Origin of the sequence: Paraburkholderia sp. J12, from assembly GCF_905220215.1 — a bacterium.
Taxonomy (GTDB): domain Bacteria; phylum Pseudomonadota; class Gammaproteobacteria; order Burkholderiales; family Burkholderiaceae; genus Paraburkholderia.
Genome location: NZ_CAJMZC010000002.1, coordinates 734790 through 789863, shown reverse-complemented (window position 1 = coordinate 789863; position 55074 = coordinate 734790). Strand labels below are relative to the sequence as shown.

Annotated in this window: 58 protein-coding genes, 1 pseudogene and 1 riboswitch (2 of these 60 running past the window's edge); of the genes and pseudogenes, 21 read left to right on the top strand and 38 right to left on the bottom strand. The window is 67.3% G+C overall.

The genetic code is table 11. The features are described from left to right. The 11 genes from U5760_RS08610 to U5760_RS08560 all read right to left on the bottom strand — a co-directional run. On the bottom strand, window positions 1-316 hold the start of the coding sequence (locus U5760_RS08610; protein ID WP_322011023.1) for a TraB/GumN family protein. Its footprint begins 914 nt before the window's first position; 316 of the gene's 1230 nt are visible here — the first part of the coding sequence; the start codon lies at window positions 314-316; the stop codon falls past the left edge of the window. Beyond that, on the bottom strand, window positions 294-1322 hold the full coding sequence (locus U5760_RS08605) for a peptide ABC transporter ATP-binding protein (protein ID WP_322011021.1): 1029 nt from the start codon (window positions 1320-1322) through the stop codon (window positions 294-296). Before U5760_RS08605 ends, U5760_RS08610 begins: the two co-directional genes overlap by 23 nt. Then, window positions 1319-2320: an ABC transporter ATP-binding protein gene (locus U5760_RS08600; protein WP_322011019.1), complete on the bottom strand. Its 1002-nt coding sequence runs from the start codon at window positions 2318-2320 to the stop codon at window positions 1319-1321. Before U5760_RS08600 ends, U5760_RS08605 begins: the two co-directional genes overlap by 4 nt. A 2-nt stretch (window positions 2321-2322) precedes the next feature. Beyond that, window positions 2323-3240, bottom strand: a complete 918-nt coding sequence (locus U5760_RS08595) for an ABC transporter permease subunit (RefSeq protein ID WP_322011017.1) — start codon at window positions 3238-3240, stop codon at window positions 2323-2325. A 54-nt stretch (window positions 3241-3294) separates the two neighbouring features. Then, window positions 3295-4308 (bottom strand): ABC transporter permease subunit, encoded by a 1014-nt coding sequence (locus U5760_RS08590; RefSeq protein ID WP_322011015.1) that lies wholly within the window; start codon window positions 4306-4308, stop codon window positions 3295-3297. A gap of 137 nt (window positions 4309-4445) precedes the next feature. After that, window positions 4446-6077, bottom strand: coding sequence for an ABC transporter substrate-binding protein (locus tag U5760_RS08585; RefSeq protein ID WP_322011014.1), 1632 nt, complete (start codon window positions 6075-6077; stop codon window positions 4446-4448). A 328-nt stretch (window positions 6078-6405) separates the two neighbouring features. Continuing rightward, the gene (metF, locus tag U5760_RS08580; protein WP_322011012.1) at window positions 6406-7236 is read right to left on the bottom strand and encodes a methylenetetrahydrofolate reductase [NAD(P)H]; all 831 of its coding nucleotides are present in this window, start codon (window positions 7234-7236) and stop codon (window positions 6406-6408) included. Between the two features lie 22 nt (window positions 7237-7258). Then, the gene (locus U5760_RS08575) at window positions 7259-7609 is read right to left on the bottom strand and encodes a phage holin family protein (RefSeq protein WP_028227637.1); all 351 of its coding nucleotides are present in this window, start codon (window positions 7607-7609) and stop codon (window positions 7259-7261) included. Window positions 7610-7712: 103 nt separating this feature from the next. Then, a complete protein-coding gene (ahcY, locus tag U5760_RS08570; protein ID WP_322011008.1) occupies window positions 7713-9131 on the bottom strand; it encodes an adenosylhomocysteinase in 1419 nt (472 codons plus the stop codon). Window positions 9132-9165: 34 nt separating this feature from the next. Further along, window positions 9166-9287: riboswitch (S-adenosyl-L-homocysteine riboswitch) on the bottom strand. A gap of 135 nt (window positions 9288-9422) precedes the next feature. Beyond that, window positions 9423-10145 carry an LrgB family protein gene (locus U5760_RS08565; protein ID WP_322011007.1) on the bottom strand — a complete coding sequence of 241 codons (723 nt, stop codon included), beginning with the start codon at window positions 10143-10145 and terminating at the stop codon, window positions 9423-9425. A gap of 50 nt (window positions 10146-10195) precedes the next feature. Beyond that, complete coding sequence (locus U5760_RS08560) at window positions 10196-10663, bottom strand: CidA/LrgA family protein (protein WP_322011006.1); 468 nt, start codon at window positions 10661-10663, stop codon at window positions 10196-10198. A 111-nt stretch (window positions 10664-10774) separates the two neighbouring features. Between U5760_RS08560 and U5760_RS08555 the strand changes: the two genes are divergently transcribed. Further along, a complete protein-coding gene (locus tag U5760_RS08555) occupies window positions 10775-11719 on the top strand; it encodes a LysR family transcriptional regulator (protein WP_322011004.1) in 945 nt (314 codons plus the stop codon). A gap of 128 nt (window positions 11720-11847) precedes the next feature. On the opposite strand, the gene U5760_RS08550 is transcribed toward U5760_RS08555, so the two are convergent. Then, on the bottom strand, window positions 11848-13476 hold the full coding sequence (locus U5760_RS08550; protein ID WP_322011002.1) for a GMC family oxidoreductase: 1629 nt from the start codon (window positions 13474-13476) through the stop codon (window positions 11848-11850). A gap of 264 nt (window positions 13477-13740) precedes the next feature. On the opposite strand from U5760_RS08550, the gene U5760_RS08545 reads away from it, so the two are divergent. Together U5760_RS08545 and U5760_RS08540 are read left to right on the top strand one after the other, a co-directional pair. After that, the gene (locus tag U5760_RS08545) at window positions 13741-15450 is read left to right on the top strand and encodes an isovaleryl-CoA dehydrogenase (RefSeq protein ID WP_322011000.1); all 1710 of its coding nucleotides are present in this window, start codon (window positions 13741-13743) and stop codon (window positions 15448-15450) included. Window positions 15451-15553: 103 nt separating this feature from the next. Further along, on the top strand, window positions 15554-16984 hold the full coding sequence (locus tag U5760_RS08540) for a coniferyl aldehyde dehydrogenase (RefSeq protein WP_322010998.1): 1431 nt from the start codon (window positions 15554-15556) through the stop codon (window positions 16982-16984). Here U5760_RS08540 and U5760_RS08535 read toward each other — a convergent pair. The 5 genes from U5760_RS08535 to fliE form a co-directional block, all read right to left on the bottom strand. Then, window positions 16962-17363: an EscU/YscU/HrcU family type III secretion system export apparatus switch protein gene (locus U5760_RS08535; RefSeq protein WP_322010996.1), complete on the bottom strand. Its 402-nt coding sequence runs from the start codon at window positions 17361-17363 to the stop codon at window positions 16962-16964. The genes U5760_RS08540 and U5760_RS08535 overlap by 23 nt on opposite strands. Further along, window positions 17363-18913 carry a flagellar hook-length control protein FliK gene (locus U5760_RS08530; RefSeq protein ID WP_322010995.1) on the bottom strand — a complete coding sequence of 517 codons (1551 nt, stop codon included), beginning with the start codon at window positions 18911-18913 and terminating at the stop codon, window positions 17363-17365. Before U5760_RS08530 ends, U5760_RS08535 begins: the two co-directional genes overlap by 1 nt. Before the next feature lie 79 nt (window positions 18914-18992). Continuing rightward, window positions 18993-19325 (bottom strand): flagellar protein FliT, encoded by a 333-nt coding sequence (locus tag U5760_RS08525; RefSeq protein WP_322010994.1) that lies wholly within the window; start codon window positions 19323-19325, stop codon window positions 18993-18995. Then, window positions 19322-19768, bottom strand: coding sequence for a flagellar export chaperone FliS (gene fliS / locus U5760_RS08520; protein WP_322011100.1), 447 nt, complete (start codon window positions 19766-19768; stop codon window positions 19322-19324). The genes U5760_RS08525 and fliS overlap by 4 nt, the downstream gene beginning before the upstream one ends. Before the next feature lie 248 nt (window positions 19769-20016). Continuing rightward, window positions 20017-20346, bottom strand: coding sequence for a flagellar hook-basal body complex protein FliE (gene fliE / locus U5760_RS08515; RefSeq protein ID WP_322010992.1), 330 nt, complete (start codon window positions 20344-20346; stop codon window positions 20017-20019). A 261-nt stretch (window positions 20347-20607) separates the two neighbouring features. Here fliE and fliF point away from each other — a divergent pair, with 261 nt between their 5' ends. From fliF to fliR, 13 genes are all read left to right on the top strand, one after another. Continuing rightward, complete coding sequence (gene fliF, locus U5760_RS08510) at window positions 20608-22383, top strand: flagellar basal-body MS-ring/collar protein FliF (protein ID WP_322010991.1); 1776 nt, start codon at window positions 20608-20610, stop codon at window positions 22381-22383. Next, on the top strand, window positions 22373-23368 hold the full coding sequence (fliG, locus tag U5760_RS08505) for a flagellar motor switch protein FliG (RefSeq protein ID WP_322010989.1): 996 nt from the start codon (window positions 22373-22375) through the stop codon (window positions 23366-23368). The genes fliF and fliG overlap by 11 nt, the downstream gene beginning before the upstream one ends. Further along, a complete protein-coding gene (gene fliH, locus U5760_RS08500) occupies window positions 23361-24062 on the top strand; it encodes a flagellar assembly protein FliH (RefSeq protein ID WP_322010988.1) in 702 nt (233 codons plus the stop codon). Before fliG ends, fliH begins: the two co-directional genes overlap by 8 nt. 20 nt (window positions 24063-24082) lie before the next feature. Then, window positions 24083-25675, top strand: a complete 1593-nt coding sequence (gene fliI / locus U5760_RS08495; RefSeq protein ID WP_322010987.1) for a flagellar protein export ATPase FliI — start codon at window positions 24083-24085, stop codon at window positions 25673-25675. 65 nt (window positions 25676-25740) lie between these two features. Beyond that, complete coding sequence (gene fliJ / locus U5760_RS08490; RefSeq protein WP_322010985.1) at window positions 25741-26193, top strand: flagellar export protein FliJ; 453 nt, start codon at window positions 25741-25743, stop codon at window positions 26191-26193. 34 nt (window positions 26194-26227) lie between these two features. Continuing rightward, window positions 26228-27775: a flagellar hook-length control protein FliK gene (locus U5760_RS08485; RefSeq protein WP_322010983.1), complete on the top strand. Its 1548-nt coding sequence runs from the start codon at window positions 26228-26230 to the stop codon at window positions 27773-27775. Between the two features lie 352 nt (window positions 27776-28127). Further along, window positions 28128-28631, top strand: coding sequence for a flagellar basal body-associated protein FliL (fliL, locus tag U5760_RS08480; protein WP_322010981.1), 504 nt, complete (start codon window positions 28128-28130; stop codon window positions 28629-28631). 91 nt (window positions 28632-28722) lie between these two features. Beyond that, on the top strand, window positions 28723-29721 hold the full coding sequence (gene fliM, locus U5760_RS08475; protein WP_322011098.1) for a flagellar motor switch protein FliM: 999 nt from the start codon (window positions 28723-28725) through the stop codon (window positions 29719-29721). Beyond that, window positions 29714-30172 carry a flagellar motor switch protein FliN gene (gene fliN, locus U5760_RS08470; RefSeq protein ID WP_322010980.1) on the top strand — a complete coding sequence of 153 codons (459 nt, stop codon included), beginning with the start codon at window positions 29714-29716 and terminating at the stop codon, window positions 30170-30172. Before fliM ends, fliN begins: the two co-directional genes overlap by 8 nt. Beyond that, a complete protein-coding gene (gene fliO / locus U5760_RS08465) occupies window positions 30169-30888 on the top strand; it encodes a flagellar biosynthetic protein FliO (RefSeq protein ID WP_415914063.1) in 720 nt (239 codons plus the stop codon). The genes fliN and fliO overlap by 4 nt, the downstream gene beginning before the upstream one ends. Further along, window positions 30889-31725, top strand: a complete 837-nt coding sequence (fliP, locus tag U5760_RS08460; protein WP_415914062.1) for a flagellar type III secretion system pore protein FliP — start codon at window positions 30889-30891, stop codon at window positions 31723-31725. Between the two features lie 12 nt (window positions 31726-31737). Beyond that, on the top strand, window positions 31738-32007 hold the full coding sequence (fliQ, locus tag U5760_RS08455) for a flagellar biosynthesis protein FliQ (RefSeq protein WP_322010978.1): 270 nt from the start codon (window positions 31738-31740) through the stop codon (window positions 32005-32007). Window positions 32008-32032: 25 nt separating this feature from the next. Further along, on the top strand, window positions 32033-32827 hold the full coding sequence (gene fliR / locus U5760_RS08450; RefSeq protein ID WP_322010976.1) for a flagellar biosynthetic protein FliR: 795 nt from the start codon (window positions 32033-32035) through the stop codon (window positions 32825-32827). A gap of 228 nt (window positions 32828-33055) precedes the next feature. Here fliR and U5760_RS31630 read toward each other — a convergent pair. From U5760_RS31630 to U5760_RS08365, 17 genes and pseudogenes are all read right to left on the bottom strand, one after another. Next, a pseudogene (locus U5760_RS31630) lies at window positions 33056-33214 on the bottom strand (transposase); the annotation flags it as partial. Window positions 33215-33546: 332 nt separating this feature from the next. Next, window positions 33547-33837 carry a contact-dependent growth inhibition system immunity protein gene (locus tag U5760_RS08440; RefSeq protein ID WP_322010975.1) on the bottom strand — a complete coding sequence of 97 codons (291 nt, stop codon included), beginning with the start codon at window positions 33835-33837 and terminating at the stop codon, window positions 33547-33549. Window positions 33838-33863: 26 nt separating this feature from the next. Continuing rightward, entirely contained in the window at window positions 33864-34145 is a 282-nt protein-coding gene (locus U5760_RS08435; RefSeq protein ID WP_322011102.1) for a hypothetical protein, read from the bottom strand. 98 nt (window positions 34146-34243) lie between these two features. Next, entirely contained in the window at window positions 34244-34678 is a 435-nt protein-coding gene (locus U5760_RS08430; protein ID WP_322010974.1) for a hypothetical protein, read from the bottom strand. 12 nt (window positions 34679-34690) lie between these two features. Continuing rightward, on the bottom strand, window positions 34691-34912 hold the full coding sequence (locus U5760_RS08425) for a hypothetical protein (protein ID WP_322010973.1): 222 nt from the start codon (window positions 34910-34912) through the stop codon (window positions 34691-34693). A gap of 176 nt (window positions 34913-35088) precedes the next feature. Further along, on the bottom strand, window positions 35089-36330 hold the full coding sequence (flgL, locus tag U5760_RS08420) for a flagellar hook-associated protein FlgL (protein WP_322010971.1): 1242 nt from the start codon (window positions 36328-36330) through the stop codon (window positions 35089-35091). Between the two features lie 11 nt (window positions 36331-36341). Further along, window positions 36342-38366: a flagellar hook-associated protein FlgK gene (gene flgK, locus U5760_RS08415; RefSeq protein ID WP_322010970.1), complete on the bottom strand. Its 2025-nt coding sequence runs from the start codon at window positions 38364-38366 to the stop codon at window positions 36342-36344. 232 nt (window positions 38367-38598) lie between these two features. After that, a complete protein-coding gene (locus U5760_RS08410; RefSeq protein ID WP_322010969.1) occupies window positions 38599-39357 on the bottom strand; it encodes a flagellar brake protein in 759 nt (252 codons plus the stop codon). 316 nt (window positions 39358-39673) lie between these two features. Continuing rightward, window positions 39674-40660, bottom strand: coding sequence for a flagellar assembly peptidoglycan hydrolase FlgJ (flgJ, locus tag U5760_RS08405; protein WP_322010968.1), 987 nt, complete (start codon window positions 40658-40660; stop codon window positions 39674-39676). Window positions 40661-40670: 10 nt separating this feature from the next. Then, on the bottom strand, window positions 40671-41801 hold the full coding sequence (locus U5760_RS08400; RefSeq protein WP_322011093.1) for a flagellar basal body P-ring protein FlgI: 1131 nt from the start codon (window positions 41799-41801) through the stop codon (window positions 40671-40673). Between the two features lie 65 nt (window positions 41802-41866). Beyond that, window positions 41867-42565 (bottom strand): flagellar basal body L-ring protein FlgH, encoded by a 699-nt coding sequence (locus U5760_RS08395; protein WP_322010967.1) that lies wholly within the window; start codon window positions 42563-42565, stop codon window positions 41867-41869. Window positions 42566-42596: 31 nt separating this feature from the next. Continuing rightward, window positions 42597-43385, bottom strand: coding sequence for a flagellar basal-body rod protein FlgG (flgG, locus tag U5760_RS08390; protein ID WP_322010965.1), 789 nt, complete (start codon window positions 43383-43385; stop codon window positions 42597-42599). 58 nt (window positions 43386-43443) lie between these two features. Next, window positions 43444-44202 carry a flagellar basal-body rod protein FlgF gene (gene flgF / locus U5760_RS08385; protein WP_322010963.1) on the bottom strand — a complete coding sequence of 253 codons (759 nt, stop codon included), beginning with the start codon at window positions 44200-44202 and terminating at the stop codon, window positions 43444-43446. Window positions 44203-44237: 35 nt separating this feature from the next. Beyond that, entirely contained in the window at window positions 44238-45488 is a 1251-nt protein-coding gene (gene flgE, locus U5760_RS08380; protein ID WP_322010961.1) for a flagellar hook protein FlgE, read from the bottom strand. 26 nt (window positions 45489-45514) lie between these two features. Further along, window positions 45515-46267 (bottom strand): FlgD immunoglobulin-like domain containing protein, encoded by a 753-nt coding sequence (locus tag U5760_RS08375; protein WP_322010959.1) that lies wholly within the window; start codon window positions 46265-46267, stop codon window positions 45515-45517. A gap of 124 nt (window positions 46268-46391) precedes the next feature. After that, window positions 46392-46817 carry a flagellar basal body rod protein FlgC gene (gene flgC, locus U5760_RS08370; RefSeq protein WP_322010957.1) on the bottom strand — a complete coding sequence of 142 codons (426 nt, stop codon included), beginning with the start codon at window positions 46815-46817 and terminating at the stop codon, window positions 46392-46394. Between the two features lie 11 nt (window positions 46818-46828). After that, window positions 46829-47344 (bottom strand): flagellar basal body protein, encoded by a 516-nt coding sequence (locus tag U5760_RS08365; protein WP_322010955.1) that lies wholly within the window; start codon window positions 47342-47344, stop codon window positions 46829-46831. Window positions 47345-47558: 214 nt separating this feature from the next. On the opposite strand from U5760_RS08365, the gene flgA reads away from it, so the two are divergent. The 3 genes from flgA to U5760_RS08350 all read left to right on the top strand — a co-directional run bounded on the left by flgA (window position 47559) and on the right by U5760_RS08350 (window position 49856). Beyond that, the gene (gene flgA / locus U5760_RS08360) at window positions 47559-48923 is read left to right on the top strand and encodes a flagellar basal body P-ring formation chaperone FlgA (RefSeq protein ID WP_322010953.1); all 1365 of its coding nucleotides are present in this window, start codon (window positions 47559-47561) and stop codon (window positions 48921-48923) included. Window positions 48924-49023: 100 nt separating this feature from the next. Beyond that, complete coding sequence (gene flgM, locus U5760_RS08355; protein WP_322010951.1) at window positions 49024-49374, top strand: flagellar biosynthesis anti-sigma factor FlgM; 351 nt, start codon at window positions 49024-49026, stop codon at window positions 49372-49374. A 35-nt stretch (window positions 49375-49409) separates the two neighbouring features. Next, on the top strand, window positions 49410-49856 hold the full coding sequence (locus U5760_RS08350) for a flagellar protein FlgN (RefSeq protein ID WP_322010949.1): 447 nt from the start codon (window positions 49410-49412) through the stop codon (window positions 49854-49856). Between the two features lie 131 nt (window positions 49857-49987). Here U5760_RS08350 and U5760_RS08345 read toward each other — a convergent pair whose 3' ends face one another. From U5760_RS08345 to flhF, 3 genes are read right to left on the bottom strand one after another with little or no spacing between them, the layout of a single operon-like run. Then, on the bottom strand, window positions 49988-50719 hold the full coding sequence (locus tag U5760_RS08345) for an RNA polymerase sigma factor FliA (protein ID WP_322010947.1): 732 nt from the start codon (window positions 50717-50719) through the stop codon (window positions 49988-49990). Between the two features lie 45 nt (window positions 50720-50764). Continuing rightward, on the bottom strand, window positions 50765-51718 hold the full coding sequence (locus U5760_RS08340) for a MinD/ParA family protein (protein WP_322010945.1): 954 nt from the start codon (window positions 51716-51718) through the stop codon (window positions 50765-50767). Continuing rightward, a complete protein-coding gene (flhF, locus tag U5760_RS08335) occupies window positions 51711-53777 on the bottom strand; it encodes a flagellar biosynthesis protein FlhF (protein WP_322010944.1) in 2067 nt (688 codons plus the stop codon). The genes U5760_RS08340 and flhF overlap by 8 nt, the downstream gene beginning before the upstream one ends. A gap of 398 nt (window positions 53778-54175) precedes the next feature. Between flhF and U5760_RS08330 the strand changes: the two genes are divergently transcribed. Beyond that, the gene (locus tag U5760_RS08330) at window positions 54176-54418 is read left to right on the top strand and encodes a type II toxin-antitoxin system Phd/YefM family antitoxin (protein ID WP_322010943.1); all 243 of its coding nucleotides are present in this window, start codon (window positions 54176-54178) and stop codon (window positions 54416-54418) included. Next, complete coding sequence (locus U5760_RS08325) at window positions 54405-54695, top strand: type II toxin-antitoxin system RelE/ParE family toxin (protein WP_322010941.1); 291 nt, start codon at window positions 54405-54407, stop codon at window positions 54693-54695. The genes U5760_RS08330 and U5760_RS08325 overlap by 14 nt, the downstream gene beginning before the upstream one ends. An 84-nt stretch (window positions 54696-54779) precedes the next feature. Here U5760_RS08325 and flhA read toward each other — a convergent pair whose 3' ends face one another. Next, window positions 54780-55074: the 3' end of a flagellar biosynthesis protein FlhA gene (flhA, locus tag U5760_RS08320; RefSeq protein ID WP_322010940.1), read on the bottom strand. Its footprint extends 1805 nt past the window's final position; only the last 295 of its 2100 coding nucleotides appear in the window; the start codon falls outside the window, past its right edge; its stop codon occupies window positions 54780-54782.

The window sequence follows — 55074 nt, the reverse complement described above, 5'->3', positions numbered from 1 at the left end:
GGCGCGCACCCGTCGACGGTCCGGCGGGCACCGGCACGGGCGGACGCACGCCGGGGGTAGCGGCAGCGGCACCCGCCGCGAACGCGGCGGGAACGAGGAAGCGGGACAGCGGCAAATCGCCGCGCGGCGGTGCCGAGGTGGCCCGGGGTCCCGAAGCCGGCTCGAAGGACCCGAGCGCGAGCGCCAGCACGAGCGACGCACCCAGCACGCCATGCGCCACCGCACGCAGCATCCCGACGGTACGGCCACCGGCTGTACGCAAGCGGCGCGCCGTGCGACGCGCCGCCGTCTCATCAGGCCGGCATGAGCCGCCCATCCTGTTCCCCCACCTCCTCAGCACGATGGCAGGATACCTGACGCCCGTCCACTTCGCGAAGTACCGGGACCTCTTTGCGGCAGCGCTCGATCGCATACGGGCAGCGCTGATGGAACGTGCAGCCCGAGGGCGGATTGAGCGGCGAAGGCAATTCGCCTTCGAGCTTGATCTTCTCGCGCCGGTCGGCGGCGAAGATCGCGGGCGTGGCCGACAGCAGCGAGCGCGTATAGGGATGGCGCGGCTGCTCGATCACCGTCTTCCTGTCGCCCAGCTCGACCACGCCGCCCAGGTACATGACCATCACGTCGTCGGCCACGTGCTCCACCACCGAGAGGTTGTGGGAGATGAACACATAGCTCGTGCGGAACTGGTCCTGCAGGTCCATGAAGAGATTCAGGATCTGCGCCTGGATCGAGACGTCGAGCGCGGACACCGGCTCGTCGGCCACGACGATCTGCGGATCGAGGATCATCGCGCGCGCGATCGCCACGCGCTGGCGCTGCCCGCCCGAAAACATGTGCGGATAGCGCTTGGCGTGCTCGGGCCGCAAACCGACGATGCGCATCATGTGGGCGATGCGGTCCTGGCGTTCGGTGGCCGAGAGCTGCGTGTTGATCGCGAGCGGCTCGCCGAGCGTCTGCTCCACCGTCTTGCGCGGATTGAGCGAGGCATACGGATTCTGGAACACCATCTGCACGCGGCGGCGCAGCGCGGCGAGCTTGTCGCCGCTCGCATGCGTCACGTCTTCGCCGTCGATCGCGAGGCGCCCGGCGGTGGGCGGCTCGATCATCGTGAGCTGGCGCGCAAGCGTGGACTTGCCGCAGCCCGATTCGCCGACCACGGCCAGCGTGCGTCCGCGCGTGAGCGCGAACGACACGCCGTTGAGCGCCTTCACGGTGCCCTGGCCGAAGAGGCCGCGCTTGACGGTGTAATGCTTCTTCAGATCCTCGGCGACGAGAACGCGATCGTCGTCACCGTGCGGCGTGTGGTGATGCGTTGCGCTCATTGCACGCCTCCATGGCTCAGGGTTGCCGTGAGATCGAGCGGCTTGATGCAGCGCACCAGCTCCACGCCGCCCGCGGTGCCGGGCACCGGTTCGAGCGCGGGGCGCGCCTTCTTGCAGTCGTCCACGACATACTTGCAGCGCGGCGCGAAGAGACAGCCCGTGGGCCGGTCGTCGCGGCCCGGCACCATGCCCGGCAACGCGGCAAGGCGTTTGGCCCCCTTGTTGTGCTCGGGAATCGCGGCGAGCAGCGCCTCCGTGTACGGGTGATGCGGCTTCGCGAAGATATCGGGCACGCGGTTCGTCTCGATCACTTCGCCCGCATACATCACGGCCACGCGCTGCGCCACTTCGGAGACCACGGCGAGATCGTGCGAAATCAGCACGAGCGCCATGCCGCGCTCCTTCTGCAGGCGCACGAGCAGATCCATGATCTGCGCCTGGATCGTCACGTCGAGCGCCGTGGTGGGCTCGTCGGCAATCAGGAGCTTCGGGTTGCAGGCCACGGCCATCGCGATCATCACGCGCTGGTTCATGCCGCCCGACATCTGGTGCGGGAAGTTGTCGATGCGGTTCTTCGCGTCGGGAATGCCCACCTGGTCGAGCAGTTCGAGCGCGCGGCGCTCGAGCGCCGCGCCGCGCAGGCCTTCGTGCAGCTTGAGCACTTCCTTGATCTGGTAGCCGACCGTGTAGCTCGGGTTCAGGCTCGTGAGCGCGTCCTGGAACACCATCGCGATGTCCTTGCCCACGATGCGGCGGCGCTCCTTGCCGGTGGCGTTGAGCAGATCGCGGCCGTCGAACGTAATCGAGTCGGCGCTCACCTTGCCGGGCGCGTCGACGAGGCCCATCAGCGCCATCATCGTCACGCTCTTGCCCGAGCCCGATTCGCCGACGATGCCGAGCACCTCGCCCGGCGCCACCGAAAGATTCACGCGGTCCACGGCGGGCAGGCCGTTGAAGTTCACCGCCAGATTGCGGAGGGTCAGAAGGTCTTGAGTCATGATCAGGCCATCCGTTTCAGCTTGGGATCGAGGGCGTCGCGCAGCCCGTCGCCGAGCAGGTTGATCGCGAGCACCGAGATCAGGATCGAAAGGCCAGGCATCGTGACGATCCACCATGCGCTGTCGATATAGTCGCGCGCCGAGGCGAGCATGGCGCCCCACTCGGCGGCGGGCGGCTGCACGCCGAGGCCGAGAAAGCCGAGCGCGGCGGCGTCGAGAATCGCCGAGGAAAAGCCGAGCGTGGCCTGCACGATGAGCGGCGCCGTGCAGTTGGGCAGCACCTGCGAGAACATCAGGCGCAGCGTGCCGGCACCGGCCACGCGCGAGGCGGTCACGTACTCCTTGTGCAGCTCGCCCAGCGCCGAGCCGCGCGTGAGACGCACGTAACCCGGCAGCGCCACGATCGCGATCGCGAACATGGTGTTGGTGAGACCCGGGCCGATGATCGCCACCACGGCCACGGCGAGCAGCAGTGACGGGAGCGCGAGCAGCACGTCCATGAGACGCATGATGGGCGTGTCGGCCCACTTCTCGAAGAACGCGGCCACGAGGCCGAGCACGATGCCCGGAATCAGCGCGAGCAGCACCGAAACGCAGCCGATCCACAGCGACAGGCGCGCGCCGTACATCAGGCGCGAGAGGATGTCGCGGCCCGCTTCGTCGGTGCCGAGAATGAACTTCCAGTTGCCGCCGTCGAGCCACGCGGGCGGGATCTTCACATAGTCGCGATACTGCTCGATGGGGCTGTGCGGCGCGATCGCGGGCGCGAAGATCGCGATGAAAATCAGCGCGAGCACGATGATGCCGGCCACCACGGCGCCCTTGTTGCGCGAGAAGTTCGCCCAGAATTCGCGCAGCATGAGCGCGCGGCCCGAAGGCGGCGTGAGCGCTTTGGGCGCGGTGTTCTGAATGTCAGCCATCACGCCTCCTCGTTTCGTCGAATGGTGTGGGGAGTTGCTTGCTTCATGGCGTGATTACCTCGTATGCCGGATGCGCGGATTGAGCACGCCGTACAACAGATCGACGACGAGGTTCACGAGAATCACGAGCGTCGCAATCATGAGAATGCCGCCCTGCACCACGGGATAATCGCGGCGGGCGATCGCGTCGATCAGCCACTTGCCGATGCCGGGCCACGAAAAGAGCGTTTCGGTGAGCACCGCGCCCGCCAGCAGCGTGCCGACCTGCAGGCCGATCACGGTCACGACGGGAATGAGCGCGTTGCGCAGCGCGTGCACGACGATCACGCGCAAGGGCGAGAGACCCTTGGCGCGCGCGGTGCGGATATAGTCCTCGCGCAGCACTTCGAGCATGGAGGAGCGCGTCATGCGCGCGATCACCGCGAGCGGAATCGTGCCGAGCACGATGGCGGGCAGGATCAGGTGCGAAAGCGCGGACTTGAACGAGCCTTCGTCGGTGCCGGGCAAGAGCGAATCGATCAGCATGAAGCCCGTCACGTGCGGAATGTCGAACTCCACGGCGATGCGGCCCGAAACCGGCGTCCAGCCGAGTTTCGACGAGAACACCATGATGAGGATGAGGCCCCACCAGAAGATCGGCATGGAGTAGCCGGTGAGCGCCGTGCCCATCACGCCGTGATCGACGATCGAGCCGCGCCTGAGCGCCGCGACCACGCCCGCGGGCAGCCCGATCACGAGCGCGAAGAAAAGCGCGCAGACCGAGAGTTCGACGGTGGCGGGAAAACGGGCGAGAAACTCGTCCATCACGCTCGTGTTGGTGATGATCGAGGTGCCGAGATTGCCTTGCAGCGCGTGGCCCACGTAGTGGAGATACTGCATCGGCAGCGGCTCGTCGAGGCCCAGCCGATGCATCGCATCGGCGTGCATCTGCGGATCGACGCCGCGCTCGCCCATCATCACTTCGATGGGGTCGCCCGGAATCAGGTGGATGAGCGCGAAGGCCAGCAGGGTGATACCGATGAAGGTGGGTATCACCATGCCGACACGGCGCAATACGAAGCGGAACATGGTTCGTTCCCCCGAAAACTTGAGAATGAGCTTGAAACGCAACCGGCGACAGGGGCTCGTGACCCCGGTCGCCGGACCTGATCCGGCTGGCGTTTCGAGTATAGGAACGCCTGGCCGGATGACTTACCCGATAAACGTTACTGCACGCCTACGCCGTCGAAGCGCGCGTAGCCGAGCGGCTCGATGCGCATGTCGACCACCTTCTTGCTGACCGGCTGATAGACGGTCGAGTGCGCGATCGGCGAGAACGGCAGTTGCTGCGCGAAGATCTGCTGCGCGTCCATGTAGTACTTCGTGCGCTGCGCCTGGTCGGAGGTCGTGCGGCCCTTCTGCACGAGATCGTCGAACGGCTTGTAGCACCACTTGCCGAAGTTGTTGCCGTTCACGGCCTCGCAGCCGAGCAGCGTGCCGAGCCAGTTGTCGGGGTCGCCGTTGTCGCCCGTCCAGCCGATCAGCATGGCGTCGTCTTCGCCGGCGTGCGCGCGCTTGATGTACTCGCCCCACTCGTATGTGACGATCTTCGCCTTCACGCCGATCTTCGCCCAGTCGGCCTGGATCATTTCGGACATCAGGCGCGCGTTCGGGTTGTACGGACGCTGCACCGGCATGGCCCAGAGCGTGATCTCGAAGCCGTTGGCAAGACCCGCCTTCGCGAGCAGCGCCTTCGCCTTTTCCGGATCGTAGGCGTTGGACTTCAGGTCCTTGTCGTAGGACCACTGCGTGGGCGGCATCGGGTTGGTCGCGAGCTGGCCCGCACCCTGGTACACCGAATCGATGATCGCCTTCTTGTTGATCGCCATGTCGAGCGCTTCGCGCACTTCGACCTTGTCGAGCGGTTTATGCTCGACGTTGTACGAGAGATAGCCCAGGTTGAAGCCCGGCTGCGAGGGCATCGCGAGGTTCGGCTCGACCTTCAGCGGCGCGATGTCCGCGGGGCGCGGATAGCTCATCACCTGGCACTCGTCGCGCTTGAGTTTCTGCACGCGCACGCTCGCGTCCGGCGTGATCGAGAAGATCAGCTTCGAGATCTTCACGGCGCCCGGCTTCCAGTAGTCGGGGTTGCCGTCGAAGCGGATGGTCGCGTCCTTCGTGTAGCTCTTGAAGATGAACGGGCCCGTGCCCACCGGGTACTGGTTCAGGTCGGCGGCCTTGCCGGCCTTGAGCAGCTGGTCCGCGTATTCGGCCGAGAGAATCGACGCGAATTCCATCGCCATGTTCTGGATGAACGGTGCATTCGGCTCGTTCAGCGTGAACTTCACGGTGTACGGATCGACCTTCTCGACCTTCGCGATCAGCTTGTCGAGGCCCATGTCGGTGAAGTACGGGAACGACACCGGGTACGCCTTGCGGAACGGCTGGTTCGGATCCAGCATGCGCTCGAACGTGAACACCACGTCGTCGGCATTGAATTCGCGCGTGGGCTTGAAGAAGGCCGTGGTCTGGAACTTCACGCCATGGCGCAGATGGAACGTGTAGGTCTTGCCGTCGGGGGAAACATCCCACGATTGCGCGAGGCCCGGTTCGACCTTCGTGCCGCCGCGCTCGAATTCGACGAGGCGGTTGTACACGGTGAAGGTATTCGCGGTGAAATCGACGCCGGTGGTGTATTGGGCGGGGTCGAAGCCGGCCGGGCTGCCTTCCGAGCAATAGACGAGCGTCTTGTTCGGAATGCTGTCGGCGTGCGCGAGAGGGGCTCCAGCAATCGTTGCCGCTGCGAGCGCGACGAGAGACGACAGTCGTGCTGCACGCAACAGTTTGTTTTCTATCATGTTTCCTCCAGTTCAGTGCCGGCCGGAGCCAGCGTAGCGCGATCTTACTTGAGCAAGTGCCGCGCTCACAAGCCAGCCAAAAGTCCCGTCGCGTGGGGGGAACGCCGGGTTGACAGCCGGGACGCGAGGCCCATGGTGCAGTGCACACTAAGGCACACCGCCGGGCGCCATTTTTTTGCTGGATCTCAAAATTTCCGTGTTGATGCAGATCAGATCGCCGCGCTCGCGCGCCACGGGCTGCCGCACGCGCAAAAAAAACCGCGCGGGCCGCCCAGGCGGCACCGCGCGGTTCGCGGCATGCGCGGGAAAACCCGCGCATGCGTCGCTATCAGGGGAAAAGCCGTTCGCAGACCGCCCTGGTCGCCACCGCGTTGTTGAGCGTGTAGAAGTGCAGGCCCGGCACGCCGGCTTCCACGAGGCGGCGGCACAGGTCCGTCACCACGTCGAGGCCGAACGCGCGGATCGACTCGCGGTCGTCGCCGTAGCTCTCGAGGCGCTTCGCCACCCAGCGCGGCACTTCCGCGCCGCACATTTCGGAGAAGCGCATGAGCTGCGAGTAGTTCGTGATCGGCATGATGCCGGGCACGATGGGGATGTCCACGCCCAGCTTCCGCGCGTCTTCGACGAAACGGAAATAGGCGTCCGCGTTGAAGAAGTACTGCGTGATCGCCGAGTTCGCCCCCGCTTTCACCTTCTGCGCGAACGCTTCGAGGTCGTGACGCGGCGAGCGCGCCTGCGGGTGGTACTCGGGATACGCGGCCACTTCGATGTGAAACGCGTCGCCGGTTTCCGCGCGAATGAACGCGACGAGATCCGACGCATAGCGCAGCTCGCCCATTTCGCCCATGCCCGAGGGCAGGTCGCCGCGCAGCGCAACGATATGGCGGATCCCATGCGAGCGGTAAGCCGCGAGGATCTCGCGCAGGCCCTCTTTCGAGGCGCCGATGCACGAAAGGTGAGGCGCCGCCTCGATGCCGTCCCGGGCGATATCGACGACGGTGTCGAGCGTGCCCTGTTGCGTCGAGCCGCCCGCGCCGAACGTCACCGAGACGAACTTCGGATCGAGCGCGGCGAGCTGCGCGCGCGTGGCGCGCAGCTTGTCCACGCCGTCCGGCGTCTTCGGCGGGAAAAATTCGAATGAAAGTTCGATCGGTTTCATGATGAGTGACCGCAGAAGCGCATCAGAGGCTGCGGTTGCCGAAAATCAGAGCGGACAGCAGCCACGACACGATGCTGTAGAGGATCGAGCCGAAGAACGCCGACCAGAAACCCGACACCTCGAAGCCCTTCAGCAACGAAGCCGCGAGCCAGAAGCACAGCGCATTCACCACGAGGATGAAGAGGCCGAGCGTGACAATGGTCACGGGCAGCGTGAGCAGGATCAGCACCGGGCGCAGCACGGCGTTGATGAGCCCGAGCACGAGCGCGACGATCAGCGCGGTGCCGAAGCTGCGGATGTGGATCGACGGGACGAGCCAGGTGATGATCAGGAGCGCGAGCGCGTTGATCAACCAGGTCAGCAGCACGGTCATGGTTAGCTCCTTGTTCTTGACGATAAGGCTGGGGGCGGACAGTGCCCGCCCCCAGCATCCTGCCGATGGCTTAACTACGCCTTAAATGCGGCGTGGCCGCGGCTTAATAGCGGTAGTGGTTCGGCTTGAACGGACCGTTCTTCTCCACGCCGATGTACGCCGCCTGCTCGTCGGACAGCACGGTCAGGTTCGCGCCGATGCGCGCGAGGTGCAGGCGCGCGACCTTCTCGTCGAGGTGCTTGGGCAGCACGTACACCTTGTTCTCGTACTTCTGCCCTTGCGTGAACAGTTCGATCTGCGCGAGCGTCTGGTTCGTGAACGAGTTCGACATCACGAACGACGGGTGGCCCGTGGCGCAACCGAGGTTCACGAGGCGGCCTTCGGCCAGCAGGATGATGCGCTTGCCGTCCGGGAAGATGATGTGGTCGACCTGCGGCTTGATGTTGTCCCACTGGTACTGGCGCGTCGAAGCCACGTCGATTTCCGAGTCGAAGTGACCGATGTTGCAGACGATCGCGTTGTGGCGCATGGCCTTCATGTGATCGTGGCTCAGCACGTGGAAGTTGCCCGTGGCCGTCACGAAGATGTCGGCCTTGTCGGCGGCATATTCCATCGTCACGACGCGGTAGCCTTCCATCGCCGCCTGCAGTGCGCAGATCGGATCGATTTCGGTGACCCACACCGTGGCGCCGAGACCGCGCAGCGATTGCGCGCAGCCCTTGCCCACGTCGCCGTAACCGGCCACGACAGCGATCTTGCCCGCGATCATCACGTCGGTCGCGCGCTTGATGCCGTCCACGAGCGACTCGCGGCAGCCGTACAGGTTGTCGAACTTCGACTTCGTGACCGAATCGTTCACGTTGATGGCCGGGAACGGCAGACGGCCTTCCTTTTCCATCTGGTACAGGCGGTGCACGCCGGTCGTGGTTTCTTCGGTCACGCCCTTGATCTGCGAGAGGCGCTTCGAATACCACTGCGGGTCGACGTCGAGGTGAGCGACGATCGACTTGTAGAGCGCCACTTCCTCTTCGTTCGTGGGTTTGGCGATGACCGAACGGTCCTTTTCCGCCTTCGAGCCGAGGATCAGCAAGAGCGTGGCGTCGCCGCCGTCGTCGAGGATCATGTTGGCGAATTCGCCGTTCGGCCACTCGAAGATGCGGTGCGAGAACTCCCAGTATTCGTCGAGCGATTCGCCCTTGAACGCGAACACGGGCGTGCCGCCCTGCGCGATCGCGGCGGCCGCATGGTCCTGGGTCGAGAAGATGTTGCACGAGGCCCAGCGTACGTCGGCGCCCAGTGCCTTGAGCGTCTCGATCAGCACGCCGGTCTGGATCGTCATGTGGAGCGAACCGGCGATGCGTGCGCCCTTGAGCGGCTGCTGCGCCTTGTACTCTTCGCGGATCTGCACGAGACCGGGCATTTCGGTTTCGGCGATGTCGAGTTCCTTGCGGCCCCAGCCGGCCAGCGACAGATCGGCGACGACGAAATCCTGAGTTTTATCTTGCGGAATTGCGGCGTTCATCACGCCCTCCTTTCTAAAATTGACCTAGAAATTAAAGACGTGAGCGCCGTTTCATTCAGTGCGGCGGATTCGGGGAATCCGACCGGATTGAACGCCTTCGAGCCTGGCAGGTCCTGCAGTGTCGAACTGCGGCCCGTCGCAACGCTCCTCGAAGGCGAGGCGTGATTGTAGCAAATCGGGACGGCCGCCTGGATGACGGCAGCGTGGCAAGTCCGCGCTGGAAATGGGGGATAGACGCGAGCCGCGGGATTAAAACGAGGCCTCGCACTTCCCGCTCCCCGCTCCGCGCCCTCAAACCGGCAGGAAACCCAGCGCGGGCGCGAGCAGCACCATCACCACGCCGGCGATCATCATGGTGAGGCTCGCCACCACGCCCTCCTCGCTGCCCAGCTCGCGCGCCTTCGCGGTGCCCACGCCGTGCGCGGCCGCACCGAACAGCGCGCCGCGCGCGAGGCGCGTGCGCAACGGCACGAGGGCCAGCACGATCTCGCCGAACAGCATCCCGCACACGCCCGTGGCGATCACGAAGAGCGCGGTGAGGTCGCGCGGCGCGTGAATCTTGTCGGAGACGGCGAGCGCGAACGGCGTGGAGATCGAGCGCGTCATCAGGCTGCGCTGCAGATCCGGCGAAAGATGCAGGAGCTTCGCGAGCACGAGCGAGCCGCCCACGGCCACGACGATGCCCACCGTCACGCCCACCGTGAGCGAAATCCAGTGACGCTTGAGCAGTTCTCGATACTCGTAGATCGGCACCGCGAACGCGACGGTCGCGGGCCCCAGCAGCCACATGAGCCAGCGCGTGTCCTCGAAATAGACCGGATACGGAATGTGCAGCACCAGCACGATGACGCCCAGCACGATGGGCACGGCGACGAGCGGCGTGAGCCACGGCGAGCGAAAGCGCGCATAAAGCGCCTTCGCGGCGAAATAGAGCGCGACCGTGAGGATGAAGCAGCCGGCGGCGATCAGGCGCGAGGCGTCGTCGGCGAACAGGGTGGAGAAAAACGTGTTCATGACGGGATCATCCTGAATGGCAAAGGAATGGCGCGCGCCCGGCCGATGGCTCAGGCACGGGCGTGCGGATGGTGCCGCGCCTGCTGCACGCGCCGCAGCGCGAGGCGCCGTTCGAGGCGCGCGGCCTGCTCGACGGCAAACGCCACCGCCACCATCACCATGAGCGTGCCGCCCACCACCACGAGGGCAAGGCGCCAGCCGTCGGCGCGGAACAGGCCGCCGTACTGGACCGCCGCCACGGCGGCCGGGATGAAGAAGAGCAGCATGTCGGAGAGCAGCCAGTCGGCGCCGGCCTTCACCCAGCGCGGCGCGACGCCGCCGCAAAAGAGCAGCGCGAGCAGCGCCACGAGGCCGACCACGCCGCCGGGCACGGGCAGATGTGTCGCGCGCACGAGCGCGTCGGCGGCGAACCAGACGGCGGCCAGCAGCGCCGACTGCACGGCAATCCGGCCGACGCGCGCCATCCCGCCCGCGGGTTGCGGTGCCTGGCTGGAGGGGAGAGAGATCGGCGTGCTCATGGAAAACCCTGACTGACATTGGATGAAGGCGAGTATAGGTTGCGCCGCAACATAAATAAAATGACTTAGAATTATTGGGATCATTCCAATCTGGAATCTGGAGTCACGACCGTGGAACTGCGCGCGCTTCGCTATTTCATCGAGGTGGTGCGGCAGCAGAGCTTCACCGCCGCCGCCGAACAGCTGCACGTCACCCAGCCCACCATCAGCAAGATGGTCAAGGCGCTGGAAGACGAAACCGGCACCCCGCTGCTGCTGCGCGACGCCCGCCAGATGGTGCTCACCGACGCGGGCCGCATCGTGTATCAGCGCGGCCAGGACGTGCTCGCCGCGCAGGCGCAACTGGAAGCCGAGCTGGCCGATCTGGAGACGCTCGGCCGCGGCGAGCTGACGATCGGCATTCCCCCCATGGGCGGCTCGCTTTTCACGCCGGCGATCGCGGCGTTCCGCCAGCGCTACCCGAAGATCGAGCTGAAACTGTTCGAGCAGGGCTCGCGCGCGATCGAGGCGGCGCTGATTTCGGGCGAACTGGAACTGGGCGGCGTGCTGCAGCCCGTGGATCCGGCGACGATCGACGTCCTGCCGATTTCGCATGAAGTGCTGTGGCTCGTCGCGCCGAAGGGTTCGCGCTGGGACGGCGCCGCGAGCGTGCCGCTCGTCGATCTCGCGACGGAGCCGTTCGTGTTCTACGGCGAGAGCCTGGCGCTGAACGACGTCGTGCTGCACGCGTGCCGCACGGCGGGCTTCATGCCGCAGATCGTGGGGCGCAGCGGACACTGGGACCTGATGGCGGCGCTGGTGCTGGCCGGCGTGGGAATCGCGCTTTTGCCGGCGCCCTATTGCCGGCGGCTCGACGCGGCGCGCTTCACGTGCCTGCCGGTGAGCGCGCCGGAGATCGCGTGGGACATGGCGATCGGATGGAAGCGCAATGCGTACCTCTCGCACGCGGCGCGCGCGTGGCTCGACGTAGCGCGCGAGGAATTCGGCAAACCTTCGTCGTTTCTCGACGATTTCGTGCGGCCGCCGGGACTGGAGGCGGGAGCGAAGCGGAAATAGCCGGCAGAAGGCACGAAAAGCCGGCCCGCTGGGGCACCGCGGGCCAGCTTCGAACGCCCCGTTTTACGGGGACGTTCGAAGACGTCGATCCCATTGGCAGGAAAAAGAGAACCGAGAGACGGCGCCTGTCAGGCCACGACGCTCGCGCTGCTCGCATCGCGCGTGCGGCGCGCTTCGACGATGAAATCGGCCGCCCGCTCGCCGATCATGACCGTCGGCGCATTCGTGTTGCCGCCGATCAGCGTCGGCATGACGGAGGCATCGGCGATGCGCAGGCCGCTCACGCCGCGCACGCGCAGTTGCGTGTCGACCACCGACTGCGCGTCGCCGCCCATGCGGCAGGTCGAAACCGGGTGATAGATCGTGTCCGCGCGCGCGGCGATCGTCGCGCGCAACTCGGCCTCGGACTGCCCGGGATGCGTATACAGCTCGCGGCCGCCCAGTTCGGCGAGCGGCCCCGCTTCGAGGATGCGCCGCCCGATGCGCGCGCCTTCCACGAGCAGGTCCATATCGCGCGCATCCGACAAGAAGCGCGGGTCGATCACGGGCGCCACGCGCGCGTCGGCGCTCGCGAGCGTAACGCTGCCGCGGCTATGCGGCCGCAGCACGCATACATGCAGCGAGTAGCCGTGGCCCCAGTGCAGCTTGCGGCTGTGGTCGTCCACAAGCGCCGTGCAAAAGTGCAGTTGCAGGTCGGGCCGATCGAGACCGGGCTGGCTCTTGATGAAGCCGCCCGCTTCCGCGACGTTGCTCGTGAACATGCCGCGCCGCGCGCCGAAATAGCGCGCGAGGCCGGGCACCATCTTCGCGATCCCGCGCAGCGAATAGCCGATGGTCTCGCTCGTGTGCACGCGCTTGTTGTAGGTGAAGTCGATATGGTCGATCAGGTTGCGGCCCACCTCGGGCGCATCGTGCTGCACGGCAATGCCGTGCGCGCGCAGTTGATCGGCGGGGCCCACGCCCGAGCACATCAGCAGTTGCGGCGTGTTGAACGCGCCCGCCGCGAGGATCACTTCGGCCCGCGCGCCCAGCCGCTCGATCTGGCCGCCGCGCGCCACCTCGATGCCGCTCGCCCGCGCGCCGTCGAAGGTCACGCGCAGCACGATGGCGTCGGCGATCAGATGCAGGTTCGGGCGCGCTTGCCCGTACAGGTACGCGCGCGCCACCGTGCAGCGTTCGCCGCCGCGCTGCGTCACCTGATAAAAGCCCACGCCTTCCTGGTCGGGGCCGTTGAAATCGTCGTTGGGGCGAAAGCCCGCCGCGAGCGCCGCGCGCACGAAGCGCTCCGCCACCGGGTTGCGCTCGCACAGGTCCGAGACGCCGAGCGGGCCGCCCGCGCCGTGCAAGGCGCTCGCGCCGCGCGAATTGTCCTCGGCGCGCAGAAAGTACGGCAGCACGTCGGCGAACGACCAGCCCGTGCAGCCCAGTTGCGCCCATTCGTCGTAGTCGAGCGGATGGCCGCGCGTATAGATCATCGCGTTGATCGCGCTCGATCCGCCGAAGCCGCGACCCCGCGGCTGGTAGCCGCGCCGGCCCGCGAGGCCCGCTTGCGGCCCGGTTTCGTACCCGTAGTTGTTCTTCATGCGGCGCGGCACGAGCGCGGCCACGCCCACGGGCATGTTGACGAGCAGATTGCGTTCGGTGTGCGGCCCCGCTTCGACGATCGCGATACTCGCTTCGGGACAGCGCGCGGCGAGCCGGCCCGCGAGCGATGCGCCGCCCGAGCCGCCGCCTACGATGATGTAGTCGTATTGCATGTCTCCTCCCAGGTTCTTCGCGTTGAACCTGGTCGCGCCAGGCGCACGCTCGTTCGATAATTCTGGTTCGCGCATTGTAGGAAGCGTCTGACGCGGGCGGCGCAATTTATGTCAGAGCGTTCCCTCTAAAACGCAGGACACGCGTGCGCCTAAGATAAAAGACGGTACCGCCATCGATACTGAAAGGTTCCAGCAAGCAGTCAGGGAGCGCTGGAGCAGCCATGGGCCAGAGAGCCCGACACCTTTTGCATGAGGTAGAGGCAGATGGAAGACACGCATCGCCCCGGCACGACCCACGAAGTGACGAACCAGGCGCCGCCGCTCGCGGACTACAACCTGTTCGCCGCCGATACGGCGCTTGCCGAATCGCTCGAACGCGCAGGCGCCGGCTGGCACCGCGAAGCGCTCGCCCGTGACGGCGAGCGGCTGGGCGCCGCCGAAACGATCGCGCTCGCCGATCTCGCGAACCGCCACGAGCCCGAACTCCACACGCACAGCCCACGCGGCGAGCGCATCGACGCACTCGAATTCCATCCGGCGTGGCACCGTCTGCTCTCGCTGCTGCGCGCCGAAGGCCTGCATGCGCTGCCGTTCTCGCACCCTCGGCCCGGCGCGATGGCCGCGCGCAGCGCAGGCTACTTCCTGCATGCCCAGCTCGAATCGGGGTCGCTGTGCCCGATGACGATGACCTTCGCGAGCATCCCCGTGCTGCAGCGCGAGCCCGCGCTCTTCGAAACGCTGCGCGAGCGCCTTTATGCGCGCGAGCACGATCCGCGCGATCTGCCGTGGCAGCAGAAGTCGTCGATGATGATCGGCATGGGCATGACCGAGAAACAAGGCGGCTCCGACGTGCGCAGCAACCGCACCGAAGCGCGCGCCGCAGGCGTCGCCACGGGCCGCGGCGCGGCGTACCGGCTCACGGGGCACAAGTGGTTCTTCTCCGCGCCGCAGTGCGACGCGCATCTCGTGCTCGCGCGCACCGCGGATCACGACGCGCTCTCCTGCTTCTTCGTGCCGCGCTTCGCGCCCGACGGCAGCAAGAACACCGTGAACGTGCAGCGGCTGAAAAACAAGCTGGGCAACCGTTCGAACGCGAGCAGCGAAGTGGAATTCTTCGATGCCTTCGGCCTGATGATCGGCGAGGAAGGCCGCGGCGTGGCCACCATCATCGAAATGGCGAACTACACGCGGCTCGACTGCGTGATCGGCAGCGCGGCGCTCATGCGCGCGGCCCTCGTGCAGGCCATCCATCATGCGCGGCACCGCAGCGCGTTCGGACGGCTGCTGGCCGAACAGCCGCTCATGCAGAACGTGCTGGCCGACCTCGCGCTCGAATCGGAAGCCGCCACCGTGCTCTTCATGCGTCTTGCCCAGGCATTCGAAGAAAGCGAGCCTTCTTCCAGCGCCGCCACGCCCGGCGACGTGGCCTTGCAGGCGCGCGCATGGCGCCGCATCGTCACGCCCGCAGCGAAGTTCTGGGTCTGCAAGCGCGCGCTCGCGTTCACGGGCGAGGCGATGGAGGTATGGGGCGGCAACGGCTATGTCGAAGAAGGGCCGATGGCGCGTTTCTACCGCGAGGCCCCGGTCAATTCGATCTGGGAAGGCTCGGGCAACGTGATGTGCCTCGACGTGCTGCGCGCGCTCGAACGCGAAGCCGACGCCGCGCAGGCGCTGTTCCTCGCGTGGCGCCGCGAAGCGCAAGGGCATGCGGTGCTGGAAGCCGCGCTCGATCGCCTGTCTGCACTCCTGAACGGTGCGCCCGGCACCCGCGAAGCGAACGCACGCCATATCGCGCAGCAGCTCGTGCTGATCGCCCAGGCCATGCTGTTGCGCGAAGGCCCCGCCGAAGTCGCCGATGCCTTCATCGCCACGCGCCTCGACGAGCATGGCGCCGACTGCGGCCGCGTGTTCGGCACGCTGCCCGCGCGCTTCGATCACGCAGCACTCGTTGCGCGGGCGTTTCCCGTCCTGTGACGGCACGCTGACTGCGTACTGCCGCCTGTAGCCCCTCTCACACGCACGCGGCGCCGCAACGCGCGCCGCTCACGACAAGACACGCCCCGAGGACCGACCGACCATGAAGCAAGACCTGCCCGACGCCGTCTCGCGCGACGCTCACGACGACCTCCATGCGCTCCTCGCGGTGCAGCGCGAAGCCTTCCTGCGCGAGCCGTTTCCCGCCTGGGACACGCGCGCGCGCCACCTCAAGGCGCTGCGCGCGATGCTGCTGGACAACCGCGACGCGCTGGCCGAAGCGATGAACGCCGACTTCGGCCAGCGCTCGAAAGCCGAAATCACCTTCGCCGAATTCGTGACGTTGAAACAGGAAATCGATTCGGCCCTGAAGCACGGCGCGCGCTGGATGAAGCCGCAGCGGCGCAGCGTGGGCCGCTGGCTGCGGCCGGGCCGCGCGAAGGTGGTGCCGCAGCCGCTCGGCGTGGCGGGCATCGTGGTGCCGTGGAACTATCCGCTGCTGCTCGCCGCGGGACCGCTCGCAGGTGCGCTCGCGGCCGGCAACCGCGCCATGATCAAGATGTCCGAGCTCACGCCGCGCACCTCCGCGCTCTTCGAGGCACTGATCGCCAAGACCTTCGCGCGCGACCACGTGGCCGTGGTGAACGGCGACGCCTCTGTGGGCGCCGCGTTCACGGCCTTGCCGTTCGATCATCTGCTCTTCACGGGCTCCACGCGCATCGGCCACGCGGTGATGCGCGCGGCCTCGGCGAACCTCACGCCCGTCACGCTGGAGCTGGGCGGCAAGTCGCCCGCGATCATCGGCCAGCAGGCGCGCTTCGATTACGCCGTGGACAGCCTGCTGCTCGGCAAGACACTCAACGCGGGCCAGACCTGCATCGCGCCCGACTACGTGCTGCTCCCGCAAGGCCAGGAGCGGGCCTTCATCGAACGCGCGCGCACGCGCTTCGCGCAGCTCTACCCGGATTTCCTGAACAACGGCGACTACACGTCGATCATCTCGCCGCGCCATTTCGATCGCCTGCTGCGCCTTGCCGACGAAGCCCAGGAAGCGGGCGCGCATCTGCATCCGCTGGCCGGCCACGACATCGCGTCGCGGCGCTTTGCGCCCGTGATCGTGACGGGCGCGCCCGCGCACACGGCGCTGATGCAGGAGGAGATCTTCGGGCCGCTCCTGCCGCTCGTGACCTACGAGACGCTCGACGAGGCGCTGCGCTACGTGAATGCGCGCGCCCGCCCGCTCGCGCTCTACCTCTACGCCGACGACGCGCGCACCGTCGCGCGCGTGACGCACGAAACGGTCGCGGGCGGCATGTCGGTGAACGACACGCTCATGCACATCGCGGCGGAGGGCCTGCCGTTCGGCGGCGTCGGCGCGAGCGGCATGGGCGCGTATCACGGCTACGCGGGCTTCGTGACGTTCTCGCAGATGAAGCCGGTTTTCACCCAGGCGCGCCTGAACGGGCGCGGGCTCATCGCCCCGCCCTACGGGCGGCTCTTCAACGCCCTGATCAGGATGATGATGAAGTTCTGAGCGGCGGGGGCAACGCGGCGGGCCGCAGCGCGAGGCGCGCCGGCTGGGGCGGATCGAAGCTCGCCGATGGGGACGACGCAGCCGCCGCCTTCTGCGCTTGTGCGGCTTTCTCCGCGTCGGCGGCTTCGAGCTGATGCAGCCACGCGAGCAGTTCGGCAACGGCCTGGTAGAGCCGCGGCGGAATCTTCGCATCGAGATCCACCTGCATCAGCAGCGACACCATTTCCGGCGACTGGTGCACGTAGAGGCCGGCCTCTTTCGCGCGCTGCACGATCATGTCGGCAACGAGGCCATAGCCTTTGGCGACCACGCGCGGCGCCTGATCGGAGGGCGTGTCGTAGGCGAGCGCGGCGGCGGTCTTGCGATGCATGCGGCTCATCAGAGCTCCCAGTCGAAATCGCCAGCGGCGCCGGCCTGCGCATGCGTCTGGGCATGGGCCTGCGCCTCCTGGGCGTCCTGCGCCGCTGCTGCGGCCGCGGCGCGCGCGTAGGCATGCGCGGCTTTCGAGGCCTCGGCGGGACCGGGTGCGCCGCCGATCTCGCGGATCGCGAGCGAGGTCAGCGCGAGACCCAGGGCTTCGAGCCGGCTGCGCAGCGCCTCGCTGGCCGCCGTGAGCCGCGCCGCGCCGTCCGAACTCGCCTGCACGCGCACGGCGAGCGTCTCGCCCGCGAGCGTGAGTTCCGCATCCACCGTGCCGAGCGAGGGCAACGCGAGCGTGAGCCGCGTGCGCCAGGGCGGCTCGACGGCGTCGGCCGCACCGGCGTGGCCGTCGCGCGGATCGTAGCGGTCCTGCTGGATGCTCCAGTCGAGCCGCACGCCGGGCCAGGCTTCACCGGTCCAGCGAAATTCGCCGGTGGCGAGCAGGTCGAGTTGCTGGCGCACGAGCGGAATCACGGCCGCGTGCACCACCTGGCCGGCGGCGGCCTGGTCCTGCGCCGCGGGCAGCAGTGTTGCTTCGGAGAGCAGACCGTTCGCGCGCACGAGCGCCGCGTTCGGCGCAAGCGTGGCCGCGCTGCCCTCCTGCCCCGCGTAGCCCGTGCCGGAAGCGTTCGCGCCGTCCATGCGCGCGCCTCCCGGCGCGCCGCCGCGGGCGCCGGCTGCGGGCGTTTCGGCCCAGAGCACGTCGTCGGCTTCGTCGGAGGCCTGGGTCCAGTCGAGCGGCAGTTGCGCCGATGCGTTGACGAGCCGGTTCTGCGGTTCGTCCGCGAGGTCGGCCGGCGTGCGCTGGCCGAGCAGCCACTGCGCGAGATGCGATTCGTAGAAGAGGCCGCTGCCGGTCACGGTCTGTTCCAGCGCGGCGGCCAGCGCCGCGACGGCGCCCGATTGTGAGGCAGCGGCGGCCTGCGTGGCCTGGGCCGCCGAGGCAGACGGCGCCTGAGCGCCGGCCGGCGCATCCTCGGCGTCGGCCGCGCCGGTCGCCGATGCGGACGCCGCGGCCGCGGCTGTCGCATTGGCACCGGCCGCCGCCGTGCCGTTCAGGTTCGCAGCGAGATTCGCCGCTCCGCCCTCGCCCTGCGCGAGCGCGGCGGCATCGTCGGCGAGAAGCGCGGCTTCGATGGCTTCGAGTTCGGAGGCCAGCTGGGCGGCCCCGGCAGGCATGCCGGGCAGCGGCAGCGAGCCCTGGCCGGCGGAGTCGGCGGCGTCCGGGTCGCTCCACACGGGCGCCTGGCCCACCACGGCCGGCGTCGCTTCGCCGCCCGAGCGGATGATCGCGTCGAGCGCGAGCGCAACGGCGGAGAGGACGGTCTGGGTCGAGGCCTGCGGGTTGGCGCTCTGCGCATCGGGTAGCGCGGCCGCGCCGTTGGCGAGCGCGCTCACCCCCGTCTGGCCCGTCTGCGCGGCGCCGGCGCTGCCCTGCGAGCCCACCGGATTGAGCGTGCTCACGCGGCCTGCGCTGAGCGCGGAGGCTCCCGTATCGATTCCGTTCATGCGCTCCCCGAGGCCGGCGGGTTCTGGGCGCCCTGCGCCTTGCCCGACTGTCTATGGTGTACGGCAGGTGTGCAGCGCGTCAGCGCGCGCCGTACAGTTCCTGCAAGACCCGCGACGGCTGCGCGGTGCCGGCGAACAGCGCCGACAAACGCGCCATGCATGGACTCGCGAGATCGCGGATAGCCGCGTCGTCGGCGAGAATCTGACGGATCAGCTCGAACTTGCGTGCACGTTCGGCGACGGTGAGCCGGATTCCGCCGTCGGCGGCCTTGAGCGCATCGACGAGGATCCGGTACTCATCCTGGAGTCCGATCAGATCGTTCCAGTGCGAATCGCGCGCCGCGCAGAGCATGCGCTCTGACACCGCCGCGATAGCTTCATAGCGGGCGAAGTAGTCTGCTTTCGAACTCATCTCGTCAATGAACCGGACCCCGGAGCGGCTGGCATGGCGGCCAGCCGTTCAGCTTCCGGCGCAATCCCCAGCCAGGCCTCTTCGAGCGTTGCCAGCAGGCCATCGACCTCGACCAGCTTGGACTCGCTCTGTTCAATATTTGCTTCCAGCAGACGCCGCGTGATGTACCCATACAGCCCGTTCAGGCGTTGCGCGATTTCCCCGCCCGCCTCCACGTTCAACGCCAGCTGGAGCCCACTTTCGACAATCCGGATCGCCTTGCTGATCGCCTCGCAGCGCGGTCCGACATTGCCCATCTGCAAATGCATGCGCGCCTGTGCAACTGCCTTGCGCGCCCCCTGGTACAGGAGCGCGATCAGCTTGTGCGGACTCGCACCCATGACCCCCGTTTCGACCCCCACGCGTGCGTAAGCGTTGGCTCCTGAATGTGCAGGGGAAAACATCGGTGCTTCTCCTCGATACGTGCGGCGGTGGATACGGTTCATCGGCCGCGGCGCGCACGGTGCGTCGGCCGGCCTGTAGCCGGGTTATCGGAAAGAAGCGGGAGAAGCTTTAGGCGTGCTTTCGGTCCACCTCTGCCGCAAGGCGCCCGCAGGCCGGCTTGCCGGGCAATCCCGAGGAAGGCTTCGAAATGCCCCCCGGAATGGTTCCGGAAACAGCCCGCCTGCCGGGCACGCAGCAGCAGCGCGCCTCAGACCTGGATCTGCATGAGGTCCGTGTACGCCGAAACCAGCTTGTTGCGCACCTGCAGCCCGAACTGGAAGCCGATGTTGGCCTTTTGCCCGTCCACCATGACGTCGTTCAGCGAGACGTTGTTCGAGCCGAGCTCGAACGCTTGCGACTCGCCCACCGCCTTTTGCTGGTCGTCGCTGATCTTGTCGAGCGAGGCCTTGAGCGCCGCGGCGAATCCGCCCGCCGTCGCCGCGCCCGAGGACTCGTCGGCCGCGCCGGTGCCGCCGGCCGCCTGCGCCGCCATCGATTGCATCTGCGCGAGCGCGGAAGTGAGCGGGGAGATAGTCATGGTTGCTCCACGGTAAGGAAGGAAGTGCGCGGCGCGCGCCGGGTTGCCCCGCCGGCCGCCGCAGCCGGCGCATACAGGGCGCCGAGTCTGGTGGAGAGCATAGCAGCGGGGTCTTGGCGGGAGCGCCGAAACTAGGGGGAAAACCCGGCTCTATTCGCGCAATCGGCTTGATCCGCGCCTGCGGATAATCGCCAGTGTGAAAGTCCCGCCTTGCGCGCGCCGCGCGCGGGACGCGAGCAGCCTCCCGGAGAAACACGACGCATGGATTCGTCAGCCAACTCTTTGATCAACCCCGACGCCCGCATGGGCCTCGCCACGGGCGCCGTAGCCGGCGCGGCGACGCCCGGTGCCGCGGACGAATTCGGCACCGGCGCAGGCAGCGGCTTCGCCCAGCGCCTCTCGTCGCTTTCGTCGCTGCGCGGCATGCGGGGCAACCCGCGCGCGCCGCTCATCGTCGCCGTCGCGGTACTCGTCGCGGTCGTGGCCGCGCTCGTCCTGTGGTCGCGCGCGCCCGACTACAAGGTGCTGTACAGCAACCTTTCCGACCGTGACGGGGGTGCGATCATTACCGCGCTCCAGGCCGCAAACGTTCCCTATAAGCTTTCCGACGGCGGCGGCGCGATTCTCGTGCCCTCCGACGAAGTGAACGAAATGCGCCTGCGCCTCGCCTCGCAGGGCCTGCCGAAGAACGGTTCGGTCGGCTTCGAGCTGATGGACAACCAGAAGTTCGGCATCAGCCAGTTCGCCGAGCAGGTCAATTACCAGCGCGCGCTGGAGGGCGAGCTCGAACAGACCATCGAATCGGTCGCGAGCGTGAAGTCGGCGCGCGTGCATCTGGCCATTCCGAAGCCGAGCGTGTTCGTGCGCGATCGCGAAGCGCCCACCGCCTCCGTGCTCGTGAACCTGTATCCGGGCCGCTCGCTCGACGACGGCCAGGTGGCCGCGATCACGCACATGGTCGCCTCGGCGGTGCCCGATCTGCCCGTGCGCAACGTCACCGTGGTCGATCAGGACGGCAACCTGCTCACGCAGAACAGCGCCGGCGCCGGGCTCGACGCCTCGCAGCTCAAGTACGTGCACCAGGTGGAGCACGACACGCAGTCGCGCATCGACGCGATCCTCGCGCCCCTCTTCGGCGCCGGCAACGCGCGCTCGCAGGTGAGCGCCGACGTGGACTTCTCCAAGCTCGAACAGACCTCCGAAGCCTACGGCCCGAACGGCAACCCGCAGCAGAGTGCGATCCGCAGCCAGCAGCAGAGCATTTCGACCGAAATGCAGCAAGGCGGCGCCTCGGGCGTGCCGGGCGCGCTCTCGAACCAGCCGCCGCAGCCGGCCTCGGCGCCCGTCGACGCGCCCGCGGGCGCGAGCGGCGCGGCCCCCGCCACGCCGATCTCGGACCACCGCGACACCACGACCAACTACGAGCTCGACAAGACCGTGCGCCACTACAGCCAGGCGCCGGGCGACGTCAAGCGGCTCTCGGTGGCGGTGATCGTGAACTACCAGCCGAAGCTCGATGCGAAGGGCCACGCGAGCATGCAGCCGCTCGACGCGCAAAAGCTCGCGCAGGTCGAGCAGCTCGTGAAGGACGCGATGGGTTACGACGCGAAGCGCGGCGACTCGGTGAACGTCGTGAACGCCGCCTTCATGCCCGACGCCGATGCGAACGCGAACCTGCCGTGGTGGCGCCAGCCCGACATCGTCGCGCTCGCCAAACAAATCGCGACGTGGCTCGGCATCGGCGCGGTCGCCCTGTTCCTCTACTTCGTGATGGTGAAGCCGGCGCTGCGCCGCGCGTTCCCGCCGCCCGAGGCCGCCGCGCCGACGCTCGCCGACGACCCCGAGCCGCTGCTGCTCGACGGCCTGCCCGCCGCCGACAAGAAGCACGAGGACGCGGACAGCGAAGCGGCGCTGCTCTCGTTCGAAAACGAGAAGAACAAATTCGAGCGGAACCTGGAATACGCGCGCACGATCGCGCGCCAGGATCCGAAGATCGTCGCAACCGTCGTGAAGACCTGGGTGAACGATGAGCGCTGAAGGGGCTGTCAAGAGTGCACTGCTGCTGATGTCGATCGGCGAGGAGGAGGCCGCGGAGGTCTTCAAGTTCCTCGGCCCGCGCGAAGTGCAGAAGATCGGCACGGCCATGGCCACGCTGAAGAACGTCAAGCGTGAGGAAATCGAAGTCATCCTTCAGGAGTTCGTGAAGGAGGCGGAGCAGCACACGGCGTTTTCGCTCGACTCGAACGACTACATCCGCAACGTGCTCAACAAGGCGCTCGGCGAAGACAAGGCCGGCGCGATCATCGACCGCATCCTGCAGGGCGGCGACACGAGCGGCATCGAAGGGCTCAAGTGGATGGATTCGGGCTCGGTCGCCGAGCTCATCAAGAACGAGCACCCGCAGATCATCGCCACGATCCTCGTGCACCTCGATCGCGATCAGGCGTCCGAAATCTCGTCGTGCTTCACCGAACGCCTGCGCAACGACGTGCTGCTGCGTATCGCGACGCTCGACGGCATCCAGCCGGCCGCGCTGCGCGAACTCGACGACGTGCTCACGGGTCTCCTCTCGGGCAGCGACAACCTGAAGCGCAGCCCGATGGGCGGCATCCGCACGGCGGCCGAAATTCTCAACTTCATGACGAGCCAGCACGAAGAAGGCGTGCTGGAGAGCGTGCGCCAGTACGACGCCGAGCTCGCGCAGAAGATCATCGACCAGATGTTCGTGTTCGAGAACCTGCTCGACCTCGAAGACCGCGCGATCCAGCTGCTGCTCAAGGAAGTCGAGTCGGAGTCGCTCATCATCTCGCTCAAGGGCGCGCCGCCGGCGCTGCGCCAGAAGTTCCTCGCCAACATGTCGCAGCGCGCGGCCGAACTGCTGGCCGAAGACCTCGACGCGCGCGGCCCGGTGCGCGTGTCGGAAGTGGAAGCGCAGCAGCGGCGTATCTTGCAGATCGTGCGCAATCTGGCCGAGAGCGGCCAGATCGTGATCGGCGGCAAGGCGGAAGACGCGTATGTCTGACGAAACGGCGGCCACGGCGCAAGCCACGGCCCAGGCCAAAGCGAAAGCCTCGGCGTACCAGCGCTGGGAGATGGCGTCGTTCGACCCGCCGCCGCCGCCGCCCCCGCCGCCGTCGCCCGACGAAGAAGCCGCCTTCGAGGCCGAACTCCAGCGCCTGCGCGACGATGCGCACGCGCAAGGCGTCGCGTCGGGCCACGTGGCCGGCCAGGCGCTCGGCTACCAGGCCGGCTACGACCAGGGCCACAAGCAGGGTTTCGAGCAGGGGCTCGCCGACGCGCGCGCCCAGGCGCGCCAGCTCGCGCAGATCGCCCAGCGTTTCTCCGATGCGCTCACGACCGTCGAAGCGGGCGTGGCCGACTCGCTCGTCGAGCTCGCGCTCGACATCGCCCAGCAGGTCGTGCGCCAGCACGTCCAGCACGATCCGACGGCGCTCGTCGCCGTGGCCCGCGAAGTACTGGCCGGCGAGCCCGCGCTCGCCGGCTCGCCGCAGCTCGTAGTGAGCCCCGCCGATCTGCCGGTGGTGGAAGCCTATTTGCAGGAAGAACTCGAAGCGCGCGGCTGGACCGTGCGGACCGACCCGGCGCTCGAGCGCGGCGGCTGCCGCGCCCAGGCCGCGACGGGTGAAGTGGATGCGGCCGTCGCCTCGCGCTGGGAGCGCGTGGCCGCCGCGCTCGGCAAGGTGCGGACGTGGTGACGCCGCCGCCGAACGGGTCTGTGGGCACCATTCACACGAGCGACCTGACGCCGCTCGAACAGGAACTCGCGCTGGCCTCGTTCGGCCCGGGCGCGCACGATGCGGCGCAAGCCGCCGCCCACGGCGCCGGCGCGATCGCCGAGGCCGCCGAAGCGTCCGCCGCGTTCCCGCCCTATACTCCGCCGCCCCACTTCGATCCCGCCAACCCGCACCTGAAGTCCTGGAACGCCTTCCTCTCGGACGTGCGCCAGCGCAACGTGCGCGCACGGCCGCTGCGCGCCTGCGGCCGCCTCACGCGCGCGGCGGGCCTCGTGCTCGAAGCCGTGGGCCTGCGCCTCGCGGTGGGCGCCGAGGTCATGATCGAACTGCCGCCGGGCAGTACGCTCGCGATGGCCGAAGCCGAGGTGGTGGGTTTCGCGGGCGACAAGCTCTTTCTCATGCCCACGACCGAAGTCGCGGGCCTGTTGCCCGGGGCGCGCGTGTGGCCGCTCGAAACGGCGCCCATTGCCGACCCCATGGCGGGCGCCAAGCGCCTGCCGGTGGGCTGGGGCATGCTCGGCCGCGTAGTCGACGCCTCGGGCAAGCCGCTCGACGGCCTCGGCCCGCTTGCCGCCGAAGCCGACGCGCCGCTCACCGCGCCCTCGATCAACCCGCTCAAGCGCGAGCCGATCCACAAGGTGCTCGACGTGGGTGTGCGCGCGATCAACGCCCTCCTCACGGTGGGCCGCGGCCAGCGCATGGGCCTGTTCGCGGGCTCGGGCGTGGGCAAGTCGGTGCTGCTCGGCACCATGGCGCGCGCAACGAGTGCCGAGGTGATCGTGATCGGCCTGATCGGCGAACGGGGCCGCGAAGTGAAGGAGTTCATCGAGCAGATTCTCGGGCCCGACGGGCTCGCGCGCTCGGTGGTGGTGGCCGCGCCGGCGGACGTTTCGCCGCTCCTGCGCATGCAGGGCGCCGCCTACGCGACGACGCTCGCCGAATATTTCCGCGACCAGGGCAAGCACGTGCTGCTGCTCATGGACTCGCTCACGCGCTATGCGATGGCCCAGCGCGAGATCGCGCTCGCGATCGGCGAGCCGCCCGCCACCAAGGGCTATCCGCCTTCGGTGTTCGCGCGCCTGCCGGCGCTCGTCGAGCGCACCGGCAATGGCCCGGAAGGCGGCGGTTCGATTACGGCGTTCTATACTGTCTTGACCGAAGGCGACGACCAGCAGGACCCCATCGCCGATTCGGCGCGCGCCATCCTGGACGGCCACATCGTCCTGTCCAGAACGCTCGCCGAGGCCGGCCACTATCCGGCCATCGATATCGAAGCCTCGATCAGCCGCGCGATGACCGCGCTGATCGACGACCCGCATTTGAACCGCACGCGAGCCTTCAAGCAGATGCTCTCGCGCTACCAGCGCAATCGCGACCTCATCAACGTGGGCGCTTATGTGAGCGGGCGCGACGCGGTGCTCGACCGGGCGATCGCACTGTATCCGCGCATCGAGGCGTTCCTGCAGCAGGGTTTTCGCGAGACGGCCAGTTACGACGCAAGCCTCGAAGCGCTCGGTACGCTCATCGGCCAGCCGGGTGGTCCCAGGCCGGGCCAGGGCCAAGGCCAGGGATGAGCGCAACCGGACGGGGCCGGACGCAGGGCTGACGCCCTCGGGCCGGCCGACAAAGGAGCCAGGACATGACGAAGCAATCACCGCTGCAAACCCTCATCGGACTCGCGCAGGACGAGCTGGACGCCGCCGCCCAGCGGCTCGGCCGCATGCAGCGCGAGAAAACCGAGGCCGAGACGCAGCTTCAGTCGCTCGTCACCTATCGCGACGAGTACCACACGCGCTTCACCGAATCGGCCCGCCAGGGCATGGCGGCGGGCAACGTGCGCAACTTCCAGGCGTTCATCGACACGCTCGACAGCGCCATCGAACAGCAGCGCCGCCTCGTCGAACAGGCCGGCGCGCGACTCGAGGCCGCGAAGCCGGAATGGCAGCGCAGCAAGCAGAAACTCGGCTCCTATGAAGTGTTGCAGACGCGCCAGGACGATGTGGCCGCCCGCAAGGAAGCGCGCCGCGAACAGCGCGACGCCGACGAGCACGCCGCGCGCATCCTGCGCATGCGTGCAGCACAACACCTGTGATATCCGCAAACGCACCGCATTCGAAGGAATCGGCATGACGATCCTCTTAGCTATCAGCTCGCTGCTCGGCGCCGTCGGGGACGCCGTTTCGGGCGCCTCCGCGAACCAGGCCGGCCAGGCAAGCCAGGGCTTCGCGCAAACACTGCAGCAAAGCATGGACGCGCAGCAGCAAAGCGGCTCGTCCTCGCAGACGGGCGCGTCGCCGCAGCAGAGCGGCGGCGGTTCGCCGTCCCAGGGGCAGCAGAGCACGTCGTCGGCTTCGTCGACCTCGTCTTCTTCGTCTGCTTCGTCCCAGGCCACGCAAACGGCATCGTCGGGTAACGCGCAAAGCAGCAGCGGGCAGCAGACGGCCAGCTCGACAGGCAACTCGACGGGCAGCAACTCGTCAACCTCGGGCTCGGGCGTGCAGCACACGTGGGGTAAAGGGCAGCAACACAACAACGGAAGCACCACCCAGCAACAGGCCGATGCCGCCGGCGCGCAGGCCGCAGCCGCGGCCATGCAGGCCCAGGCGCAGGCGCAAGCCCAAAACGCGGCGGGCACGGCTACGGCCGGCGAAGCCGGCGCGGACGCCGCGCTGCAGGGACTCGCTTCCACGGCGGCGGCTGCCGCGGCAGGCGCGGGCGCGGACGGCTCGGGCGGCGCCACGGCGGACGGCGGCGGCGCTGGCAATCCGAAATCGGTTCACGACGCGCTGCAAGCCGCGCTGTCCTCGCTGCGCGGCGGCCAGGGCGCCATCTCGGCGCGCCTCGCCGCAACGGGCGGCGCTCCGGGCGGCTCCGCCGGCGCCGGCGCGGCAGGGACGGCCGCCAATGCTGCCAGCACCACCACCGGCGGCGCGGCCAGCAGCTTCGCGGCGCACTTCGCGACGCACGCCGGAGACAAAGCCGCGGGCGACGCCGCTGTCGCCGCCGGCGCGAGTGCGGGCGCGAGCCCCGCCCAGACCACGGCCGAAGTCCTCGCGGCCGCCGCTGCCGCGCAGCAGGGCTCGACCCAGACGGCAGGAAGCGGCACGGGCCAGAGCGCCGCAGACGCGCTCGCGGCCACCCAGGCCGCCGCTGCGGCAGCTGCCCAGCTCCAGGCGACGGCGCAGGCGCCCACGGCCGCCGCAGCCGCCGGCGCGAACGCCGCCGCGCTGGCCCCGCAAGTGGGAACCTCCGACTGGGAAGACGCGCTCAGCCAGAAGGTGGTGTTCCTCTCGAACTCGGGTCAGTCCAGCGCCGAACTCACCCTTAACCCGAAAGATCTCGGCCCGCTCCAGGTCGTGCTGCAGGTCTCCGAAAGCCACGCGCATGCGCTCTTCGTCTCGCAGCACCAGCAGGTGCGCGAAGCCGTGGAAGCGGCCCTGCCGAAGCTGCGCGAGGCAATGGAGCAGAACGGCATCGGCCTTGGCAGCGCGAGCGTGAGCGACGGCTTCGCACGCCAGGCGAACCAGCAGGGGCAACAGAACGGCTCGGGCGGCGGCAACGGCGGCGGCTCGCGCACGGCCGGCAACAGCGGCTCCGCCCTCGACGACACCGCGCCGGTCACGGCCGCCACGGCCACGCAGCGCAGCGTGGGCCTGATCGACACGTTCGCCTGATCGGCCCGGCCTAAGCCGCACGGCGGCGCGAAACCCGCCGCCGCCCTACCCTCCCGCCGCAAACACTCGACACCGCCGGCCGCCACGCCCCCCAGGCGTTGGTAGCAGCGGGCGGCGCGCGCCCGATCCTTGCGGGCGCAACGACACGCCGCCAGCATTTCCAATGCTTTCCAATGCCTTTCGCAGCGCGTGCGACAAAAGCACGAGATAGCCGGAAATCCCCCTTCTATTCCTCCCATCGCCGCAAGCCAAAAGCCAGAACAATGCAAGCTACCGGCATTAACGGCCCCAGGGCCTTGCCCGGCATGTACGCAAGGCACACCGCAGGCACACCAGCAGGCTTAGAACCGACATGGCGACCACGACCGCAAACCAGCAAGCCGCGCCGCAGAGCGCAAAACCCGGCCCGATGAAGCGCCTCCTCGTGATCGCCCTCATTGCGATCCTTGCCGCCGGCGCCGCAGGTGGCGCAACGTGGTTCGTGATGCAGCGGCATCCCGCGAGCGAGGCCGCCGCGCCGAGCGCGCCGGTGCCGGCGTTGCCCGTGTATTTCGCGCTCGAGCCGATGACGGTGAACCTCCAGTCCGACGACGGCGAAACGCATTACCTGCGCATCGGCCTCACGCTCAAGCTCGACACCCTGAAGACCCAGGACGAGCTGCGCGACCGCATGCCCGAGATCCGCAGCCGCGTGCTGCTCGCGCTCTCGAACAAGCATCCCGAAGACCTCGCCACGCTCGACGGCAAACACGCGCTCGCCACCGAGCTCGCCGCGCTGATCTCCGAGCCGACCGAGCCGCATGGGACGCCCGCGCACGTCGAAGACGTGCTGTTCACCGAATTCGTCGTGCAGTGAGCGGTGCACCCATGACCCAGCGCGCACCAGAGCTACGCACGCGGCCCGCTAGCGGCCGCGTCTCTCGCGGGGAGAGCCACGCATCATGAGCATGAACCACAGCGAGTTCATGTCCCAGGAGGAGGTCGATGCCCTCCTGAAGGGCGTCACCGGCGAGGTCGATTCCGACCCGAGCCATACCGAGAAGCAAGGTGTCCGCCCCTACAACATCGCGACGCAGGAGCGCATCGTCCGCGGCCGGATGCCCGGCCTCGAGATCATCAACGAGCGCTTCGCACGCCTGTTGCGGGTGGGCATCTTCAACTTCATGCGCCGCACCGCCGAGATTTCGGTCGGGCCCGTGCGCGTGCAGAAGTACAGCGAATTCACGCGCAACCTGCCGATCCCGACGAACCTGAACCTCGTGCACGTGAAGCCGCTGCGCGGCACGTCGCTGTTCGTGTTCGACCCGAACCTCGTGTTCTTCGTGGTGGACAACCTGTTCGGCGGCGACGGGCGCTTTCACACGCGCGTGGAAGGCCGCGACTTCACGCAGACCGAGCAGCGCATCATCAGCAAGCTGCTCAACCTCGTGTTCGAGCACTACACCACCGCGTGGAAAAGCGTGCGGCCGCTGCAGTTCGAATTCGTGCGTTCTGAAATGCACACGCAATTCGCAAACGTTGCCACGCCCAACGAGATCGTGATCGTCACGCAGTTCTCGATCGAGTTCGGGCCGACGGGCGGCACGCTGCACATCTGCATGCCCTACTCGATGATCGAGCCGATCCGCGACGTGCTCTCCTCGCCCATCCAGGGCGAAGTGCTCGACGTGGACCGCCGCTGGGTGCGCGTGCTCTCGCAGCAGGTGCAGGCCGCCGAGGTCGAGCTCACCGCCGATCTCGCGCAGGTGCCCGTGACGTTCGAGCAGATCCTGAACATGCGCAAGGGCGACGTGCTGCCGCTCAACATTCCCGAGCACATCGTCGCCAAGGTGGACGGCGTGCCGGTGATGGAATGCGGCTACGGAATTTTCAATGGTCAATACGCGTTGCGGGTCCAGAAGATGATCAGCGCAGCCGACACGATGAAGGAAGGTGGATATGAGTGACGTGAACGCCACGCCCGCAGACGAGCCGATCCCCGGCGCCGAGGCCGCCGCGCAACCCGCAGAAGACGACGCGATGGACGACTGGGCGAGCGCCCTGGCCGAGCAGAACGGCAACGAAGTGAGCGCGCCGGCGGCGGCGACCGCGGGCGTGTTCCAGCCGCTCTCGAAGGTGAGCGCCGCGAATACGCGCAACGACATCGACATGATCCTGGACATCCCCGTCCAGATGACCGTCGAGCTCGGGCGCACCAAGATCGCGATCCGCAACCTGCTGCAACTCGCGCAGGGCTCCGTGGTGGAACTGGACGGCCTCGCGGGCGAGCCGATGGACGTGCTAGTGAACGGCTGCCTGATCGCCCAGGGCGAAGTGGTGGTGGTGAACGACAAGTTCGGCATCCGCCTCACCGACATCATCACGCCGTCCGAGCGGATCCGGAAGCTCAACCGATGAAGCCGCTGGCAGGACGCGGCGGCAAGGCGGCGCTCGCGTCTTGCCGGGGCCGCACGATCGGGGCCGCTGGCGCGTCGAACGTGACGAACGCGGCGCGCCTCGCTGCCGCAGTTGCCGCAACCGCTGCAACCGCCGCGGCGGGTGTCATGGCCGCGTTCGTCGCACCGCTCGCCGCGCACGCGGCGGATCTCAAGGCCGTGAACGAGGCGGCCGCGCTCGGGGCCTCCGGCTCGTCCAGCGCCGCCGCCGCTGCGGCGGCTTCGGGCACCGCGATGCTCGGCGCAGGCAGCGCGGTGCCCGCGCTCGGCTTCGGCGCCGTGCTGCAAACGGTGTTCGGGCTCGCCGTGGTGATCGCCGTGGTGTTCGGCTGCGCCTGGCTCGCCCGGCGCCTCGGCCTGCAAGGCGCGCCGCGCAATGCGCTCGTGAAAACCGTGGGCGGCGCTTCGCTCGGCGGCAAGGAGCGCGTGGCCGTCGTCGAGATCGGCGACACCTGGCTCGTGCTCGGCGCCGCACCCGGCAACGTGCGCCTGCTCCACACCATGCCCGCCGGCAGCGCGCCGCAGGGCTCGCCTGCCGGCCCGCTCGCGGGGCCCGCAGGCTCCCACGCAGGTTCCCACGCAGTTTCCCAATCAGGCAGCTTCGGACAACGCTTTCGTGACGCGCTGAAAAACGAAGCCGGCAAACGATTCAGGCGTCACGACGGCGGAGCGCAGTAAATGCACAGCAGTTCCCTCCACGCAACGCACGGTTGCGACGCGCGCGGCACCGGCCGTGGCCGCCTCGCCATCCGCAGCGTCCTGCCCGTCGCGCTGAGCCTCGGCGGCGCGGCGCTCGCACTGGCGCTGCCGCACGCGGCATGGGCCCAGTCGGCGCAGCCCATGGGCCTGCCGGCCTTCACCACGAGCGCGGGCCCCGGCGGCGGCACGACGTATTCGCTGAGCGTGCAGACGATGCTGCTGCTCACGATGCTGTCGTTCCTGCCGGCGATGGTGCTGATGATGACGAGCTTCACGCGCATCATCATCGTGCTCTCGCTGCTGCGCCAGGCGCTCGGCACGACCACGACGCCGCCCAATCAGGTGCTCGTGGGCCTCGCGCTCTTTCTCACGCTGTTCATCATGTCGCCCGTAATCGACAAGGCGTACAACGACGGCTACAAGCCCTTCTCGGCCGGCACGCTGCCGATGGACGAGGCGGTGGCGCGCGGCGTGGCGCCCTTCAAGACCTTCATGCTGCGCCAGACCCGCGAGTCGGACCTTGCGCTCTTCGCGCGCATTTCGCACGCGGCGCCCATGCAGGGCCCCGAGGACGTGCCGCTCACGCTGCTCGTGCCGGCTTTCGTGACGAGCGAGCTGAAGACGGGTTTCCAGATCGGCTTCACGATCTTCATCCCGTTCCTCATCATCGACCTGGTGGTGGCGAGCGTGCTGATGTCGATGGGGATGATGATGGTCTCGCCCATCACGATCTCGTTGCCGTTCAAGCTCATGTTGTTCGTGCTCGTGGACGGCTGGCAGTTGTTGATCGGCTCGCTCGCGCAGAGCTTCACGTAAGGAGAGACGCCCATGACGCCCGAAATGGTCATGACGATGGCCCACGACGCGATGTGGGTCGCGATGCTGGTGGCCGCGCCTCTCCTGCTGGTCTCGCTCGCGGTGGGTCTGATCGTGAGCCTCTTTCAGGCCGCCACGCAGATCAACGAAACCACGCTCACGTTCATTCCGAAGCTGATCGCGATCGCACTCACGCTCGTGTTGATCGGACCGTGGATGCTGCAGACGTTGCTCGACTACATGCACCGCATGTTCGCGAGCATTCCGGCTGTGGCGGGCTAAAGCCCGCCCTCACGCTCGCCGCACGATGTTCTCGGTCACCTATGCGCAGTTGAACATCTGGCTCACCGCGTTCCTGTGGCCGTTCACGCGGCTGCTCGCGCTGATCGCGTCCGCGCCGGTGCTCGGCAACCAGTCGCTGCAGCCGCGCGTGAAGGTCGGTCTCGCGGCGTTCACCACGCTCATCGTCGCGCCCACGCTCGGGCCCATGCCGCAGGCCACGGTGTTTTCGGCCGCCGGAGTGTGGATTCTCGCGAACCAGTTCCTGATCGGCCTCGCGCTCGGCTTCACGATGCAGATCGTGTTCGGCGTCGTAACGGCGGCGGGCGACCTGATGGGCCTCGGCATGGGGCTCGGCTTCGCTTCGTTCTTCGACCCGACGGCGGACACCAACACCTCGGCGGTTTCGAGCCTCTTCAACATGATCGCGATGATTACCTTTCTCGTCTTCGACGGTCATCTGCAGATGATCGCGGCGTTGGTCGCCTCGTTCCAGTCGGTGCCGATTTCCGCCGACGTGCTGGGCGCTGCTGGCTGGCGACAGATTTCCGATTTCGGATCGATGGTGATTGCTACGGGGCTGCTGCTTTCGCTGCCGGTGGTGGTCGCGCTGCTGATCGCCAATCTGTGCCTCGGCATCCTGAACCGCGCGGCGCCGCAGATCGGTATCTTTCAGGTGGGGTTTGCGCTCACCACGCTCGTGGGGATTACGCTCGCGCTGATGATGGTGCCGAATCTGATTCCGTTTTTCGGGCGGTTGTTCGACGTAGGGATCGATGAGATGGGGCGGGTGGCGGGGGCGTTGCGGGGGGCGGCTGGATAGCCAGTTGGGGCTTTTGCGGTTTCGCGTTTTCTGAGCCTGTCTGTATTTTTGTGGGTGAGGCGGTTAAGGCAATCGTTACCCGCACGCCTGCGTGAATCGGTCACCAAACAGGATAGCAAACTGGCTCGTGGCCGACTTCCTGTCGAAGGCAGCGCAAACAGACTTTGCCAGGACATTGCGTAGCGCCATCCAGAGCAGCTTGATGGCGGCTTCGTCATTCGGGAAGTGACCGCGGGCCTTGAGTTCGTTGAACACCTTGAGCCAGAACTTCGCGCCCCCGGTCTGCTCGATCCACAGGTCCAGCACGTCGCGCTGGCCATCGGCCTGAATGCCCAGCGCCAGATAGACCGCCTTGTTGCTGACCACGCCGTCGTCGCGGATCGCCACAGCAGTACCGCAACGAGGATGGCGGGAATTGTTGAAGTTAAGACTACGGCCGCTCTCAAAGCTCAGTGAGCAAAAATTTCAGGGGGCACGCACGGCGTTTTCGTCTTTTAGCTTCAATTACCTGACTCCTTCAGATGATCCCTGATTTGAGATGCTGCAACATTCCGCATTTGCCGCAGTCCATGACCAGGCATGGACGCTCGAATGGATACGCAAGCACGCGATGGAACATCGCGACTGCGAAAACGAACACCTGGGCGTGAAATGCGACCATCGCCACGCGCAGAATGCACTGGACAGCATGGAGCCGTCCGGGCGCAATGACAGGAGGACTACTCGCTGAGGAGACGTTTAAGCTCGTCAAAAAATGAGGCAGTCGTGTAACCCCATAACTCTGGCGAAAAATCGTTGCCATAGGTCTCCTCAAATGCCTCATCAAGATCGGGATATTCGCTTTTAAAATGCTCCATTTCGAACAGCATTCTTTTGTGTGCGTCGGGTGGCGTTCCTTGTTTATAGCATTCAACAATTTCTTCAATCGTTTCGCCTGCGAGATCGTAGTCCTGGTTTAGGTACGCACCAAAAAAATGATTAAGTTCAGGGTAGGACGACTTATCTTTCATAGTTTCACCACGAGACGGCCGGCCAGTTACAGATCTAGATAGGCCGTCAGAACGTAATAAGGCATACCGTTATATGCCTGGTAAGCCAGCACCATCCTTACATTGCTCATTGGGACAAGTTGTCCGGTTTTCCTGCATAGCGCCCCGGCTCCAACCATTTCCAGCAGGCCACCGACGATCTGCAACCCGCCCCATAGGCGGTTGGAAAGCATTTCGGTAGGGCTGATCGACTGACGGGTGAGCACTGCAGCCAGTTGCAGCGCACTGAGTACAACGCGCACGCCGCCCGGATCCGGGTCATACGGCATTCCATACTCCTTTGTAGTTGTTGAGGCGCGGCCAAGCTAACAGGCGACTACAGCGGTATGGAATGGGCGACGGCTGAATCTCGGTCTTCAGTATTCCTCTATATGCCAAGTCGGTCGAGGACCGCCATGACCGGCACGAATAAACCGTGCTCGCGGACGAGTGCTAAACGAGTGGGCGCCCCATGTGTTTTGCATATATTCACGTTCAGCGGAATCTGGCCCGGCATGGCTGTCAGACAGTCAAACAGGACTCTCCAAAGCTGTGAACGCAAGCGTGAAACAACGGTAAAGCATGGCTTCGGGGTGCGGTACGGCTCAGGATCGGCGCGGCCCATCGGGAACGGCAGATAGACAACCCGGACCAGGATGCTGATTTGATCCGGCGAGCCGCAGCCGTTGCAGAACGCGGTCAGGACGTAATGCTGTTGCAGGGAGAAATGTTCAACGACGGCCCGCTGTTGCCTTCGCGCGATACGATCGTCGACCAGGTCGTTGATAATTGACTGCGACGTGATCGCCGCACCAGTCAGCACCTCGTAGCACGGCTACTCGTGGCGGCCCTGGCCCGCAATCCATAACGCGAATGCATCGGGGCGGCCCACGGTCGCCGTTAGGTACGCCAGTGCAATCGCCTCACCGGTCGCCATGCCCTCGCATTCGATCACGGTCACGCCATCGTGCAATTCGCCGATCTGGCAGCAGCAGCCCGGAAACGGTGTGAGCTTGCCCAAGGTTCGCTTCGAGCCGTCCGCATGGATGTGCTGCACCGTGACGGCCGGCGCCTCGGCGGCTTTCGCGCGGGAATTTCGCGTTTCTCTTGCTGCTGAAAGGAAAGTAGTGCCGCCCCGCACAGAGGCAACCCAGGCGGACCGACACGACCACAAGAAAACGTGAAAGCACCCAGCCGCACAACCAGCCTGGCGACCCAGAACCCCCCAACCCCTTACGGATTGATGTACTGGAACAGCGAAAGCCCCTGAGTCGTAGCGAAGCTCTTCTGCGAAGCCGTCAGCGCATTTTCCAGCTCCGTGTACTGGCTGATCGCGGAAGTCATGTCGGTACTCGTGATATTCGACAGATTGGTCGTGGTCTGCAGCGAGCTCGTGGACGTCACCGACTGCAGCGCGGTCACTTCCTGCTCGCGCCCGCCCACCGAAGCGTGAATCGTGATCACGTTGTTCAGCGAATTGCTGAGCGCCGTCATGCCGGTCGTGAGCGCGTTGGTGAGGTTCGTGCTCGCCGCCGTGTTGCCCTGCGACGGCGTATTGAGCGCGTTGATCACATTGTCGAGCGTCTGGAAGATGTTGCTGTTCGCGGACGCCGAACCCGGCGTGACCGAGAACGAATCGCCGCTCGCGGGCGTGCCCGAGATCGTCACGTTCATGCCGCTGCCGAGCTGGATCGCCGAGCCGGCCGTGTAGGCCGTCGGCCCCACGACGTTGCCGGGCGAAGGCTGGCTGTTGTCGGTCACCGTATATTCGAGCGTGCCGGTCGCGTCGCTGAAGGCGATCGAATAGTTGTCGTTGTTGGTCGATGCCGTGGAATCGGTCACCGTGACCGGACCGATCGTGCCCGTGCCCGTGTTGTTCGCGTTGCCCGCGGGCACCTGCGCCGAGCCCACCGAAGGCACGCTCATGAACACCGCGCTGCCCGTGTCGCCCACGGCGATCTGGCGCGTGCTGGACACCTGGGCCAGACGCTGGCCCGAGTCGCCGTTGTAGGTGACGGCGCCGGCCGAGTTGGTCGAAAACACCTGCGAGGTGCTCTGGAAACCCGCGAAGACGTAGTTGCCCTGGCCGTCGGTGGTGTTGGCGAGCGAGAGCAACTGGTTGCGGTAGCCTTCCAGCTGCTGCGCGAGCGCCGTGTAGTTCGTGTTGTTCAGCGTGCCGCCCGCCGCTTCCTGCATGAGCGAGTTCGCGCTTTGCAGCGTGGTCGTGATGCTCTGGAGCGTCGTGTCCTCGGTCTGCAGCGACGAGAGCGCCGTGTTCTGGTTCGTCGTGTATTGCGAGAGCGTCGCGCTCGTGGCCGAGAGCTGCACCGCTTCGGCCGCGCCGAGCGGATCGTCGGCCGGGTTCGTGAGCGCCACGCCCGACGAGATCTGTTGCTCGATCTGCAGCAGTTGCGACTGCTGGTTCTCCATGTTGGAGACGCTGGTGTTGTAGAGCTGGGAAGTCGCGATACGCATGGGTCAGCGCCTCACTGGAAAATGCCGATCAGGGACTGGAACAGCGTGGCCGCCGTCTGGATCACCTTGCTGTTGGCCTGGTAAAGCTGTTCGTACTGCATCAGGTTGGCCGCCTCTTCGTCGAGGTTCACGCCCTGCACCGACTGCTGCTGCGAGGTCAGCTGCGTGACGAGCGACTGCTGCGAGGTGCTCGAAGCCTGCAACTGCGTGGCCGTGTTGCCCACCGAGTTGACGTAGTTCGCGTAGGCGCTCGTGAGCGTGGTGGAACCGCTGAACTGCGTGCTCGAGGTGAGGTTCGCGAGCGCGAGCGCGTTGCGGCCGTCCTGCGAGCCGCTCGTGTTCGCCGAGATCGTGAAGGTGTCGTTGTTGGCCGGCGCGCCGCTCATCGTGAAGCTCACGTTGTTCACGCCGTCGGCCGCCGGGCCGGTGATCTTGAACGTGGCGCCCGTGCTCGAATCGTAGTTCACCGTCTGCGTGGCCGAGGTGATCGTCACCGAGGTCGGCGTGGACGAACCCGGCGTCGTGATCTGGACCGTCGTGCCGACCGGGAAACCCGAGAGCGTGCCCACGGTGCCCGAGGTCGGCGCCGTGTAGGTGAGCGTGACGGGCGACGAAGGCACCGTGTAGCCCGAAGTCACCGTGCCCTGCGTGACCGTGGCCGAACCCGTGTTCGAGGTGCCGGCAGCAACCAGTACCGGCGAAGCGGCAGCGATCGCGGTCGGATTCGTGGTGGCCACGGCGAAGCTGTCGAGCGCGTTGCCGGTCGGCTGGATCGTGTACGAATCGCCGCTGTTCATCGTGCCCGACGTCACCGTGATGCTCATGCCGCCCGCGACGAACGGCGTCGTGCTGCTCGGCGCCGTGGTGGTCGAGCCCATCACCGTGTTGGTGGTCGTGTCGGTGAGCGTCCAGGTGCCGGTGCCGCTCGCGGTCGAATACGAGAGTGCGTAGGTGTCGGTGGACGGCTGCGTCGGGTTGGTGAGCGTCACGCCCACGGCGGCATTGCCCGTGTTCGCCGTGTTGCCGGTGACGAGCGCCGGATTCACCGAAAAGAGCGCGCCGCCCGGCTGGCCGTTGAGCGTGTAGCCGAGTTCGTTCTGGTTGTTGACCTGCGCCGCGAAGCTCGTGGCGATGGCGCCCAGTTGCGCTTCGGCGGGGTCGAGCGTGTTCTGCACGAACGACACGAGGCCGCCCACCGTGCCGCCTTGCAGCGCGGCCGAGGAAAGCGGCTGGGGCGTGGAATTCGAACCCGCGAGGCCCGCCCACGCCACGGTAAGCTCGGCCGAGTTGGTGCTCGACGGCTGCGTGGTGAGGTTATAGCTCTGGTTGCTCACGACGAGCGGCTGGCCGTTGCCGAGGAACACGCTGTAGCCGTTGTTGTTCTGCACCACCTGCACGCCGACCAGCTGCGAGAGGTTCGCCACGGCCTGGTCGCGCGCGTCGAGCAACTGGTTCGGCTGCTGGCCGTTCGCGCTCGCCGCCGTGATCTGCGCGTTGAGCTGCGCGATCTGCTGCGAATACGAGTTGATCTGCGTGACCGAGTTCGAGAGCTGCGTGTTCACGCCCTGGCGCATCGCGTCGTACTGCTGGCCGGCCGAGTTGATCTGGTCGGCGAGCGTCTGCGCGTTCGAGAGCGCGGTCTGCATCGTCGAGGTGTTGGACGGCGCGTTCGCGACCGATTGCAGGCCGGTGAAGAACGAGGTGATCGACGTCGCGATGCCCGAGGTCGGGCTGCCGACGAGGTTCGAGAGCTGCGAGGCCAGGTTGTACGACGCGGTGAGCGAGCTGTTGCTCGACTGCGCGTTGTTGAGCGCGGTCGTGAGGTACTGGCTGTAGGCGCGCTGGACCGTCGCCGTGGTGACGCCGTTGCCGAGATAGCCGGAGCCCGTTTGCTGGCCGCTGGCCTCGGCGAATACGGGCGACTCGACGTCGTAACCCGCGGTGGACGAGTTGCTGATGTTCTCGCCCGAAGTCGCGATGCCGATCTGGGCCGCCTGCAAACCGCTCAAACCGATCGAGTAGATATTCGTGGTCATGCGTGATCCTCGTGAACGTCCGTCCGCCGGGGGCGGCCACGTGGGGTGGACTCCCTCTTATAACGGCAGGACGCGACGAAAATTGAGTGGCGGGACGCGGGAAATCCGCTGCGGAAACGTTTGGCCGAACCGGCCCGATTGGAGCGATCAGGCTGATCCGGCCGATCGGGTTGACCTCGCCGACCTGGCCGACCGGATCGACCCGGCCGGCTCGCCGGACCCGTGCGCCCGATCAGGCGCGCGCGAGCGAGCGGCGTTTCATTTCGAGCTGCGTGATGTAGCGTTGCAGGCTGTTCTCGGTGGAACCCGGCAGCGACTCGAAGCGCAGGCCGAGGTGATAGCGGCGCTCGCCGTTGGGCAGGTCGATGAAGCGCATCACCACGAGCGCCAGATCCACGCGCAGCTTGCCGTGCGCGCGCAGGTCGAGCTCGACGTCGGCCAGCACTTCGCCATGGGCGATGATGGCGGCGCGATCGTCGTTCGTGCGCAGGCCCACGCCGCCCAGCGAGACGTCGTGCAGCTCGAAGGCGAAGCGCTCGCCGTCCGCCAGCGTGCCGCGGCAGACGCACGGATCCAGCACCGGCGTATCCACGCGGAAGTACTCGCGGCGCTGCACGTAGAAGAGCACGTCGGGAAACGACGCCTCGAACGCGGGCCGGCCTTCGAACTCGGTGCGCCGCGGCGTGAGGGTGGTGAACTCCACGCGCACGCCGTCGGGCGAAGCATGGAACTGGCATTGCGCCGTCTCGAGCACGCCGGAGTTCTGCTCGGCGAGCGCGCCCCAGTCGAACACGAAGGTGCGCGCGCGCGGATCGACCTCCAGGATGCGCGTGACGAGCTGTCCGCCGCGGTACTGGAGGGTGAGAAAATCGCCGCGATTGGCGAGGTTGCGCAACTGCACGCCCACTTCGAGCGGGTTGCGGCGACCAAAGTCGGGGATCTCGCCTTCGTCCCCTGCCTGGTCCTGTTGATTCGACTGAACGGTATTCATCGGCCTGCCGGAATTTCGTGAACGTGCCGGCGCGCGTGAGACGGACCCGGCGCGCGCCATCCGGGCGGCGAAAGCCGCCCCGTGTTCTTCCCATCTCGTCAGCTTTAGCGGCAGGGCGGCGGGAAAATTTAGGGTTACGGCTGAAATATTTTCGGACGAAAGCGCCGCCCGGCGGGGCTTTGCGGCCGTTTCCGGCTGCAGCCGTGCGCCCTCGCCGCTGCGGCTTGCCGCTAACTTCGGCGTACTCGCCGCGTGGCAACGTTTGCATGCGCCGAATTTGGGCTATCTGGACGGGTTGCCTGGCCGGGCCTGGCCGTCAGACCATCTGCTGCATGATCGAAATGAGCTTGCGAGCGTAGTGCGGGTCGGTGGCATAACCCGCGCGCTGCATGCCCTGGGCGAAACCTTCGGCGCTGTGCGAGCTGTTGATGACGGATGCATAACGCGGGTTGTTCTTCAGCATGCCCGCATAGTCGGCCATCGCGTCTTCATAGGAGTCGTAGGCGCGGAATTTTTCCACCACCCGGTGCGGCGCGCCGTCCACGTACTCGGTCGTCACGGTCGAAACGGTCTTGCCCACCCAGTCTTTGGTGGCCTTGATGCCGAACACGTTGTGGCTGGTCGAGCCGTCCGCTTTCTTGATCTCGCGCTTGCCCCAGCCCGATTCGAGCGCCGCCTGACCGATGATGAAGCGCGCCGGAATGCCGGTGGAGGAGCTCGCCTGCTGCGCCGCATTGGCGAGCTTGCCGACGAACGCGTCCACCGAGGCGTCGCCGCTGTTGCCCGCCGGCACGAGGTCGCTGTTCGGGCCGTAGCCCGCGCCGCGGGTGAGCGCGCCGTTGGCCGACGCGTTGCCGTAGGCCCGGCCGAGCGCGTTGAGCATCGCGAGGTTGCCCGCGCTGCCGCCGCCGCCCTGGCCCGCGAGACCCGAGAGCGCGTCGCCGATGCCGCCGGTACCGCCCGCGCCGTCGGCGCCCTGCCCGCCCATGCTGCGCATGAGCTGCTTGATCATCGCGTTGGCGACGCCAATGCCCTTGTTCGACATCTGCTGCGACAACTGCTGGTCGAGCATCGAGGTGAACTGGGCGCTGTCGCGCGAATCGAGCGGACCGTCTTCGGGTGTCGCCTCGCGCATGCTCTTGAGCATCATCTGCGTGAACACCGCGTCGAACTGCTTCGCGGCCATCTTCACGCCCTGCTGCGGCGAGGCACTGGCGGCGGCGCGCATGGCGTCGAAGCCCTGCACGTCGAGCGCGAAGCGGTTCGTGAGGTCGAGGTTGCTGCCGATCGAAGACTTGTCCATCTCGTAGTCCTTAGATGATTTCGAGGTCGGCGCGCAACGCGCCCGCCGCCTTCATCGCCTGCAGGATCGACATGAGGTCCGCCGGGGTCGCGCCGAGCGCGTTGAGCGCCTTCACGACATCGGCGAGATTGGCGCCCGCCGTCACGAGCTTGAGCGACCCGTTGTCCTGCTTCAACTGGATCTGCGACTGGCGCGCCGCCACGGTCTGGCCGTTCGAGAACGCCCCGGGCTGGCTCACCACCGTCTGCGTGTTGACGACGACCGAGAGATTGCCGTGCGCCACCGCGCAGCTCTCGAGCGTCACCATCTGGTTCATGACGATCGAACCGGTGCGCGCATTGAGAATCACCTTCGCCGCCGGCTGCGCCGGGCGCACGTCGAGGTCCTGGATCTGGGCGATGAAGCCCACCTGCGCCGCCGGGTCGGCCGGCCCGCGCACCTGGATCGTGCGGCCGTCGAGCGGCGTGGCCGTGCCCTGGCCGAAGAGGTTGTTGATGGCCGCCACGATGCGCTGCGTCGTGTCGTAATCCATGTCGTTGACGTCCATCTGCAGGATGCCGCCCTGCTGCGCCACGGGCGAAGGCACCGCGCGCTCGACGATGCCGCCGCCCGCGATGCGGCCCGCCGCGAGCTGGTTCACCTGCACCCGGCTGCCGTTGGCCGAGGCGCCCGCGCCGCCCACCGCCACGTTACCCTGGGCGAGCGCGTAGACCTGGCCGTCCGCGCCCTTGAGCGGCGTGAGCAGCAGCGTGCCGCCGCGAATGCTCTTCGCGTTCGCGAGCGACGAAACGGTCACGTCGATCTGCTCGCCGGGCCGCGCGAACGGCGGCAGCACCGCCGTCACCATCACCGCGGCGACGTTCTTCAGCTGCATGTTGTTGAGCGTCTGCGAGCTCGAACCCGTCGCGCTCGACGTGTTGTTGATCGAGATGCCGAGGTTCGCGAGCATGTTCGCGAGCGTCTGGGTCGTGAACGGCGCCTGGGTAGTCTGGTCGCCCGTGCCGTCGAGGCCCACCACGAGGCCGTAGCCGATCAGCGGGTTGTCGCGCACGCCCTGGAACTGCACGAGGTCCTTCACCCGCTCGGCGCGGGCCGGCGTTGCGAACGCGAGGAGCGCCCCGCACGCGAAGACGAAGCCCATCGCCACGCCGAGCGCGGCGAGCACGTCTTTCACGCGCGAGCGGCGCGCATGCTGGAAGCGGATCTTCACCATGGCGCGACATTCAGGAAAAAGCGTTGCAGCCAGCCCATGGTCTCGGCCTCGTCGATCACGCCCTTCGCGGAGTATTCGATCTTCGCGTCGGCGACGTCGGTGGAGAGCACGGAGTTGTCCCCCGCAACGGTGTTGGGATTGACCACGCCCGAGAAGCGCACGAATTCGTTGCCCTGGTTGATGAGCATCTGCTTCTCGCCGGAGACGACGAGGTTGCCGTTGGGCAGCACGTTCGTCACGGTCACGGTGAGCACGCCGTTGAACGTGTTGGACGCATTCGCGCCGCCCGCGCCCGCGAACACGTTCGAGCCGGTCGAGTTCATGTTCATCTTGCCGAACAGGCCGCTCAGGAAGCCCGAGCTCGCGGTGCCGAACTGCGTGGTCGACGAGCGGTTCGTATTGGCGCCGGACGACTTGGTGGCGTTGATGTTTTCCGAAATGACGATGGTGAGGATGTCGCCGATATTGCGCGGACGCTGGTCTTCGAAGAGCGGCCGGCCCGCGTAGCCCGGGTTGAAGATCGCGCCGGGCGACGCATTGGGCGGCGGCGCCGGCGGCACGGCCGTCATCGGCTGCTGCGTGATCGGCTCTTTCTTCGGGTAATAAGCGCAGCCGGCGAGCGCCATCAAGGCCGCCTGGGCCAGGAGGGCCGCCGCGTACCTGCGAAGGTGGGTTCTTGAGGACTGCGCCATGCTGTTCACCGCTTCGATTCCTTGCTCGCCATCAGACCGACATCTGGCTCAGGGTCTGCAACATCTGGTCGGAGGTGGTCACCGCCTTGCTGTTGATTTCGTACGCGCGCTGGGTCTCGATCATGTTCACGAGTTCCTGCACGACGTTCACGTTCGACGCTTCCACGTAACCCTGGTTGAGCGTGCCCGAGCCGTTCAGGCCCGGCGTGCTCACCGTGGGCGTGCCCGAGGAGGCCGTTTCCGAGAGCAGGTTCTCGCCGTTCGACTGGAGGCCGGCCGGGTTGATGAACATGGCGAGCTGCAGCGACCCGACGGTCGTGTTGTTCGACGAACCCGGGGTCGTGATCGTCACCACGCCGTCGCTGCCGATGGTGAGCGAGGTGGCATTCGAGGGGATCGTGATGGCCGGGATCACCTGGTAGCCGCTCGAGGTCACGAGCTGGCCCTGCGAGTTGGTCTGGAACGAGCCGTCGCGCGTGTAGGCGGTGGTGCCGTCGGGCATCTGCACCTGGAAGAAGCCCTGGCCGTTGATGGCCACGTCCTTCGAATTGCCGGTCTGCGTGAGGTTGCCCTGCGTGTAGAGGCGCTCGGTGGCGACCTGCTGCACGCCGGTGCCGACCTGGCTGCCCGAGGGCAGCTCGGTTTCCTGGGTGGAGTTCGCACCCGGCTGGCGCAGCGTCTGGTACATCAGGTCCTCGAACACGGCGCGCGAGCCCTTGAAGCCATTGGTGCTCACGTTCGCGAGGTTGTTCGAGATCACGTCCATCTGCGCCTGCTGCGCATTCATGCCGGTGGCGGCGATGTAAAGCGATCGGTTCACGGTGTCTTTCTCCCGGTCGTGCCGCGCGCGGCGCGGCCCTCAATTTCTGGCTGGATGCCTAGCTGAACTGCAGCAGCTGATTGGCGGTCTGGTCGTTCTGGTCGGCGGTCTGCATGAGCTTCGTCTGCATCTGGAACTGCCGCGCGTTGGTGATCATCGAGACCATCGCCGCGACCGGATTGACGTTGCTGCCTTCGAGCGATTCGGTCGCCACCTGCACGGTCTGGTCCGCGTCGGCGGGGTTGCCGTCGCCGGTGTGGAACAGGCCGTCGTTGCCGCGCGTGAGCGTGCCCGCGGGCGGATTCACGAACTTGATCTGGTCGATCATCGCGATCGCGTCGGGCGGGCTGCCCGCCGCGATGGCCGAGACCGTGCCGTCCGAGCCGATCGTCACCTGCGAGCCCGGCGGCACCGCGATCGGGCCGCCGCCGCCGATCACCTGCTGGTTGTTGGCAGTCACGAGCTGGCCGTTCTCATCCACGTGCAGGTTGCCCGCGCGGGTGTAGGCCTCGTTGCCGTCGGCCGTCTGCACGGCGATGAAACCCGGGCCCTGGACGGCGATGTCGAGCGGGTTGCCCGTCTTCGAGATCGCGCCGGGCGTCATGTCCGAGCCGGGCGTGGCCGACAGCACGAAGGTGCGCGTCGTGTCGTCGTTGACCGTCGAGCCGTCGCCGTACGACATCGGCACCGCGCGGAAGTTGGAAAGCTGCGCACGAAAGCCCGTGGTCGAGACGTTCGCCAGGTTGTTCGCGATGGTGGCCTGCTGCTCGAGCGCCTGCCCGGCGCCCGTCATCGCGGTGTAGATCAGTCGGTCCATGATTCGCCCGTTCCCTCACATTGCCGGTGGATGGCTTACATCTGGAGCAGCGTCTGATCGACGGTCTGCTGCGTCTTGATCGTCTGCGCGTTCGCCTGGTAGTTGCGCTGCGCGGTGATCAGATCGACCAGCTGGTTCGTCAGATCGACGTTCGACTCTTCCACCGCGCCGCCCGAAAGCGTGCCATGGTTCGTGCTGCCCGGCGTCGAGACCTGCGCGACGCCCGAAGCCGCCGTTTCCTGGAACTGGTTGCCGCCCAGGTTCACGAGGCCGTTCGGGTTGTTGAAGTTGGCGAGCACGATCTGGCCGAGCGCCATGGTCTGGCCGTTCGAATAGTTGCCCGTGATGGTGCCGTCGGTGCCGATCGTGAAGTTCGACAGCGTGCCGCTCGCGTAGCCGTTCTGCGTGAGGTTGTTCACGCCGTTCGCGCCGCCGAACTGGGTCGTGCCGTTGACGTTGATCGAGACGGTCTGCGGTGCCGCGCCGTCGGTCGGATTGATCGTCAGGTTGAAGATGCCCGTCGAGGCGGTCGCGGTGCCCGTCGTCGCCGGCGGAACCGGCGGCAGCGTCGTGCCCGAGAGCTGGCCCGAGGAGTTGAACGCCATCGTGCCGAGGTCGGTCGTCGTGCCGTTGTTCACCGCATAGACCTGGGCCGAACCCGTCCCGTTCTGCACGTAGTACAGATTGATGGTCTGCGTGCCGCCGAGCGAGTCGAAGCCCGTGATCGAGGTGGAGTAGCTGTAGCTGCTCGAATTCGTCGGGCTGAACGGCGTGACGGTGGGCGCCGTGCCCTGCGCGTTCAGGTTCACCTGCGCCGAGACCGAAGTGGTCGCGAGCGGCGCGATGTTGGTGGTCGGCACCTGCAGCGGCACCGTCTGCGCCGTGTTGATCACGCCGGTCGAGTTCGCGGCATAGCCCATCAGGTCGTTGCCCTGGGCGTCCGTGATGAAGCCGTTCGAATTGAGCTGGAACACGCCGTTGCGCGAATACGTGAGCGTGCCGTTGTTCGACATCTGGAAGAAGCCGTTGCCGTTGATCGCCACGTCGAGCGCCTGGCCCGTGGTGTTGATCGTGCCTTGCGAGAAGTCCTGCTGCACGTTGGCCAGCGCGGCGCCCAGACCGATCTGGTTGTTCACCGAAGTCGCGAGGGTGTTCGCGTAGACGTCCGCGAACTGCGCCGTGCTTTGCTTGAAGCCGACGGTGTTCGCGTTCGCGATGTTGTTGCCGATCACATCGAGGTCGTTCGACGCTGCGGCGAGACCGCTCAAACCTTGTTGATAGCCCATGTTTTCTTCTCCGCGTTATGTCTGGATCATTCGATGCCGGCGACGTTCGACAGCGCGACCGTCTTGCCGTTGGCGAGCTGCAGGCCGGCTGCGCCGCCCGTCTGCTGGACCACGCCCGTGACCTGGCTCGCGACGAGCGCGGTGGCCGTGGCGGCCTGGCCGTTGGTCGTGGCCGCGGCGCTGACCGTATAGGTGCCGGCCGGCAGCACGGCGCCCGTCGTATCCGTCGGCGTCCAGCTGACCGGCACCGTGCCCGCCGACTGCGCGCCGAGGTCGATCGTGTTGACGACCTGGCCCGACGAGTTGGTGATCGTGAGCTTCACGTCCGACACCGCCGCCGGCAGCGAAACGCCGATCTGCGCTATCGCGTCGCCCGAACTCGAGCTTGCGCTCGAGCCGGAGCCCGAGCTCGCGGCCGACACCGCGAAGCTGCTGCCGGGGGCGAGCACCGTCGAGCCGATCAGGAGAGCGGCCTGGGCGTTCTGGCCCGCGGAGAGCTGCGTGGAGAGCGACGAGAGCGAAGTATTGAGCTGGCCGATGCCCGACACCGTGTCGATCTGCGCGAGCTGCGAGGTCATCTGCGAGCTGTCCATCGGATCGGTCGGATCCTGGTTCTGCAGCTGCGTGACGAGCAACTGCAGAAAGGTGGTCTGCAGGTCGCTCGCGCTCGTGCCGCTCGTGGAACCGGACGAGCTTGCGGTGCTCGTGCCGTTCATCGTGTCGAGCAGCTGCTGCGATACGGTGGCGCTACTGCCGCCGATGGTGGTGTTGGTGGTCAACGCGTTCTCCTGGGATGCGTTTCGTCTGTTCTTGCGTGTGGTGTTGCTGCTTAACGTTTGCCCGAAGGGTTTGCCCGAATGCGTCCGGCCCGGCCGCGCGGCCCGCAGGCCGCCAATGCGCCGCTCAGGTGCCGATCGTCAGGGTCTTGAGCATCAGCTGCTTGGCGGTGTTCAGCGTTTCGACATTGGCCTGGTACGAGCGCGACGCCGAGATCATGTTCACCATTTCCTGCACCGGGTCGACGTTGGGCATCGTCACGTAGCCGTTCTCGTCCGCGGACGGGTTGCTCGGGTCGTAGGTCTGCTTCATGGGCGTGGGGTCGTCGACCACGCCCGTCACCTTCACGCCGCCCACCTGCTGGCCCGAGGCCGTGCGCGAGCCGCCCAGCGGATCGACCGCGAACACCACCTGCTTCGCCTTGTAGGGCTGACCGTCGGGGCCCGTGGTGGAGTCGGCGTTGGCGAGGTTGGACGCCGTCACGTTCAGGCGCTGCGACTCGGCCGTCATGGCGGAGCCGGCAACGCTGAAAATATTCATCAGGGATGGCATGGTTTCGCTCCTTAGCTCGAACCCGACGTAATCGCCGAGAGCATCGTCTTGATCTGTCCGGACAGCGACGTCATGCCCGCCTCGAAGTGCAGCGCGTTATCGGCGAACTGCACGCGTTCGGTGTCGAGATCCACCGTATTGCCGTCGAGCGCGGGCTGCGTGGGGTTGCGGTACATGAGCGGGCTCGTGTACTGCTCGCTCGGGCCGCCCGTGGGAATCAGCTTCACGTTGCCGGCCATGTGGCCCGCTTCCGTGGTCGCCATGGTCATGCCGCTCGTCACGCCCGCGGGCTGCGTCATCGCGAGCGGCGCGGCATTGCCGCCGACCGGGCTCGCCATGCCGGACGGCGTGGTGGCGCCCTGCTGCCGGAGCGCGCCCGCGAGCGAAGCCGAGAAGTCGACGTCGCGCGCGAGGTAGCCGGGCGTATCGGCGTTCGCGATGTTCGCGGACAGGAGCGCCTGACGGGTGGCGCGCACGTCGAGCGCTTCGCGGCCGAAGGCGAATTCGGCGTCGAGTTTGTCCAGCATCGGGCGTTCTCCGTTGTCCTTACGTGAGACGAACACGAAATGAAAGACGGCCCGCGCAATGCGCAGACCTTTTCGCATGGAGAGGAATGTTAGGCGGGGCTGGCAAGAACCAATCGGACGAATAGCCGGGAAAGCGCCCCTCTATTCGACGTAAGCGCGCGGGGGACGCCGCCTAGAATGCGATGCGTGTCAATGCAATTCTGGAGAGATCGCCATGCCGCAGACTGCCCCAACCCGAGCGCGCCGCGCCGGCATGGACCGGCGCTCGCGCGGCGGTGCGTTCCTCGCGCGGCTTTCGGGCGTCGCGCTGTGCTGCGGCCTGGCCGCGGCGGGCGGTGTGCGTGCGCAGTCTGCGCAACCGACGCAATCTTCGGATAGCCAGATCTATATTCCGGGTCCGGGCGATCGCGCCGGGTCCGATGCCGTACGCATGAGCGCCATGCTCGCAGCGCCCGGCAGCGCGCCTGCGGCCGCCACGGCGCCGAATTACGCGGCACTTTCGCGCTTGCCCAACGGCGCGAGCAGCACCGGCAGCGACAGCGCGCCCGGCGGCATGATCACGATCCCCGGTCCGGGCGAGCGCGGGAGCGCCCCGCAAGCCGACGCACCGCAGATCGTCACGATTCCCGCGCCGGGCACGACCGCAACCGCCGCATCGGTGCCGGGCGTCGCCACGCCGTCGGCCGCACGCAATGGCGCGAACGCGCTGCCGCGCGTGAACGTCGCCACGGCGTCGAGCCGCGTGGCGCCGGTGGTGGTCGAGGCTTCAGGACCGGAGGCTCAGGCCGGCTACGCAGCCGCCAATGCGCGCGCCAACGCCATCCAGCGTTACGCCGCCGCGGTCGCGAGTACGAACCCGAACGCGAACACCGCCGCCGCCGCGAAACAGAACGTGGCCGCGCCGCCAAACACCGCCATGGCCCCGGCTACCGCCGCCGCGCAGCCGGTGCCCGCAGGTCAGCAGGACGGCGAATCGATCCGCGCCGCCGCGCTCTCGTTCCTGCAGCAGCAGTCGGTGGGGCTGCCCGGCAAGGTCACCGTGACCGTTGCGCCGGTGTTCCCGCGCGGCCTCGCCGCCTGCACCTCGCTCGACCCGTTCATGCCGCCCGGCGCGCGCAGCTGGGGCCGCACGACCGTGGGCGTGCGCTGCGTGGGCGCGAAGCCCTGGACGCTCTATGTGGCCGCGCGCGTGGCCGTGGACGTCACCTACTACGTCGCAGGCCGCCAGATCGAGCCCGGCCAGACGCTTTCCATGGCCGACCTGACCCCGCGCGAAGCCGATCTCGCCAGCCTGCCGCGCACCGTCATCACCGATCCGTCGCAGGCCGCGGGCGCCCTCGCGCTCCTGCGCATCTCCGCCGGCCTGCCGCTGCGCACCGACATGCTGCGCAGCGCGGCGTCGGTCACGATCGGCCAGACCGTCAAGGTGGTCGCCGTGGGCACCAACTTCACCATCTCGTCCGAAGGCAGCGTGCTCAACAATGCGGCGCCTGGCGAGCAGGTGCGCGTGCGCACCTCGGGGGGGCAGATCATCACGGGTGTCGTGAAGGACGCCGGCACCGTGCAGATCCAGATATGAGCGGTAGCACACGTAACAGCATGTAACGGCAGGAGTTTCACACTAAAGTTCGGGCCGGCGGCTGCCGATATCACGATCAAATCGATCAGGAAGAGCCATCGTGAAAATCGACTCCACCACCCGCAATGAACCGCGCACGCTGCAAGACGGCGTGGCGCGCACGCAGCAAGGCGAATCGGCCGGCACCGCGAGCGCCGGTGGCGCCGCCGCGGGCGCATCCGCGCAAGCGTCTTCCGGCAGTGCCGGCTCGGATGCGAACGTGAGCCTCTCGGCGCTTTCGTCCTCGCTGCGCTCGCTCGCGGCAAGCGGTTCCGCCGACATCGACACGGCCCAGGTCGAGTCGATCAAGAGCGCGATCCGCAATGGCACCCTGCAGATCGACACCGGCAAGATCGCGGACGGCGTGCTGCAAACCGCGCGCGACCTGCTGACGCCGACTTCGGGGAACTGAAACCCGCCCGAAAGGCGACTATTTTTTGAGCGACGATGAAAGACGCCCTGCTAGCCACGCTGATCGACGAACACGCCACCGTTGAGGCCTTCGCATCGCTCCTCGCCGTCGAGCAGAAGGCGCTCACGTCGCTGGACGGCATGGGGTCGCTGCCGCAGATCGTCGAGCAGAAGACCACGCTCACGCAGCGCCTCGCCGGTCTGGAGAAGGTGCGCGACGCGGAGCTCGCGGGTCTTGGCCTGCCGGCCGGTCCGAAGGGCATCGAGATGGCGTGCGAGCACGACGACCGGCTCGCCGGCCAGTGGCAACTGCTCAAGGGTTCGACCGAGCGCGCGCGGCGCGCCAATCTCACGATCGGCATGATGATCCGCACGCGCATGGAACATAACCGCCGCGCGCTCGCGATCCTGCGCGGCGACACGGGAAATTCCGCGCCGATGCTCTACGGCCCGGATGGGCGGTTGCCTGCGTTCGGGCTTTGAGTCGCCGTATTTGCGGATAAACGCAGGTAAGAAAGCAAAAAGCCGAAGCGTTGTGCGCTTCGGCTTTTTGCTTTTGCGGCCTTGCAGCCCTGGGGCTCTCCGGTCGCGATCCCTCGAGGCCAGCCTCCGCCTCAGTTCTCCGACCCTGCCCAGGCCATCTCGCGCAGCCGCGTGCGCAGGCGCGCCACGGCCTGGCTGTGCAGCTGGCATACCCGCGACTCGCTCACCTCCATCACCGCGCCGATCTCGCGCAGGTTCATGCCGCGCTCGTAGTAGAGCGACATCAGGAGCTTCTCGCGCTCGGGCAGCCGGTCGATCGCCTCGATCAGCGCGCCGCGCAGGCTGTCGTCGAGCAGCGCCGAAAGCGGGTCCGAATGGTCGACGCAGTAGCGGTCGAGGAACGGCTCGTCCTCGGCGGAACGGTCGAAGTCCTCGTAATAGATGAGCTGGCTGCCGTGCAGATCCTGCAGCATCGACTGGTAATCGTCGAGCGGCATGTTCAGATGGTCGGCGATTTCGGTTTCGCTCGCCGCGCGCCCGAGGCGCTGCTCCACCTGGTGCACGGCCGTTTCCACCTCGCGCGAGGTGCGGCGCAGGCTGCGCGGCAGCCAGTCGTTGCTGCGCAGCTCGTCGAGCATCGCGCCGCGAATGCGCTGGCTCGCGTAGGTCTCGAACTGCGCGCCCTGGTCTTCCTTGTAGCGGTTGGCCGCATCCATCAGGCCGATCATGCCGGCCTGGATCAGATCGTCGAGGTCAACGCTCGCGGGCATCTTGGCGACGAGCTGCAGCCCGAGACGCCGCACGAGCGGCGCGTACTTCGTCAGCACGTCGGCCTGCGAGATTTTTCCTTGAGCGTTATACATCGTGCTCTCCTGCAACATGTCCTCTGCAACGTTCCGCGGCGCCGCTCAAGCGGGCTGCGTCGTGGGGCGCTGCGCGGGCGGATCGGCCCGCCAGCCCGCATGGGCCGGCTCGGGGGCGGATGTAACGCCAGCAACGGTTGAAACGAATGCGTCCGCGGCCGCGGCAGCCGCCGCGCCCAGCAGGCGCGAAGTGCCCGGCGAGCGCGACGACACCGCCGGCCGCATCGGCCAGTGCGGCAGCGCATCGGCGAGATGGCGAAAATCGCGCGCGGCGGCCGTCGACGGAAACGCGTCGACGATGCAGCGCGAGAGTTGCACCGCGCGCGGCATGTGCGGGTCGGCCGCGACCCAGCCGGCGCTTTCCAGCGTCACGCTCAGGTAGCGGCTCGCCACGCCCGCGAGGTTTTCGAGGGCCGACTGCGCTTCCTCCACGCTCGCCACCTGGTTCGCGAGCACGCGGAACTGCCCGATCGCGTGCGCGAAATGCAGGCGCTTCACGCTCGCATAGGTGTCGGTGATCGACTGCGCGCACACGCGCATCACGATCAGCACGTCGTGCGCATGCAGCGCGAGCGGTGACAGGGCGCCTTCGGCGTCGAGCTGGGCATCGATCAGCACGACGTCGGCGGGCCCCGCCAGCACTTTCTGCAACTGCGCACCGGTGTAGCGCGCGCGGTTCTCGCGCGAGGCGGCGAGCACGCTGAAGCCGAGCCCATGACGCCCCACGGCATCGGCGAGCGCCATCTCGCCGCGCATGACGGCCTCGAAGTTGCCCGCGCCGCGCACGCCGCCAAGCGTCGTGCACACCGAATGCGGTCCGAGGCACTCGTCGATCACGAGCACGTCCTTGCCCTGCTCGGTGAGCGCCGCGGCCAGATTCACCACGGTCGTCGTGCGGCCCGGCGCGCCCGCGCCTCCCGTGACGGCGACCACGCGCGAGCCGACGCGTGCCAGCAGCCGCCGCAGCCCTTCGGCCTGATCGATCACGAACTTATCCAAACTGAACCTCGGGAGACTGCGAACCCGTGCGCAGCGAGAGCGCGGAAAGCAGCGCGGGGATGTCGTCCTCGTGCGGCACGAACGGCGAATGTTCGCGCGGCACGCAGAACGCGCTGCGTACCAGGAAGCGGCGCGTGGCCACGTACAGGTTCTCGGGCACCTTCTGGCCCGTCGAAACGTAGTGCACCGGCAGCTTGTAGCGCAGCACCGTGTCGAGCGCGCTGCCGAGGTTGGTCGCTTCGTCGAGCTTGGTGAGGATGCAGCCCGTGAGCGGCGCCTTGTCGGGCGAGCTCTGGTAGGCCTGCACGACTTCGTTGAGCGTGTCGCCGTGGCTCGTCGCGGAGAGCAGCAGGAGGCGCTGCACCGGGCGGCCCGCGCCGCACAGCATGGCGATCTGGTCGGCCACGGCGCGGTCGCGCTGGCTCATGCCGATCGTGTCGATCAGCACGATGTGCTTGTTCTTCAGTTCGGTGAGCGCGAGCTGCAGGTCCGCGCCGTCGCGCACCGCGTGCACCGACACGCCGAGGATTTTGCCGAAGATGCGCAGCTGCTCGTGGCCGCCGATACGGTAGCTGTCGGTGGTGAGGAGCGCCACGCGGCTCGCGCCGAAGCGCATCACGCAGCGCGCGGCGAGCTTCGCCGTGGTGGTGGTCTTGCCCACGCCGGTCGGGCCCATCAACGCGAACACGCCGCCGCGCTCCATCAGGGCTTCCTCGTTCTCCAGCACCGGCAGATTCGATTCGAGCACCGACTGGATCCACTCCATGCCGGCTTCGTCGGTTTCGACGGCGGGCATGCGGTCGATCATCATCTTCACGAGCTGCGCCGAGAAGCCCGCCGCGAACAGCTGCTTGGTGAGCGCGCCCTGCACCGGGCTGCGGCGCTGGCGCTCGCCCCACAGGAGACCCGCGAACTGCTCTTCCATCATGCCGCGCATCGAGGCGAGCTCGTGCATCACGGTCTCGTTCACGACCTGTTCGATGCGCGTGCGGATCGCTTCGCTGACGGTTTGCGCCGCGTTCGCAGCCGGGCCGGCCGCGCCCGCGTCGTTGGCCGACGCGGCGGAAGGCGCCGGGCCGACCGCTTCGGGGCCGTGGCCGAGGCGCGCCGCGGCGCGGCGGGCGGCGACTTCGGCGGCTTCGCGCGCCCACTCGGGCGTGCTCGCATCGACGTCGGGCGGCAGGATCGGGTCGGCAGGCATGCCGAGGCCCTTCGCGATGGCATCGGCGGGCGAGATGCCCGCGGCGCGCGCGGCTTCCTGCTGGTTCGCGATACGGCGGGCGTGGTCGATCAACCAGGGGTTCGTTTCGGCCATCGTGCGCTGCCCGCGCGGGGCGATGGGCGGCGGATCGGGGAGGATCGACTGGGCCGCGGCCTGCTCCAGCATCGCGGCGGCTTCGCGCGGCGCGAGCGGCCGCTGTGCGGTGCGCGCGGCGCCTGCTGCGAGCGGCGGAATCGGCGAGGCGGCGGATTGTGCGGCGGCAGCGGTTGCGCCCGCTGCGGCGGCGTTCGCCGCCACGTTTGCGTGAGCGCCCGACATCGGCGCCGCGGCGTGCTGCGTTTGGCCGGGCATGCCTGCGGGTCCGGTCTGTGCGGGCGTGCCGTATACGGCAGGCTTCTGCATGCCTTCGAAGGCGATCGAGACAGCGGCGTCGTCGCCGTCGTCGTCGCTATCGTCCGAGGCGTCGGCCCAGGGGAGTGCGGCGCCCGGCTGCGCGCCCACCTCGGGGCTCGCGCCGAAGACCGACGAGAACACGTCCGGCACACCGCCGGCGTACGGATTCGCGCCGCCCGCCGCGGCGGCGGCGCCGGGCGTGGACGTGCCGGGGAACGCCGCGGGACGGCCGAGCTTCGTCGCGCTGGCGAGCGGCTGTCCCGCTGCCGCGGCGGCATCGGCCGGCGCGATCGCCGCGAGATCGCTGTCCGCGAGCGCGACGATTTCGACGCTGCCGTCGTCGAGCGTTCGGTTCGACAGGACGACGGCGTCGGCGCCCAGCGCTTCGCGCACGAGGCGTAGCGCGTCGCGGCTGGTGCCGCCGATGAATTTGCGAATGTTCAAGCTGAGCCCCCGATTGAGGTGAGCGGCACGCGTGCCGCCTTCGTTTGCTGCTGGTCTCGTGCTGTTTAGCGTCCCTGCGATCCCCGGGCGTCAGACGCGGCGCCCCGGGCGCAAGACCTTTTCCGATGTTGGAATTATTTCGAAGCCAGCGCCTTCACGATCGATGGATCAGGGCGGGGAAATGCGGGCAATTCGCGCAATGGGCCGCGGGTGGGGCCGAGGCGGGGAATCCTTGCCGGGTGCACGCAAGGCACGCGGGTAGCGAAAGACCGCGTCGCGAGACGACTCTGCCCGTGTTTGACTTGACCATTTAACAGGTCTATTATTGGATCTATTATCTGGTCTTTAATTGTTCGAGGTTGACGGTGGTCAACCCCAGCTTCGCGAGGATCTGCACAATGGAAAACATTCTTGCCCGAGCATCGATCGGCATCAGCGAATTGAAGGTCAACCCAACGGCGACCATCGAAAAAGCGCAAGGTCCGGTCGCAGTGCTCAACCGAAACAAGCCTGTCGCGTACCTGATTCCGGCCGCCATCTGGGAGGCTGTCTGCGAGCGTATCGAAGACATCGAACTGGCGAAGATCGTCAAGGAACGCGCCGGCGAAAAAGCCGTGAGCGTCAAGCTTGAAAACCTATGAACTGAAATTCCTGGAATCCGCATTGAAGGAATGGCAACGCCTTGACGCCACCGTTCGCGCGCAATTCAAGAAGAAGCTCGCCGAACGGCTGGAGCATCCGCATGTCGCGTCGGCGAGGCTGCACGACATGCCGGACTGCTACAAGATCAAGCTCGCTGCCGTGGGGTATCGCCTCGTGTATCGCGTGATCGACGACGCGCTGGTCGTGACCGTCATTGCGGTCGGCAGGCGCGAGGCCAGCCGGGTCTACCGCATCGCTTCGCAACGGCTGCACTAGCGGCGGCGCACAAGCAAAAGCCCGCCGAAGCGGGCTCCTTTTTGGCCGTCACGGTCCGGCGCCACCTCAACCTCAGCTCCTCCTTCAGCCGCCCCCCACCACATTCACTACCCTCACGTTGCGCGTATCCGGCACCTCGGCATACGAGAGCACCTTCAGCTGCGGCAGGCTGCGGCGCAAAAAGCGCGAAAGCATGGGCCGCAGCGCATGCTGCACCAGCAGCACCGGCGCGAGCCCCAGGCCCTGCTGGCGCGCCATCGCGTTTTCGGTCTGCGTGAGCAGCGTGTGCGCGAGACCCGGCTCCAGCCCCGGGTTCGGCCCCGAGGTAAGCGTTTGCGACAGCACGCGCTCGAGGTTCGCGTCGAGCCCCATCACCTGC

What these genes read in the sequence shown, in the direction of transcription:
- U5760_RS08345 (WP_322010947.1), bottom strand. Translation starts at nt 50,719, where the DNA reads ATGTATAACGCTCAAGGAAAAATCTCGCAGGCCGACGTGCTGACGAAG.
- metF (WP_322011012.1), bottom strand. Translation starts at nt 7,236, where the DNA reads ATGAAACCGATCGAACTTTCATTCGAATTTTTCCCGCCGAAGACGCCG.
- U5760_RS08540 (WP_322010998.1), top strand. Translation starts at nt 15,554, where the DNA reads ATGAAGCAAGACCTGCCCGACGCCGTCTCGCGCGACGCTCACGACGAC.
- fliH (WP_322010988.1), top strand. Translation starts at nt 23,361, where the DNA reads ATGTCTGACGAAACGGCGGCCACGGCGCAAGCCACGGCCCAGGCCAAA.
- U5760_RS08550 (WP_322011002.1), bottom strand. Translation starts at nt 13,476, where the DNA reads ATGCAATACGACTACATCATCGTAGGCGGCGGCTCGGGCGGCGCATCG.
- U5760_RS08395 (WP_322010967.1), bottom strand. Translation starts at nt 42,565, where the DNA reads ATGGCGCAGTCCTCAAGAACCCACCTTCGCAGGTACGCGGCGGCCCTC.
- fliP (WP_415914062.1), top strand. Translation starts at nt 30,889, where the DNA reads ATGCACAGCAGTTCCCTCCACGCAACGCACGGTTGCGACGCGCGCGGC.
- fliF (WP_322010991.1), top strand. Translation starts at nt 20,608, where the DNA reads ATGGATTCGTCAGCCAACTCTTTGATCAACCCCGACGCCCGCATGGGC.
- U5760_RS08365 (WP_322010955.1), bottom strand. Translation starts at nt 47,344, where the DNA reads ATGCTGGACAAACTCGACGCCGAATTCGCCTTCGGCCGCGAAGCGCTC.
- U5760_RS08545 (WP_322011000.1), top strand. Translation starts at nt 13,741, where the DNA reads ATGGAAGACACGCATCGCCCCGGCACGACCCACGAAGTGACGAACCAG.
- fliR (WP_322010976.1), top strand. Translation starts at nt 32,033, where the DNA reads ATGTTCTCGGTCACCTATGCGCAGTTGAACATCTGGCTCACCGCGTTC.
- U5760_RS08485 (WP_322010983.1), top strand. Translation starts at nt 26,228, where the DNA reads ATGACGATCCTCTTAGCTATCAGCTCGCTGCTCGGCGCCGTCGGGGAC.
- U5760_RS08330 (WP_322010943.1), top strand. Translation starts at nt 54,176, where the DNA reads ATGGAAAACATTCTTGCCCGAGCATCGATCGGCATCAGCGAATTGAAG.
- U5760_RS08400 (WP_322011093.1), bottom strand. Translation starts at nt 41,801, where the DNA reads ATGGGCTTCGTCTTCGCGTGCGGGGCGCTCCTCGCGTTCGCAACGCCG.
- U5760_RS08440 (WP_322010975.1), bottom strand. Translation starts at nt 33,837, where the DNA reads ATGAAAGATAAGTCGTCCTACCCTGAACTTAATCATTTTTTTGGTGCG.
- U5760_RS08565 (WP_322011007.1), bottom strand. Translation starts at nt 10,145, where the DNA reads ATGAACACGTTTTTCTCCACCCTGTTCGCCGACGACGCCTCGCGCCTG.
- ahcY (WP_322011008.1), bottom strand. Translation starts at nt 9,131, where the DNA reads ATGAACGCCGCAATTCCGCAAGATAAAACTCAGGATTTCGTCGTCGCC.
- U5760_RS08595 (WP_322011017.1), bottom strand. Translation starts at nt 3,240, where the DNA reads ATGGCTGACATTCAGAACACCGCGCCCAAAGCGCTCACGCCGCCTTCG.
- fliG (WP_322010989.1), top strand. Translation starts at nt 22,373, where the DNA reads ATGAGCGCTGAAGGGGCTGTCAAGAGTGCACTGCTGCTGATGTCGATC.
- U5760_RS08575 (WP_028227637.1), bottom strand. Translation starts at nt 7,609, where the DNA reads ATGACCGTGCTGCTGACCTGGTTGATCAACGCGCTCGCGCTCCTGATC.
- fliQ (WP_322010978.1), top strand. Translation starts at nt 31,738, where the DNA reads ATGACGCCCGAAATGGTCATGACGATGGCCCACGACGCGATGTGGGTC.
- fliM (WP_322011098.1), top strand. Translation starts at nt 28,723, where the DNA reads ATGAACCACAGCGAGTTCATGTCCCAGGAGGAGGTCGATGCCCTCCTG.
- fliO (WP_415914063.1), top strand. Translation starts at nt 30,169, where the DNA reads ATGAAGCCGCTGGCAGGACGCGGCGGCAAGGCGGCGCTCGCGTCTTGC.
- fliJ (WP_322010985.1), top strand. Translation starts at nt 25,741, where the DNA reads ATGACGAAGCAATCACCGCTGCAAACCCTCATCGGACTCGCGCAGGAC.
- U5760_RS08525 (WP_322010994.1), bottom strand. Translation starts at nt 19,325, where the DNA reads ATGAGTTCGAAAGCAGACTACTTCGCCCGCTATGAAGCTATCGCGGCG.
- flgJ (WP_322010968.1), bottom strand. Translation starts at nt 40,660, where the DNA reads ATGGACAAGTCTTCGATCGGCAGCAACCTCGACCTCACGAACCGCTTC.
- U5760_RS08560 (WP_322011006.1), bottom strand. Translation starts at nt 10,663, where the DNA reads ATGAGCACGCCGATCTCTCTCCCCTCCAGCCAGGCACCGCAACCCGCG.
- flgK (WP_322010970.1), bottom strand. Translation starts at nt 38,366, where the DNA reads ATGACCACGAATATCTACTCGATCGGTTTGAGCGGTTTGCAGGCGGCC.
- U5760_RS08350 (WP_322010949.1), top strand. Translation starts at nt 49,410, where the DNA reads ATGAAAGACGCCCTGCTAGCCACGCTGATCGACGAACACGCCACCGTT.
- U5760_RS08585 (WP_322011014.1), bottom strand. Translation starts at nt 6,077, where the DNA reads ATGATAGAAAACAAACTGTTGCGTGCAGCACGACTGTCGTCTCTCGTC.
- U5760_RS08530 (WP_322010995.1), bottom strand. Translation starts at nt 18,913, where the DNA reads ATGAACGGAATCGATACGGGAGCCTCCGCGCTCAGCGCAGGCCGCGTG.
- U5760_RS08590 (WP_322011015.1), bottom strand. Translation starts at nt 4,308, where the DNA reads ATGTTCCGCTTCGTATTGCGCCGTGTCGGCATGGTGATACCCACCTTC.
- fliL (WP_322010981.1), top strand. Translation starts at nt 28,128, where the DNA reads ATGGCGACCACGACCGCAAACCAGCAAGCCGCGCCGCAGAGCGCAAAA.
- U5760_RS08600 (WP_322011019.1), bottom strand. Translation starts at nt 2,320, where the DNA reads ATGACTCAAGACCTTCTGACCCTCCGCAATCTGGCGGTGAACTTCAAC.
- U5760_RS08410 (WP_322010969.1), bottom strand. Translation starts at nt 39,357, where the DNA reads ATGAATACCGTTCAGTCGAATCAACAGGACCAGGCAGGGGACGAAGGC.
- fliN (WP_322010980.1), top strand. Translation starts at nt 29,714, where the DNA reads ATGAGTGACGTGAACGCCACGCCCGCAGACGAGCCGATCCCCGGCGCC.
- flgC (WP_322010957.1), bottom strand. Translation starts at nt 46,817, where the DNA reads ATGCCATCCCTGATGAATATTTTCAGCGTTGCCGGCTCCGCCATGACG.
- U5760_RS08535 (WP_322010996.1), bottom strand. Translation starts at nt 17,363, where the DNA reads ATGAGCCGCATGCATCGCAAGACCGCCGCCGCGCTCGCCTACGACACG.
- flgE (WP_322010961.1), bottom strand. Translation starts at nt 45,488, where the DNA reads ATGGGCTATCAACAAGGTTTGAGCGGTCTCGCCGCAGCGTCGAACGAC.
- U5760_RS08605 (WP_322011021.1), bottom strand. Translation starts at nt 1,322, where the DNA reads ATGAGCGCAACGCATCACCACACGCCGCACGGTGACGACGATCGCGTT.
- flgL (WP_322010971.1), bottom strand. Translation starts at nt 36,330, where the DNA reads ATGCGTATCGCGACTTCCCAGCTCTACAACACCAGCGTCTCCAACATG.
- fliS (WP_322011100.1), bottom strand. Translation starts at nt 19,768, where the DNA reads ATGTTTTCCCCTGCACATTCAGGAGCCAACGCTTACGCACGCGTGGGG.
- fliE (WP_322010992.1), bottom strand. Translation starts at nt 20,346, where the DNA reads ATGACTATCTCCCCGCTCACTTCCGCGCTCGCGCAGATGCAATCGATG.
- U5760_RS08435 (WP_322011102.1), bottom strand. Translation starts at nt 34,145, where the DNA reads ATGCCGTATGACCCGGATCCGGGCGGCGTGCGCGTTGTACTCAGTGCG.
- flgF (WP_322010963.1), bottom strand. Translation starts at nt 44,202, where the DNA reads ATGGACCGACTGATCTACACCGCGATGACGGGCGCCGGGCAGGCGCTC.
- flgA (WP_322010953.1), top strand. Translation starts at nt 47,559, where the DNA reads ATGCCGCAGACTGCCCCAACCCGAGCGCGCCGCGCCGGCATGGACCGG.